Source organism: Pseudomonas sp. NPDC087612, from assembly GCF_044743505.1.
GTDB lineage: Bacteria > Pseudomonadota > Gammaproteobacteria > Pseudomonadales > Pseudomonadaceae > Aquipseudomonas.
This window is the reverse complement of sequence record NZ_JBIUWO010000005.1, coordinates 402,282-458,880: the sequence shown is the minus strand read 5'-3', so window position 1 is coordinate 458,880 and position 56,599 is coordinate 402,282. Positions and strand designations below refer to the sequence as shown.

The following is a 56,599-nucleotide window of genomic DNA, read 5'->3' as shown; positions in this document are numbered from 1 at the left end:
GGTGGGCTGGTTGCGGTAGATGTAGTCCAGCGTGCTGCCCGAGTCGAAGCCGGTGTCAAAGCCCAGCTTGACCCCGTCCGAAAAACCCTTGCCCAGCCGCAGGCCGGCGCGGGTGGCGCGCCAGTAAAGATCGGCCGGCGAGTTGCGCGGCAGCGGCGCGGCCAGGCTTTCGGCTTCGGCGCAGCTGGCGCCCAGTTGGTCGGCAGCGAGCAGCGAAGGGCGCTGCGGCGCCAGGCTGAAGCAGTGCTCGATAAACCGCCGGATCCGCGCCAGGGCATGGCTGCGGTCACGCTCGCCAAGGGTGTCGTGGAAGAATCCGGGGAGGATGTGTTTCTCTTTGTGCACGCTGCCCAGGCGTTCGAAGAACTGCTCCTGGGGTTTGCGCTTGACCACGAAATCGGCGCCGGAAATCAACAGCTGGGTCGGCACCTGAATCGCCTGGGCATCGGCCACCACGCGGTCGGCGGCTTCATACAGGCCAAGCAGCATGGTCACCGAAATCGGTCGGCTGATCAGCGGGTCGCTTTCGTACGAGGCGATGCGCTCGGGGTCGTGGCTGAGCAGGCGCGGCTTGACGTAGCTGTTGACGAAGAAGTTGCCGCGCCAGGCGCGCATCAGCTTCAGCCCCGGGCGGGCGAAAGGCACGTAGAGCTTGACCTTGAAGGCCGGCGAGGCCAGTACCAGGCAGCGTACCTTGGGCGCGTAGTCGTGGGCCCAGGTGGCGATCAGTACGGCGCCGACGCTTTGCGCCAGCACCGCCATATCCTCTTCGGCGATGCCGTGCTCGCGGGCGATGTGCTCGATGAAAGTCTGCACGTCGCGCACGCTGCAGGCAAAGCTTGGGCTGTCGCCACGGGCGCCGGGCGACTGGCCGTGGCCACGGGCGTCCCAGGCGAAGAAGTCGTGGTCGGGCAGTTGCAGCTCATCGGCCAGATGGGCCATGCGCCCGCCGTGTTCGTGGCCGCGGTGGAACAACACCACGGCACGCCGTGGCTGGTCGTCAGCGACCTCGGCGGGCCAGTGGCGGTAATGCAGTTCGACGCCGTCGTGGGTGGTGAAGTGCAGCGATTGCGCGTTGCGCATGGCAAATATCCTTATCTGGCACAAAGTGCTTCAGCGGGTTTGCGCCAGACCGCGGCTGACCCGGTTGTAGAGGGTATAGAGCGAGAGCAGCAAGATCACCAGCAGCACGCCGTTGAGCCAGCTGGCCGGCAACAGGCCGCTGGCAACGCCGGCGCCGAGCACGCCGAAGGCAAAGGCCCGGTCGCTTTTGCCCATCGGGCCGTCGTAGCGGCGTTCAGCGCCGACCAACGGGCCCATGACCCCGGCGTATTCGCTGATCAGCGCCGCCAGCACGACGATCACCACCAGCGCCGACGACACCCCCGGCAGCAGCGCGAAGGGCAGGTACAGGGCGCTGTCGGCGACCAGGTCGCAGAGTTCGTTGTAGTAGGCGCCGAGCTTCGATTGCTGGCCGAATTCGCGGGCGAGCATGCCGTCGATGGCATTGAGGGCCATGCGCAGCAGCATCCATACCGGCACCAGGGCGAACAGCCAGGTGAGGTGTGGCAGCCAGGCCAGCAACAGGCCGAGCAGAACGGAAACCACGGCGGCGCTCAGGGTTACCTGGTTGGCAGTGACGCCGCGTTGGTACAGGCGCTCGACCGTCGGGCGCAACAGCGCCTGGAAGCGGGGTTTGAGCTGGTAGATCGACGGCACGGTGAAACTCCCTTTTACGACTCGGTTGGCGATCAGTGCAGCAACAGCTAGGTCCGCGGGGGCGATTGTCGGTGGATTGCCCCTGCCGGAGCAATAGCGCTGGCACTCAGGCAGTCGATCAAGGCCTGGGCATGCCCGGGCAGGCTGGCAAAATCCCGGCTGCACAGGCGCAGCTGGCGTTTTGCCCAGGGCTCGTTCAGCGCCAGGCTGTGCAACGGCAATAGCCCCTGCCAGCGCTGCACCGCGGCCATCGGCACGATGCCCAGGCCAGCGCCGTGGGCGACCATGCGGATCACCCCGTCAAACCCTTCGGCGCGCACCCGCACCTGCAGGCGCCGGCCCAGATGCAGGGCTTGTTCTTCAAGGTGCAGGGTCAGGGCGCTGTCGGCCTGCAGGCCAACGTAGCCGTGGCCGAGGGTGTCGGCAAAGCGTAGGTTGGGGTTGGCGGCCAGCGGATGGGCGGGCGGCATGATCAACATCAGCGGGTCGTCGCGAAACGCCAGGGTTTGCAGGTGTTCGCTGGCCACCGCGCTGGAGATGATGCCGATATCGGCCACGCCCTGGGTGATGGCCTGGACGATGCGCAGGCTCGGCAGTTCGTGGATGTCGATATCGATGGCCGGGTATTGCCGGAGAAACCCGGCGAGCAATTCCGGCAGGTATTCGGTCAGCGCTGCGGTATTGCACAACAGCCGCACCTGGCCCTGCAGGCCCTGGGCGTATTGCCCGAGGTCGAACTGCAGGCGCTCGACCTGCTGGGCGATCAGCCGCGCATGCTGCAGCAGCGCCTGCCCGGCAGGCGTGGCCTGCACCCCGCGACGGTTGCGTTCAAGCAGCGGCGTACCCAGCGAACTTTCCATGGCGCGGATGCGCGCGCTGGCGGCGGGCAGCGACAGGTGGCTGCGCTGGGCGCCGGCGGTGATGTTGCCGCACTCCAGGGTGTGCTGGAACAGGCGCAGGTCAATCAGGTCGAAATGCATCAGCCTCTTCCTGGGCAATAGTCTGGCTGAGTATATGGCAGATTTTCAGCCTGGGTGGCAGGGTGCAGGATAGTGCCATGACTACCTTCTTTGGCTTCTATCAGGATATCGGTCCAGCGCTGTCGCTGCTGGTCATTGTCACCTTCGTGCTGGCCGGTGCGGTCAAGGGTGTGATCGGCCTTGGCCTGCCGACCATCGCCATGGGCCTGCTCGGCATGGCTATGTCTCCGGCGCAGGCAGCGGCCTTGCTGATTGTGCCTTCGACCCTGACCAACCTCTGGCAACTGGCCTTTGGCGGGCACCTGCGCGCCTTGCTGAAACGGCTGTGGCCGATGCTGGCGCTGATCTTTATCGGCACCTTGCTCGGTAGCGCCTGGCTGGGCATCAACAGTGGCGCCTGGGCGGCACATGCCTTGGGAGGGGCGTTGCTGGTGTATGCGTTGTACGGCCTGTGCGGCCGCGGGATGAGGCTTGCGCCTGCGCATGAGTCCTGGATCGGACCGTTTTGCGGGCTGATCACCGGGGTGATCACGGCGGCCACCGGAGTCTTTGTGATTCCCGCAGTGCCTTATCTGCAAAGCCTGGGCCTGAGTCGCGAGGAAATGGTCCAGGCCCTGGGCCTGTCATTCAGCGTCTCGACCCTGGCCCTGGCAATCGGCCTGGCCGGCCAGGATGCGCTCGGCGCCCAGGCCCTGGGCGCGTCAATGCTGGTGCTGGCGCCGGCGCTGCTGGGCATGCTTGGCGGCCAGTGGCTGCGTCAGCGCATTAGTGCGGTGCTGTTCAAGCGCTGCTTCTTTATCGGCCTGGCGCTGCTCGGCACCCACCTGTTGCTCAACGGCTAGCCGAGGAGGGGCTGAGCATTTCGATCAGCTGGATATCGAAGTCGCGCTCCAGGTAGTCCATGCGTTTTTCGAAGAACGCCGCCATGTGCGGCAGGGCCGAGTGCACATCCAGTGCGGCCTTGCTGGCCCAGATCTCGTAGAACACAAACAGGCTTGGGTCCTGCTGGTCGCGCAGCATGTGGTATTCGATGCAGCCCGGTTCCTGGCGGCTGGGCTCGACGTAGGCGCGAAACAGCGTTTCGAAGGCTTCGGACATTTGCGGTCGGGTCTTGGCTTTGAGGATGAAACCGTACTGCTCGCTCATGGAGATGCCTCTGAATGGAAGAAGTGAAACGATTCTATGGCAACAATAAGCGTTTGATTCGTGCTTTTTAGGCAAATGTATTTTGCCCCGGCACGGCTGTTTCCCCGCGAGGCCTGCCTCTAATCTGCCGCCATCAAATTCACTCGGTCACAGGCTTCTTTGCCCCTGATCGAACATAGATGAGGCACCCCATGAAAAAAGTCCTGTTGCTCAACGGTGGCAAGAAGTTCGCCCACTCCGATGGCCGCCTGAACGAAACCCTGCACGAAGCCGCGCTGGCCTTCCTGGACCGCGCAGGGTTCGATGTGAAAACCACCTACATCGATGGCGGCTACGACAACGCCGAAGAAGTGCAGAAATTTCTCTGGGCCGACGTCATCATCTATCAGATGCCCGGCTGGTGGATGGGCGCCCCCTGGACCGTCAAGCAGTACCTGGACGAAGTCTTCACTGCTGGCCATGGCAGTCTCTACGCCAACGACGGCCGCACCCGTTCCGATGCGTCGCAAAAGTACGGCAGCGGTGGCCTGATCCAGGGCAAACAGTACATGCTGTCGCTGACCTGGAACGCACCGCAGCAGGCGTTTGACGACCCGGCCGACTTCTTCGAAGGCAAGGGCGTGGACGCGGTGTACTTCCCGTTCCACAAGGCCAACCAGTTCCTCGGCATGAGCGGCCTGCCGACTTACCTTGCGGTGGATGTGATGAAGCGCCCCAACGTCGAGGCCGCTGTGGCCGCCTACGAGCAGCACCTGGCCGAGGTTTTCCAGACCCAGGCCTGATGAAGCCTTGCGCAAGCCGCGCCAAGCGGCTATCTATCACGGCTGTTGCCAACCCCGGGGTACAGCCGTGAAAGCCAGGTCCGATGAATTGCAGGTGTTCGTCTCGGTGATCGAGTGCGGCTCGATTTCCGCGGCCGCCGAGCAGGGCGGGCAGACGCCGTCGGCGATCAGCCGCACCCTGTCGCGCCTGGAAACCAAACTCGGCACCACCCTGATCAACCGCACCACCCGGCGCATGGACCTGACCGAAGAAGGGCGGTTTTTCTTCGAGCGGGCCAAGTCGATCCTGCAGCAGATGGACGAGCTCGAAGAGCACCTGTCGGTGCACCACCAGACGCCGTCCGGGCGCTTGCGCATCAACGCCGCGCTGCCGTTCATGCTCCACGCCATCGTGCCCTGGGTTGGTGAGTTTCGCGCGCTGTACCCGCAGATCCAACTGGAGCTCAACACCAGCGACCTGATCATCGACCTGATCGAGCAGAGCACCGACGTCGCCATTCGCATCGGCGAGCTGGCCGACTCCAGCCTGCATGCCCGCGCCCTCGGTTGCAGCCCGTTGAACCTGCTGGCCAGCCCCGAGTACCTGGCCCGGCATGGCACGCCCGAGCGGGTTGAAGACCTGCAAGGCCACGCGCTGCTTGGCTTTACCCAGACCGAAACCCTCAACCACTGGCCGCTGCGCCATGCCGAAGGCGACCGCCTGCTGATCCGCCCGGCGCTGTCGGCCTCCAGCGGTGAAACCCTGCGCGAACTGGCCTTGGCCGGTGAGGGCATCGTCTGCCTGTCGCACTTCATGACCCATGAAGACATCCGCAGCGGGCGCCTGCAGGTGCTCCTGGCCGAGCACAACAGCGGCTATCGCCAGCCGATCAATGCGGTGTACTACCGCAACACCCAACTGGCGCTACGCATCCAGTGCTTTCTCGATTTCATTCAGAACAAGCTGGCGATCTACGCCTGCTGAAGCGTCCATCTGCGACAGCTTCTGCCTATGCGCGGCGAAAACTCCTACGGTGTTTGATAACTCGTCTGACATCAGCCTTAATGGCTGTTCAACGAAAACAACACTAAGGAAGCTCTCATGCGCGTTGTGATGTTCCGATCCCTGGCCCTCGGCGCCGCGATCCTCGCCAGTAATGCGGCTTACGCGGTTACCCTGGAGGGCGGTGCAGTTGCGGCACCCGATCAATATGGTGCACAGGTCGCCGCCGATATCCTGAAAAAAGGCGGCAACGCGGTGGATGCGGCCGTGGCCACCGCCTTCACCCTGGCGGTCACCTACCCCGAGGCGGGCAACATCGGTGGTGGTGGTTTCATGACCCTGTATGTCGACGGCAAGGCCTACTTCCTCGACTACCGCGAAACCGCGCCGAAGGCCGCCAGCCGCAACATGTACCTGGACGACAAGGGCGAGATCATCGAGAACCTCAGCCTGGTCGGTTCCCGCGCTGCCGGCGTGCCCGGTACGGTGATGGGGCTGTGGGAGGCGCATCAGAAATTCGGCAAGCTGCCGTGGGCCGAACTGCTGACCCCGGCGGTCGGTTATGCCAAGAACGGCTTCAAGGTCGCCTCCAAACAGTACCAGTACCGCGAAGACGCCCTGGGCCTGTTCAAGGACAGCACCAACTTCAACGACTATTTCGGCAGCATGAAAGTCGGCGAGACTTTCAAGCAGCCGGAGCTGGCGCAAACCCTGGAGCGCATTGCCGACAAGGGTGTCAGCGAGTTCTACCAGGGCAAGACCGCCGACCTGCTGGTGGCGCAGATGCAGGCCGACAAGGGCCTGATCAGCAAGGACGACCTCAAGGACTACAAAGCCGTCTGGCGCGAGCCGATGAAGATCGACTGGCGCGGCAACACGGTCTATACCGCGCCGCTGCCAAGTTCGGGCGGCATCGCCCTGGCCCAGCTGCTGGGCATCAAGGAAGCGCGCGCCGCCGACTTCAAGGGCGTCGAGCTGAACTCGGCGCGCTATATCCACCTGCTGGCCGAGATCGAAAAACGCGTGTTCGCCGACCGCGCCGACTACCTTGGCGACCCGGCGTTCTCCAAGGTGCCGGTCGAGCAACTGATCGCCAAGGACTACATCGCCAAGCGCGCCCAGGAGGTCAACCCGACGGCCATCTCGGACACCGAGAAAGTCCGCCCTGGCCTTGAACCACACCAGACCACGCACTTCTCCATCGTCGACAAGGACGGTAATGCGGTCAGCAACACCTACACCCTGAACTGGGACTACGGCAGCGGTGTGGTGGTCAAGGGCGCAGGCTTTTTGCTCAACGACGAAATGGACGACTTCAGCTCCAAGCCGGGCGTGGCCAACGCCTTTGGGGTGGTCGGTGGCGACGCCAACGCGATCGAGCCGGGCAAGCGCATGCTGTCGTCGATGAGCCCGAGCCTGGTGACCCGCGATGGCAATGTCACCCTGGTACTGGGTACCCCCGGTGGTTCGCGGATTTTTACCTCGATCTTCCAGGTGTTGAACAACCTCTATGACTACAACCTGCCGCTGGAAAAAGCCGTGGCTGCGCAGCGCGTGCATCACCAGTTGCTGCCCAAGGACACGATTTATTTCGATGCTTTTGCACCGCTTAACGGCAAGGTTGCTGAGGAGCTGAAGAAGATGGGCTACACCCTGGAAGATCAGGGTTGGGAGATGGGCGACATCCAGGCTATCCGGGTTAACGGCACGGCGCTGGAAACCGCTTCCGATCCGCGTGGGCGGGGTGTGGGGCAGATCGTTAAATAGGTGTTGAGTTGATCGCGGGTCAAGCCCGCTCCTACAAACCTGTAGGAGCGGGCTTGACCCGCGATGCTTTTAAACGCGGAAGTGGCTGACCATGGTCTGCAACTGGTTGCCCAGCCGCGCCAGTTCAACACTCGACGCCGCGGTCTCGTCACTGGCCGCGGCGGTCTGCTCGGACACATCGCGAACATTGAGAATGCTGCGGCTGATCTGTTCGGCCACTGCGCTCTGTTGCTCCGCCGCCGCCGCAATCTGCTGGTTCATCGACTGAATGTTCGACACCGTACGCGTGATGCTTTCCAGCGAAGCACCGGCCTTGCGGGTCAGCTCGACGCTGCTGTCGGTCAGGTTGCGGCTGCCAAGCATGACATTGGCCACCTGCTGGGTACCGCTCTGCAGGCCGGCGACCAGCTCTTCGATCTCTTCGGTGGACTTCTGCGTACGCTGGGCCAGGCCGCGAACTTCGTCGGCGACCACGGCAAAACCACGCCCTGCTTCACCGGCGCGGGCCGCTTCGATGGCCGCGTTGAGGGCCAGCAGGTTGGTTTGCTCGGCCACCGACTTGATCACGTCCATGACGCTGCCGATCTTCTGGCTTTCCTGTTGCAGCAGGCCCATGGCCTCGGTGGAGCGGTGCACCTCTTCGGCCAGGCGTTCGATCTGGCTGATCGCTTCGGCGACAACCTGGTCACCGGCACGGGCCTGACCATCGGCTTCGGTGGCAGCCTCGGAAGCATGCTCGGCATTGCGCGCAACTTCCTGCACGGTGGCGGCCATTTCGTGCATGGCGGTGGCGACCTGGTCGGTTTCAACTTTCTGGCTGTTGACCCCGGCGCTGGTCTCTTCGGTAACAGCCGAGAGTTCTTCGGCAGCGCTGGCGATCTGCGTGACGCCGTCGCGGATGCCGGTGATCAGGTCACGCAGGGTCGAGCCCATGCGCTGGATGCCTTGCTGCAACACGCCCAGTTCGTCACGGCGGGTGACGCGCATGTTGTGGGTCAGGTCGCCGGCGGCGATCTTCTCGACCACGGCCAGGGTTTCACGCAACGGGCGAGTGATCTGACGGGTGATGATTACCGCAGCCAGGATGCCGACCAGCAGTGCCAGCAAGGTGGCCGTCAGCTGCAGGGAGCGGGCCTGGGTGCTCTCACTGTCGCGGCGGTCCAGCTGGATCTGGTACAGGGCGTCGCTGGTCTTGACGATATCGGCGCCTTGAACGGTCATTTCCTGACGCGCTACGGCGATATCGGCAGTGGCGTCGCGGAACTGGCGTACAGCGTCACGGTAGGCCATCACTGCGGATTCAAACTGCTTGATGCGCGTCGCTTCGCCTGGCATCTGGCGGTTCAGGCCGGCGATTTCGGCCAGGGCGGTATCGAGCTGACGCAGGGCCAGTTGCTCGGTCTCGCTACTGATGTCGGCGATGTAGCTGCGCACGGCCAGGCGAACCAGCAGCAGTTGCTCCTTGGCCTGGGTGATGGTGCGGAACTGCTCCAGGCGGCTGGCGTCACCCTCGGGCAGGGCCAGCACGTCGCGGTTGATCGCTTCGATCAGTTCGATAGCGCGGGCTGCGGCCTGGTTCATCGAGTCGCGTGCGGCCAGGCTGGTCTTGTAACCGGCGCGCATCTTGTTGATCGACACCTGGTATTCGCTGATGGTCTGGCCCAGCTCCTGGAGCAGCTTGATGTTCTCCGGGCTCTTGAAGCTCTTGAGCAGTTTTTGCTGCTGCTCGCTGAAGGCATTGAGCTTGACCTGGACGTTGCCGGCCGCGGCGTCGTCGCCATTGGTCAGCATGTACTGCAGGCGGGTGATGCGCAGGTTGGTCAGGTCACTGTTGAGCTGGGTAATGTCGCTCATCCAGTTGCTGCGATCGATCAGGCTGCCCAGGCTATTCCAGCCGGTCAGGGCCAGCAGGCCGGTCAGCAACAGCACCAGGCCAAAGCCCAGGCCGAGTTTCAGGTTGACGCTGATGTTGGCAAACCAGCTATTCATGCAATCCCTCCAGGAACGTTGTGCTTCTTGATCCGAATCGGTGGAAGGTTGTTGTTATTGATGGCCAGCCGATGTTCTGAGCAGGGTTTATCGGCGGCTTGCGCCGGAGCTGAAACGCTTTTTCAGCAAAAATGATCAGCGGTAGGTAACAGGGGATTTCTGCGGCCAGCCCGAGGCTTCAGGCGGCCGCAAAATGGCTCAGAGCGAGCGTGCGCCGAAGGTGTCGCACTGGTTGATATCGCCCTTGGCGAAGCCGGTCTTGAACCAGCGCTGGCGCTGTTGCGAGGTGCCGTGGGTGAACGAGTCCGGTACTACGCGGCCCTGGCCCTGCTGCTGCAGGCGGTCGTCACCGATGGCGTTGGCGGCGTTCAGGGCTTCTTCGATATCGCCCGGTTCCAGCCAGTTCAGGCGTTTTTGCGCCTGGTAGGCCCAGACCCCGGCCAGGCAGTCGGCCTGCAGTTCCTGGCGTACCAGCAAACCGTTGTCGCCTTCCATGCGCTCACCGCGCTGGCGTGCGGCCTGGATCTTGGCCGAAACGCCCAGCAGGGTTTGCACATGGTGGCCGACTTCGTGGGCGATCACGTAAGCCTGGGCAAAATCGCCGGCGGCCGAGAAGCGCTGTTCCATTTCACGGAAAAAGCTCATGTCCAGGTAGACCTTCTGGTCGGCCGGACAATAGAACGGCCCGACTGCCGAAGAGGCAAAGCCGCAGGCTGAGTTGATCTGGCCGCTGAAGAGGATCAGGTTGGGGTCTTTATACTGGCGGCCGGCCTGGGCAAAGATGGCCTTCCAGGTGTCTTCGGTGTCGCCCAGCACCGACCTTACGAACTCCGCCTGCTCGTCATTGGCCGGTGGTGCCTTGCCGGTGCCGGTGGTCACTGGCGCGGTCTGTTGCTGGCCCATCTGCCCGGCCAGCTGGCCGAGGATCTGCAGCGGGTCCTGGCCGGTGATCCAGCCAATCCCGACAATCAACAGGATCGCGCCGATGCTCAGGCCCTTGCCACCGCCGAAGCGCATGCCGCCACCGCCCTCGCCACGGGCATCGACCACATTGTCGCTACGCCTGCCTTTTCGCCATTGCATGAGTGCTCTCCGGAGCTTGGAAACATGAGGACAAAGATTAGTTCACGGCGCGGGGCTCTGTCAGATTCCTGATTTATACATAACCATTTGGTTATGAATAGTGCTGTTCTTTTCAGTATTCGCCGGACCCTGCATACCGGAAACTGCAAGCTCGCCTGCCACGCCCAGGCCCTCCAATAATTCCAAGACAGGAGAACGGCATGTCTGCACAAGACAACAGTCGCTTCGCTATCCGTGATCGCAACTGGCACCCGAAAGCCTTGACCCCAGATTACAAGACCTCCGTCGCGCGCTCGCCGCGCCAGGCCCTGGTGAGCATCCCGCAGTCGATCAGCGAAAGCACCGGTCCGGATTTCTCCCACCTGAAATTCGGCCCTAACGATCATGACCTGCTGCTCAACTTCAATAACGGCGGCCTGCCGATCGGTGAGCGCATCGTCCTTGCCGGGCGCGTCTGCGACCAGCACGGCAAACCAATCCCGCACACCCTGGTAGAGATCTGGCAGGCCAACGCCGGTGGCCGCTACCGGCACAAGAACGACCGCTACCTGGCGCCGCTGGACCCCAACTTCGGCGGTGTCGGCCGTGCGCTGACCGACAGTGAAGGTTATTACAGCTTCCGCACCATCAAGCCGGGCCCGTACCCATGGCGCAATGGCCCCAACGACTGGCGCCCGGCGCATATCCATGTGTCGATCAGCGGTCCGTCGATTGCCACGCGGCTGATCACCCAGCTGTATTTCGAAGGCGATCCGTTGATCCCGATGTGCCCGATCGTCAAGTCGATTGCCAACCCTGACGCGGTGCAGAGCCTGATCGCCCGGCTGGACATGAGCAATGCCAACCCCATGGATTGCCTGGCCTATCGCTTTGACATCGTGTTGCGCGGACAGCGCAAGACCCACTTCGAAAACTGCTGAGGAGGCGCCCCATGCCTATCGAACTGCTGCCGGAAACCCCTTCGCAGACCGCCGGCCCCTACGTGCATATCGGCCTGGCCCTGGAGGCCGCCGGCAACCCGACCCGCGACCAGGAAATCTGGAACTGCATGGCGCAAGCCGACGCGCCGGGCGAACACATCCTGGTGTTCGGCAACGTCTATGACGGCAACGGCCATCTGGTGCGCGACTCGTTCCTGGAGTTCTGGCAGGCCGACCACAACGGCAATTACCAGGGCGATTTCAACCTGGAAAAACCCTTCAACAGCTTTGGCCGTACCGCCACCACCTTCGATGCCGGTGAGTGGACCCTGCACACCATCAAGCCGGGCGTGGCCAAGAACGCCGCCGGCGTGCCGATGGCGCCGCACATCAACGTCAGCCTGTTTGCCCGGGGTATCAATATCCACCTGCAGACGCGCCTGTACTTCGATGACGAAGCCCAGGCCAATGCCCAGTGCCCGGTGCTCAACCTGATCGAGCAGCCGCAGCGGCGCGAGACCCTGGTGGCGACCCGCTGTGAAGTGGACGGCAAGCTGGCGTATCGCTTTGATATCCGCATTCAGGGTGAAGGCGAGACGGTGTTCTTCGATTTTTGAATGTCGAAGCGAGTGGCATGAGCAAAGCCCGCCATTGGCGGGCTTTTTGTTCGGATCAGCGTGGTGTCGTAACGCCAATGGATTCGGACTTCAGCAGTTTCAAGCCTTCATCGGCGTTGTAGCCATGAATCTCTTTCACGTCGAGCTTGCGCATGAACGAGAGTGTTTCAGCAGTGATTACCTGGCCCGGTACCAGGATCGGAAACCCCGGCGGATAAGGGATCACGAAGTTTGCTGAAATCAACGGCGGGCCGTTTTCCAGGCGTTCGTCGATGGTTTTGTCGAACAGACGAAGATGCTCGCACGCTGCACTGTCATAGGCTTTGTAGTAAGCACTGCGAATGTCTCCTTCTGCCGTACGGCTGTTCGCCGACTCACGAAAAGCGGGGTAGAAATGGCTGAAGTCGGGCAGGTCCGGCACATCTTCCATAAGTGACGTGACGCGTGCATTAAAGGCTTCACGCAGGTTGTCGTCACTGGTGCCCAGGCGGTCCTCCAGTTCGCGGCTGATACGTACCAGCACCCGGATCAGGTGTGCCACGTCACTGCGAGTGTTGTTGATGTTGGTTTGCAGCAGCACGCTGTTGCGAGAGGTTTTGTTCAACTGAACATCGTAGCGGTTGGTCAGCAAATTCTTGAACGTGGTGCCGTCAAAGCCTGCATGGCCACAGACCAGCGTCAGGCGGGTAGGGTCCAGGGCGACTTCATCGGTGTTCAGGGCATCGACGACGGTGGACCACGCAGTGCCCTTGGCCAGGTAATCCTGCAGCCCTGAAGCCCGATAGACCGTTGGCACCAGGTCCTCGATCGTGAGTATCTTGAAATACTTGGATATCAGCGGGTGGCGGCCGACCTCCCGACGGATGTCGAAGGCCAACTGGGTTGCCGACATCACCAGTTCATAGCCTTCCAGCTCCATTTGCCGGCGGGCAACATCCAGGGACGCAATGATTTGCTGATTGGGGGAGGTGGACGTGTGGGTAAATACCGCCTCGCGGAACGATGCTTCGACGTGATGGAAGTCCTGATCGTCGACCAGGATCATCGAGCCCTGGCGCAGCGCCGACATAGACTTATGGGTGGAGTTGGTCTGGTAGACGCGCACGCGGGTGGTGTCCGGGTCCATCAGCAGGTGTTCCTGCAGCAGCGCAGGGTCATCGCCAGCAAGCGCTTGCAGCCGTTCGCGCTGGCATTCGAAGGCGTGTCGGTACTGCGGGCAACTGAGCGCCTGCTTGAGTTGTGTGGCGGCGCCCATGCCGGTTCGACGACGCAGCAGGGGTGAAAAGCGTGCAAAACCGAACCAGGCTTCATCCCAGAGAAAGGCCAGGTCCGGTTTGATTGCCAGGCATTCTTCCATGACCCGGAAGGTGTTGTAGACGTGCCCATCGAAGGTGCAGTTGGTCAACACCAGCAGTTTGACCCGATGCAGTTTTCCTTCTTTTTTCAGGTCGAGTAGCGCTTGCTTGATAGCGCTCAGTGGCACTGCGCCGTACATCGAGTATCGGGGCAGCGGGTAGGCTTCGACATACAGCGGATAGGCGCCGGTCAGCACCATGGCGTAGTGGTGTGACTTGTGGCAGTTACGATCGACAATGACAATGTCACCGGGCGCAAGCAGGGCTTGTTCAACGATCTTGTTCGAGGTCGAGGTGCCATTGGTGACGAAAAACGCCTGCTGTGCGCCGAACGCATGGGCTGCCCGGTCCTGGGCCTTTTTGATGTTGCCGGTGGGCTCTAGCAGGCTGTCGAGCCCGCCCGTGGTGGCGGAGCTTTCGGCCAGAAACAGGTTGATGCCATAGAATTCGCCCATGTCGCGGATCCAGTTCGACTTGAATATCGATTTTCCGCGGGCAATGGGCAGCGCATGGAAGGTGCCGATAGGACGTTGAGCATAGTGTTTCAGGTTGTTGAAAAACGGCGTTTCATAGCGCTTTGCAACGCCTTGCAGCAGGCTCAGGTGGATCTCCAGCGGCTCCTCGACTTCGTAGAACACCCGGCTGATGAACGCGTAGTCTTCATCACCGGCAATTCGCTCAACCTGACGATCGCTGAGCAGCAGGATATCGAGCTCTGGCCTGATGGACTTGATCGCTCGGGCCAGTGGCAAGGCCAGGTTCGTGGAGTCTTCGCCGTCCGGGCTGTTGCCCAGGTGTGGCGCCAGCAGCTCCCGCACCCAGGCGGCGCGACAGCTCGATGTAAAAGCGAAACCTTCGTAGATCACCACCGCTTGCAGGTTGACGTTGAGTATCACCGCGAGCAACGCATCCTCAAAGGAGTCGGTCATGACGGGCTCGTAGATGAAGGGGTCCTGGTGGCGGCGCAACTGGCGAATGGCCTGAAGGTGCTGCGGCCATGTCGAGATTGGCGCGGGGCTGACAATCAGTGTTTCGAAATACGGACGATGTGCGGACGCAGCGGCGAAACTACGGGGCGCGGGTGCGTCGGGCAGGTCCTCGCTGGCCTCCCAGTCGTTTGCGTCTTGCTTGTAACTGCGGTCGAGCAGCGAACTGCTGATGCGCTGAGCCAGATGCAGGGCTCCGATGCCATTGCCCGCTGCTACGCGTTCGACCAGCAGGGCCAGCAGGCGAGGGCCCGGGTAGGCCTGGTAAGCCTCCAATTGCGCAAGCTGCTCGAGTTGGGCAAGGCATTGCTGCTGGACCTTCGCGCTAGCGGGCTGATCTTTGCAGTTGCGCCAGCGGCGACACAGGGCGTTGAGTTCACGCCACAAGTCAACGCGGGCAGTGGTACAGGAAAACAGTTGATCGATTGGCTTTGCGTCGCCATCGGGCAGGGTCAGGTTGTTCACGGTTCAATTCCTTTTGAACGGTCGCCGGAGCCGTGAAGTATTCGCGTGGCGGATAATCGTGAGCAGCCTGTCTACTTTCCCTGTGATGCAATGCTGCAAGGTACGCCTTACTCGTAGTCTGTCACCCCGGCAATATGCCGCCCGGCGATATAGCCGAACGTCGCCGCCGGCCCCAGGTTGATCCCGCCCGCCGGATAGTGCCCGCCCATGATGCTGGCCATGTCGGTGCCCACCGCATACAACCCGGCAATCACCTCACGCTTTTCATCCAGCACCTGCGCGTGGGTGTTGGTCCTGAGCCCGGCGAAGGTGCCGAAACAGCCCGGTTCGACCTTTACCGCATAGAACGGCCCGTTCTCGATCGGCGCCACGCACGGATTTGGTCCGTGCAGGGCATCGCCCTGCTTGCGGTTGTAAGGGGTGGAGCCGCGGCCGAAGTGCGGGTCTTCGCCGTTGCGGGCATGCCGGTTGTACTCGGCGACCGTTGCCACCAGGCCTTGAGGGTCAATGCCGCAGGCCCGCGCCAGGGCTTCGATACTGTCGCCGGTCTTCAGGTAGCCGGATTTGATCAACGGCTGCAGCGGCAACGGAAACGGCCGTGAAATGCCCAGGCCATAACGGCGCTGGAAGGCATGGCTGCAGATCAGCCACGATTCGACCTTGTCCCCCGGCGCCTTGGCGACCATGGCGCTGACATAGTCGTAGTAGCCGTCGGCCTCGTTGACGAAGCGCTTGCCGTCGGCGAGCACGCCGATGATGCCGGGCTTGGCCCGTTCGATGATGTGCGGGAAATGCCCGCTGCTGCCGTCCTTGTAAGGCACCCGCGATACCGGCGCCCAGGCCACCGGGCTGTGCAGGTCGTCAGCCACCTGGCCGCCAACGCTTTCGCCCAGGCGCAGGCCGTCACCATTGGCGCCCAGCGGCGGCAGCGCCAGGTGTTCGTGGCCGGTGGGTGTACGCGGGAACAGCGCCTTGCGCCGTTCGATGTCGTTGGCAAAGCCGCCGGCGGCCAGCACCACGGCCTTGCGCGCATTTATTTGGATCGGCCCGCGCGCGGTTTCAATCAGCGCACCGCTGACCCGGCCATGCTCGCGGAGCAACTGCCGAGCCGCTGCCGATTCCCAGAGCAACACGCCAAGGTCTTCAGCCGACTTGGCCAGCCGAGCGACCAGGGCTACGCCGTTGACCAGTTGCAGGGCCCGGCCGCGGGTTGCCAGATCGAGCAGGTGGCGGCTCAAACGCTTGCTCACATGCAGCAGCGAGCGCCAGGAACGGGTGAGGCTAAGGAAGGCGCCGAGGTCCTTGCCGGCCATGATCGGCATGCCCATGAACGAGGTTTCGCGCATGGTTTTGCGCAGGCGCTTGAGCAGCTTTTTGCCCAGCTTGCGGCCATCGTAGGGGGCGGCAATTACCGAACGCCCGCCGGTGCCGGCGCCAGGGGTATTGCCGTGAATGTCGGCGATGCCATTGCCGTCGGCAAATTGCAGGGCGGTATGGCGCTCGAAGAACGACACCATGTTGGGCGCCGCGTCGAGAAACGCATCGATCATCGGCCCATCGAAACGTTCGCCCAGTTCATGCTCCAGGTAAGTGCGCGGCTGCGAGCGCTGCTCGATGATCCCGGCGCGCTGCGCCAGCGGGTTGCACGGTACCCACATCCAGCCACCGGACCAGGCCGTGGCGCCGCCGAACACCGGGTCCTTTTCAACCACGATGACCTTCTGGCCATGCCAGGCGGCGGTCACGGCGGCGGCCAGCCCGGCGGCGCCGGAGCCGATCACCAGTACATCGCATTCGACCAGCGGGGTATCGACGGGCATGAGCAGTATCCTCCAGGCAGTTTTGTTATATTTTGGAACTGTATTCCATATTCTATGGTTTGATTTGTCGCCCAGCCAAGGCGTGCCACGACAAAGTGGGCGAAGATCGGACAGTGATTTGCGCTTTCGCCGGGGCTCTTTAGAATCGGCACAAATTTCAGGGACCATGACCATGGCCGGCAGTCAGATCGAACGCGCGTTCAGCCTTCTCGAACGCCTCACCAGCGACCCGCGCGGGCTGCCCCTGCAGACCCTGGCCGAAGAGCTGGACATCCCCAAGAGCGCCACCCATCGCATGCTCGCCGAGCTGATGCGCCTGGGCTATGTGCGCCAGAACGCCGAGAGCAGCCGCTATCACCTGAGCACTCGCCTGGTGGCCATGGGTTTTCGCTATCTGGCCAGCAGTGGCGCCGATATCGTCCAGCCGATTCTTGATCAACTGGCCCAGCAGACCGGCGAGCTGGTGCGCCTGGGGGTGATCGACGGCGAACGCCAGACCTGGATCGCCAAGGCCCAGGGCGCCCGCTCCGGCTTGCGCTACGACCCGGACATGGGCCGTGATGCGCCGTTGTTCTACACCGCCTCCGGGCATGCGTGGCTGTCGAGCCTGAGCGATGCCCAGGCCTTGTTGCTGGTGGAGCGCCAAGGCATCGCCGACCCGACGCAGTTCGGCCCCAACGCACCGAAGTCCAATGCCGAGCTGCTCGAACGCCTGCGTGTTGCCCGCGAGCATGGCTATGCCTGGGTGGTGGAGAGTTCGGCAGTGGGGATGTCGGCGCTGGCGGCGGTGGTGCGGCACCCGCTGGATGGCCATGCGGTTGGCGTGCTCAGCGTTGCCGGGCCCAGTGCGCGGATGAGCGAGGCACGTATGCACGAGCTGGCGCCGGTGTTGCTGGCGGCGGTGGCGGAGTTGTCGGCGGCGAGTCCTGCGTCCGAGTTGTTCGTTTAAAAGCATCGCTGGCAAGCCAGCTCCCACAGGTACTGCATGCACCGAACCTGTGGGAGCTGGCTTGCCAGCGATGGGTGTCGTTTTTTTGCTTGCATTGAAATTGGAACTGGGTTCTAAATATTTCCAAGTTCAACCCGCCGAGAAAACAACAATGAGCCAACGCGTGATGTCCCTTGCCGCCCTGACGGTACTCGAGCTGTCGCCTGTCGACATGGTCGAGGTTGCTGCCCGCGCAGGCTACAGCCATGTCGGCCTGCGCCTGGAACCGGCCACGGCCGAGGAGCATCACTTCCCGCTGGTGGCCGACGCCGGCCTGCGCCGGCAGACCGCCGCGCGCCTGCGCGATACCGGCATCCAGGTGCTGGATGTGGAGATTTTGCGGCTCAAGCCCGAGACCTGCGTGGCCGACTTCGAAGCCCTGCTGGCGGTCGGCGCCGAGTTCGGCGCCAGCGAGCTGCTGGTGGCCGGCAACGATCCTGACGAGCAACGCCAGCGCGACAATTTTGCGGCCCTCTGCGACCTGGCCGCAGATTACGGCCTGCATCCGCACCTGGAGTTCATGCCCTGGACCGACGCCAAGAACCTCACCCAGGCCTGGCGCATCGTCGAGCAGGCCGGGCGCGACAATGGCGGGGTGCTGGTCGATGCCTTTCACTTTGACCGCTCCGGCTCGTCGCTGGATGAGTTGCGCCAGGTGCCGGCCTCGCGGCTACGCTATGCACAGTTGTGCGACGTGGCCGGGCCGAGTCCGCACGATATGGCCGAGATCTTGCGTCAGGCGCGCAACGAGCGGCGGTTTCCCGGCGATGGCAATTGCGATTTGCCCGGCTTGTTGCGTAGCCTGCCGCAGAACATTGCGCTGAGCCTGGAAATTCCCGTTCGCGACCAGGGCCTGAGCGCCTTGCAACGGGCACAGATGGCCCTGGACAAGACCTGTCAGTTGCTCCGTCAACTCTGAACCTGCGAGCTTTTATCGATGCCCCGTCCTACTGCGCTCGACGCTGTCAGCCAACCGCTCAAGGGCATTGCCCTGGTGGTGCTGGCGACCTTTCTGTTCGCCAGCCACGACGCCTTGTCGAAGTACCTGGCGGGGTTCTATCCGATTCTCTGGGTGGTGTGGGCGCGTTACCTGGTGCACACCCTGCTGATGATGGTGATCTTCCTGCCGCAGTCGGGCCTGCGCGTGTTGCGCACCCGGCGACCGGGGCTGCAGACCTTGCGCGCGCTGTGCCTGCTGGGCACCAGCCTGTTGTTCACCACCGCCCTGCAGTACATACCGCTGGCCGAGGCGACGGCGGTCAACTTCCTCGCGCCGTTGCTGGTCACAGCGCTGTCGCTGCCGCTGCTGGGCGAGAAGGTCACGCGCGGGCAATGGGTGGCGGTGCTGGTGAGTTTTGTCGGGGTGACGGTGATCATCCATCCGGGCGGGGCCTTGTTTACCCCGGCGGTGTTGCTGCCATTTGGCTCGGCCTTGTGCTTCTGCTTCTACCAGTTGCTGACGCGCAAGCTCAGCGGCACCGACAGCCCGACCACCAGCAACTTCTTCACCGGCCTGCTCAACACCTTGGTGATGAGCGCCGTGGTGCCGATGTTCTGGCAGACCCCGAGCTTCATCCATGGCCTGATGGCCGTGGCCCTGGGCACCTGCGGGATGACCGCGCACCTGTTCCTGACCCAGGCGTTCCGGCATGCGCCACCGGCCATGCTGGCGCCGTTCAGTTACTGTCAGATCGTGTTCGCCGGTGTTCTCGGCCTGGTGTTGTTCGGACACAGCCCGGACATGGCCGGGCTGGTGGGGATTGCCTTGATCTGCCTCAGCGGCCTGGGCGCCGCCTGGTTGCAACGGCGGCGTTAGGCCTCGACCTTCGGCACCTTGCGCGGGGCCATGAAGTACATCCAGGTCAGGGCGATGAAGTACATGGCCGGGATCATGGTGAACAGCAGGGTGTAATTGTTGTTGGTGGTGGTCAGGATGTAGCCGACCAGCTGGGTCATGAACATGCCGCCGATGGCCGCGCACATGCCGCCGAAACCGAACACCGTGCTCATCATGTGCTTGGGCGTGTAGTCCATGACCAGGCTCCAGATGTTGGCGGTCCAGGCCTGGTGCGCGGCGATGGCCAGGGAAATCGCCAGCACCGCGACCCACAGGCTGCTGGCGCCGGCGGCGAAGATTACGCCGATGATAGTGGTGGCGAACAGCAGCATCGACAGCAGCCGCGCCTTGACCGGGGCCATGCCGCGGCCGATCAGGAACGACGAAAGAATGCCACCGCCGACACTGCCGAAATCCGCACTCAAGTAGATGACGATCAGCGGGATACCCATCTGCGTGACGCTGATGCCCAGGCTGTATTGCTGGTTGAGGAACGGTGGCAGCCAGTACAGGTAGAACCAGAACACCGGCGCGGTCATCGAGTAGGCCAGGGCAAAGGCCCAGGTGCCGCGCATGCGCAGGATCCGTGAGAACGGCACGCGGGCTTGTTCCGGTTCCACTTCGCTTTGCACGTAGGCCAGTTCTTCTTTGCTGACGCTCGGGTGATCTTCCGGGTTGAAGTATTTCAGACCCCAGAACACTACCCAGACCAGGCCCAGGGCGCCCATGCCGATGAACGCCGCTTGCCAGCCCCAGACGGTGAGGATCAACGGCAACAGCATCGGCGTGAACATGGCGCCGACGTTGGTGCCGGCGTTGAAAATGCCGGTGGCCACGGCGCGCTCACCGGCCGGGAACCATAAGCGGGTGGTCTTGACGCAGGCGGGGTAGTTGGCCGCTTCGGTCAGGCCGAGAATGAACCGGCAGACCATGAAGCCCACCGCCGAGGTGGCCAGGCCATGGGCGCCGGTAGCCAGGCTCCAGAGCAGCACGGCGCAGAAGAACACGCGCTTGACCCCGACCCGGTCGATCAGCCGGCCTTGCAGCACGAAACCGATGGCGTAGCCGACCTGGAACCAGAAGTTGATGTTGGCGTAGTCCATCGCCGTCCAGCTCATCTCCTTGGCCAGAATCGGCTGCATCACCCCGAGGGCGGCGCGGTCGATGTAGTTCAAGGTGGTGGCGAAGAACACCAGCGCGAGCATGACCCAGCGGGTCTTGCCGACGGCCATGGCGCCACGCAGCTTGTCGCCGATGCCGGCGTGCGCAGTAGTACCCAGGGGCTGGGCCATGCGGGTGGATTGAGAGTGGATCATCGCGGGTTACCCGTATTTTTATGTTTATGGGTCAAGCCTTGGTGTCGAAATGGTGCGCCTGTGGTCAAAAAAGGGTCAATTGACTGAACGCTATATTGGGCGATAATCGAACACAAAACTAACTAGTTCGTACCTTTTGCATTGAGCAAAATTTGCTCAACACCAATAATTCCTCCACCGGTTTTTGCCTGCCCATCGGAGCCAGAATAATGCAGCGTTCGATCGCCACCGTATCCTTGAGCGGTACTTTGCCAGAAAAACTCGAAGCCATCGCCGCCGCGGGCTTCGATGGGGTCGAGATCTTCGAAAATGACCTGCTGTACTACGCCGGCAGCCCGCGCGAAATTCGCCAGCGCTGCGCCGATCTGGGCCTGGCGATTACCCTGTTCCAGCCGTTTCGCGATTTCGAGGGCTGCCGCCGCGATCGCCTGGCGCGCAACCTGGAACGCGCGGAACGCAAATTCGATTTGATGCAGGAACTGGGCACCGATCTGGTGCTGGTGTGCAGCAATGTCGCCGCCGATTCCCTGGGTGAGCGCCAGGTGCTGATCGACGACCTGCGCCTGCTGGCCGAGCGCGCTGGGGCCCGTGGCCTGCGCATCGGCTACGAAGCCCTGGCCTGGGGCCGCCACGTGAACACCTGGGAGCAGGTCTGGGACATCGTCAAAACGGCTGACCACGCAAGCCTGGGGATGATCCTCGACAGCTTCCACACCTTGTCGCTCAAGGGCGACCCACGGGCTATCGCCCAGGTGCCGGGGGACAAGATTTTTTTCGTGCAGATGGCCGATGCGCCGCTCCTGGCCATGGACGTGCTGGAGTGGAGCCGGCACTTTCGCTGCTTCCCGGGGCAGGGCGAGTTCGACCTGGCGGGTTTTCTCGCGCCGATCCTGGCCAGCGGTTACAGCGGCCCGCTGTCGCTGGAGATCTTCAACGATGGCTTTCGCGCCGCACCGCCTCGGGCCAATGCCGCCGATGGCCTGCGCTCGCTGCTGTACCTGGAAGAAAAGACCCGCCAGCGCCTTGAGCAAGACCGCGTAGCGCCGGCCAGCGACGACCTGCTGTTCGCCCCACCACGTGCCAGCGCCTACGATGGCGTCGAGTTTCTCGAGTTCGCCGTCGACGACGCCCTGGGGGCCAAGCTCGGCAACTGGCTGGAGCGCCTGGGCTTTACCCGCGCCGGGGTGCACCGTTCGAAGAATGTCAGCCTGCTGCGCCAGGGCAACATCAACCTGATCCTCAACGCCGAGCCTTATTCCTTCGCCCATAACTTCTTTGAGAGCCATGGCCCGTCGCTGTGCGCCACGGCGATCCGGGTCAAGGACAGCGCCCAGGCCCTGGCCCGTGCCGTGGCCTACCATGGCCAGCCCTATCGCGGCCTGGTCGGCCCCAACGAGCGCGAGCTGGCGGCGGTGCGTGCGCCGGACGGCAGCTTGATCTACCTGGTCGACCAGGATGCCCAGGGCCGGACTATCTATGACACCGACTTCAGCCTGCAGCCGCAAGCGGGCAGCAGCCTGGGCCTGACCCGCATCGACCATATGGCCCTGGCCTTGCCGGCCGACGGCCTGGACAGCTGGGCGCTGTTCTACAAGAGCGTGCTGGACTTTACTGCCGACGACGAAGTGGTGTTGCCCGACCCTTATGGTCTGGTCAAGAGTCGCGCCTTGCGCAGCCGTTGCAGCTCGATCCGCCTGCCGCTGAATATTTCGGAAAACCGTAATACGGCGATTGCCCATGCCTTGTCGCATTACCGCGGTTCCGGCGTTCACCACATTGCCTTTGACTGCGAGGACATTTTTACTGCGGTCAAACAGGCCAAGGAGTCGGGGGTGGCTTTGCTCGACATTCCGCTCAACTACTACGACGACCTTGCCGCACGCTTTGATTTCGACGACGAGTTCCTCAGCGAACTGGCTTACTACAACGTGCTCTACGACCGCGATGCCCAGGGCGGTGAGCTGTTTCATGTGTACACCGAGCCGTTTGAGGAGCGCTTCTTCTTCGAGGTGCTGCAGCGGCGTAACGGTTACAGCGGCTATGGCGCGGCCAACGTCGCCGTGCGCCTGGCCGCCATGGCCAAGGCCCGCGCCGGCGCGCCGGCCCAGGCCAAGTTGTAGGGCGCAGGCACCGAGGCTTCCTTACTCAGCACCCGGGGCTCATAATTGCCGGGTTAACCGATGGCCATGAGTCCCGTATGACGACTACCCCAGCACTCTGCGCAGCCCCCGAACAAGCGCCGCGCAAGGGCCGCAAGAACAATCCGGAAAAGACCCGCGAGAACATTCTCCAGGCGGCGATCAGCGAGTTCGTCCAGCAGGGGCTGGCCGGCGCCCGGGTCGATGCGATCGCCGAGCGCACGCAAACCTCCAAGCGCATGATCTACTACTACTTCAACAGCAAGGAGCAGTTGTACGTAGAAGTGCTGGAGAAGCTCTACGGCGATATTCGCAGCACTGAAAGCAACCTGCACCTGGCCGAACTCGAGCCGCGCCTGGGCATCCGCCGGCTGGTGGAATTCACCTTCGATCACCATGATCGCAACGTCGATTTCGTGCGCATCGTCTGCAACGAGAACATGCACCACGGCGAGTACGTGAAGCGCTCGGCGGCGATTCGCTCGATGAACAAGACCGTACTCACGGCGCTGGATGAAGTGCTCAAGCGCGGTGCTGGCGAGGGGGTATTCCGCCAGGGGCTGGAGGCGCTGGATGTGCACCTGCTGATCAGCTCGTTCTGCTTCTACCGGGTGTCGAACCGGCACACCTTTGGTGAGATCTTCCAGGTGGACTTCGAGGACAAGGCGGTCAAGGACCGGCATCGGCAGATGATTTGCGAGTCGGTGCTTAGATTTTTGCAGGCCTGAGTATTTTCGCGGGGCAAGCCCGTTCCTACCGTAGGAGCGGGCTTGCCCCGCGATGCTTTTCAGTCACCCAGACTGTTGAAGTGCTCGATCATCCGCGCCGCATCAGGCTTCACCCCGCTGAACAGTTCAAACGCCTTCACCGCCTGGAACACCGCCATGTTCGCCCCGCTCAGGGTGCGGCAGCCCAGGGCCCGGGCTTCGCGCAGCAGTTCGGTTTGCAGCGGAAAGTAAACAATCTCCGCCACCCACAGATCCGCCCGTAGCAGCGCCTTGGGCACCGGCATGCCCGGCAGCTTGGCCATGCCCATGGGCGTGGTGTTGACCAGGCCGTCGGCGCTGGCCATGGCGCTTTGCAGGTCATGACCGACCCTGGCGCGGCTGCCGGCAAAGTGCTGGTTGAGGTTGTCCACAAGGGCCTGGGCACGGGCCGGTTCGACATCGAACACGCTCAGTTGCCCGACCGCTTCTTCCAGCAGCGCGTGGGCTACCGCAGCGCCGGCGCCACCGGCGCCTATCTGCACCACCTGGCGGCGCGGCGCGTCGCTCAGGCCACGGCGAAAGCCCTCGGCAAAACCCAGGCAGTCGGTGTTGTGGCCGATGCGTTTGCCGTCCTTGAATACCACGGTGTTCACCGCGCCGATACCGCGCGCTTGCGGTGACAGTTCGTTGAGCAGCGGCAGGATCGCCTGCTTGCACGGGAAGGTGATGTTCAGGCCGGTGAAGCCCATGTGCTCGGCCGCGGTCAGCAGCTCTTCGAGGGCGCTGCTGTCGAGCTTGAGCTGGTCCAGGTCGATCAGCCGGTACAGGTAGTTCAGGCCTTGCGCGGCGCCTTCGTGCTCGTGCAGCGCCGGGGTGCGCGAAGCCTGGATGCCCGCGCCGATAAGGCCGGCAAGAATGCCGGAAGAAGAGGCCAAAGCCATGTTGAAAACTCCGTTGTTATTCTTGGTGATGAAGCGGGAGTGCCTTCGCTTAAAAATGTACCGAATGGTTAATTTGGTCAATCGGGCGCAAGGCCGCAGGGGTGTTTTCTGTGCGCTGATCGCACAGCCTGTGCTACACCTGTTGCTTTGCACCTGACCACGGAGGGCAACATGGCAACGCCGATCAACGACCTGCAGTCGCTGGGTGAAACCTGGCCCGGCCTGGCCAACCTCACCCAGTCGATTTTCGCGGCCCTGGGTGGCCACGGTTTTCGCAATGCCTTTCGCCTCGACCATTCGCGCAGCACCTGCCTGCTGCTGATCGACGGCCTGGGCTGGAACCTGCTGCAGGCCCACGCCCGGCATGCGCCGTTTCTTGCCTCGCTGATGCAGCCGGACAGCCACTTCAAGGTAGGCTTTCCAGCCACCACGGCGACCAGCCTGGCCTCGGTGGCTTGCGGGCTGGGCAGCGGCGCCCACGGTATTGTCGGCTGTGGTTTTGCCCTGGATGAACACACTGAACTGTCGCCGCTGACCTGGACCACCTCGCCCTTGCAGGTCGAGGCGCAGGCCAGCGGCGCGCCGCCGCCGGAGACTTTTATCGTGCCCGCCGATGCCTGGGGCCAGGCCGCGGCCCAGGGCATCGCCATCAGCACGGTGATGCTCGGGCGCTATGCCGGTTCGGACTTCACTCGGGCGATCTACCGGGCCGGCAAGATCCTCGCGGCGCCGGCCTATGATGCTTATCCGCAGTTGGTCAATGCCGCCCTGGCCGTGCCGGGGCCGGCGTTCTGCTTCGCCTATTTCGGCGACCTGGATTTTGCCGGGCACCTGTTCGGCCCAGGCTCCGAGGGCTGGCTTAAGCAACTGCAGATTGCCGACCAGCTGGCCCGGGCCATCGCCCAATCCTTGCCTGAGCAGGCGCGGCTGATGGTGATTGCCGACCACGGCATGCTGGCGCTGGACAGCGAACAGGTGCGCGACTTTGATCTGGACCCGGCGCTGCAGGAGGGCGTGCGGGCGATGGCCGGGGATATTCGCGCGCGCTACCTGTACACCCACGCGCACCAGCAGGACCGCGTGCACGAGCGCTGGCAGAATCGTCTGGGGGAGGGCTATCACGTGTTGAGCAAGGCCCAGGCGATTGCCAAGGGGCTGTTCGGCGATGTGCTGCTAAGCCAGGCGGAGGGGCGGATTGGCGATCTGATCGTGGTCCCGCGCGGGGCGGGCGGGATCATTCGCAGCGAGGTGGAAAAGCACGCCAGCCAATGGCGCGGGCACCATGGGGCGTTGACCGATGAGGATCAGCTGGTGCCGCTGTTGATGTGTTCGGGGCTCGGCTGAAGGGCCCGCTCCTGTAGGAGCGGGCTTGACCCGCGATAGCTTCAACGGCGAACCAGCAACACCCCGCTCTCCATGTGATGGGTATACGGGAACTGGTCAAACAACGCACAGCGCTCGATGCGATGGGTGTCGTGCAACTGGGCGATGTTGGCCGCCAGGGTTTGCGGGTTGCAGGAGATGTACAGGATATTGTCGAAGCGCCGGGTCAGCTCGCAGGTATCCGGGTCCATGCCGGCGCGCGGCGGGTCGACGAACACGCTGGCGAACTGGTAGCTCTTGAGGTCAATGCCTTCGAGGCGGCGGAACGGTCGCACTTCGTTCAACGCTTCGGTCAGCTCTTCAGCTGACAGACGCACCAGGCGCACGTTATCCACAGCGTTATCGTCGAGGTTGTGCAGGGCGGCATTGACCGAGGTCTTGCTGATCTCGGTGGCCAGTACCTTGCGCACCCGGGTGGCCAGCGGCAGGGTGAAGTTGCCGTTGCCGCAGTACAGCTCGAGCAGATCATCCTGGCGCTCGCCCAGGGCTTCATAGGCCCAGTTGAGCATCTTCTGGTTGACCGCGCCGTTGGGCTGGGTGAAGGCGCCTTCAGGCTGGCGGTAGCGGAAGGTGCGCCCGGCAATCTGTAGCTCTTCGACCGCGTAATCGCGGCCGATCACCACGCGCTTGCCCTTGGAGCGGCCGATGATGCTCACGCCCAGGTCGCTGGCCAGTTGCTGCGCGGCGCGCTCCCAGTGCTCGTCCAGCGGACGGTGATAGCACAGGGTGATCATTGCATCGCCTGCCAGGGTGGTGAGGAACTCCACCTGGAACAGCTTGAAGCTCAACGCCGAGCTGGCTTGCCAGGCGGCCTTGAGCCGTGGCATCAGGTCGTTGATTTGCAGACTGGCAATCGGGAAGTCTTCAATCAGAATCGGCGTGTGTTTCTCGCCCGGGGCGAACATCGCGTAGAAGCGCTGCTCGTTTTCGCGCCACAGGCGGAACTCGGCGCGCAGGCGATAGTGCTCGCGCGGCGAGTCGAATACCGCAGGCTCGGGCGCCGCGAACGGCGCCAGCAGCTCGCGCAGGCGCGCGACCTTGGCGTCGAGCTGCTGGGTGTAGGTCGAAGGGTCGAAGACAGCACTCATGCGTTGAACCAGCCCAGTTTGATGACGAACAGGACCGAGAGGATCACCAGTGCCGCGTTGAGGTCACGGGCGCGGCCGGAAAGCAGCTTGATCGCGGTCCAGGCAATGAAACCGAAGGCGATGCCGTTGGCGATCGAGTAGGTCAGCGGCATGGCCAGGGCAGTGACCACCACCGGCGCGGCTTCGGTAATGTCGTCCCAGTTTATTTCAGCCAGGCCCGAAGCCATCAACACGGCGACGAACAACAGCGCCGGTGCCGTGGCGAAGGCTGGCACGCTGCCGGCCAGCGGTGCGAAGAACAGCGCCAGCAGGAACAGAATGGCTACCACGATGGCGGTCAGGCCGGTGCGGCCACCGGCGCTGACGCCGGCTGCAGATTCGATGTAGCTGGTGGTGGTCGAGGTACCCAGCAGGGAACCGGCCATCGCCGCGGTGCTGTCGGCGATCAGCGCCCGGCCCATTTTCGGCATGTGGCCGTCCTTGCGCATCAGGCCGGCGCGCTTGGCGACGCCGATCAGGGTGCCGGAGTTGTCGAACAGGTCGACGAACAGGAAGGCGAAAATCACGCTGATCAGGCCGACGTCCAGCGCGCCCTTGATGTCCAGCTGCAGGAAGGTCGGCGCCAGCGACGGCGGCATCGACACCACGCCGTTGAATGGAGTCACGCCCAGGGCGATCGAGGCCACGGTCACCGCCAGGATGCCGATCAGCACCGCGCCGCGGACCTTCATGGCCTCCAGCGCGACGATCAGGAAGAAGCCCAGGGTGGCGAGGATCGGCGCCGGTTTCTTGAGGTCACCGAGGCCCACCAGGGTGGCCTGGTTATCGACGACGATGCCGGCGTTATGCAGGGCGATCAGCGCCAGGAACAGGCCAATACCGGCGGCAATTGCCGAACGCAGCGGCAACGGGATGCTGTTGACGATCCATTCGCGGATGCGAAAGATCGACAGCAGGAAGAAGCACACCGCCGAGATGAACACCGCGCCCAAGGCCACCTGCCAGGTGTGGCCCATGTGCAGGACCACGGTGTAGGTGAAGAAGGCGTTCAGGCCCATGCCCGGTGCCAGGGCGATCGGGTAGTTGGCGATCAGGCCCATGGTGGTCGAGCCGATGGCCGCTGCCAGGCAGGTGGCGACGAACAGCGCGCCCTTGTCCATGCCGGTCTCGCCGAGAATGCTCGGGTTGACGAACAGGATGTAGGCCATGGCCAGGAAGGTGGTCACGCCCGCGAGAATCTCGGTGCGGACATTGGTGTCGTGTGCTTTTAGTTGAAACAGCCTTTCCAGCATGCCTGCTCCCCGTGGCGCTCCCGGCGCCGTGAATGTATCGACCCAGTTAGCAAAGCACAGACTGTACCGGGAGACTGTGGTTTTTCCCTGGGTCGGAAAAAAGCCGCGCATCATACCAGCATGCTCGGGCAGCGGTAATTAATGTCGCGATACACTGCAGATATCTGCAGGTTCTGCGCCGTTCCCCCCATCCCGAGTTGACCATGCTGTGCACTTGACCGACTACCGCGACCTTAACCCGGCCCAGCGCGAGCAACTGCTTGACATCCAGGTGCGGCCTGAGCAACTGCGCTTTGCCGGTGATATGGCTAGCGCCTTGTACACCCTGCAAAGTGGCAACAGTCCCGACCGGCGTGGCGTGGCGCTGCTGCTGGACAACCTGCCGCGGGCCTTCTTGCTGCTTCAGCGCGGGGTGTTCCTGGCGCCCTGGGCCCGGGCCGATGCGGCGACGATCAATGCCTTGCAAGTCGATCAGCGCTTGCAGGGCCAGGGCCTGGGGCGATTTTTCATGCAGGCGTTGCCGGGCCTGGTGTGCGAGGCGTGGCCCGAGGTGCGTTGCCTGCAGCTTTCTGTAGACCGGGACAACCACGCCGCCCTGGCGCTGTACCTGGCCAGCGGCTGGGTCGACAGCGGCGACGGCTACCGCGCACGCCAGGGCCACGAGCGTCAACTGACCCTGTTGCTGTGAGCGACTAAGCTTGTGGGATACCCCGGCGGAGAGCAGTTGATGACCCACAGAGCCCTGATCGTAGTCGCCGAAGGCGTGGATGACCTGCAGAGCGTGACCCTGATCGACGTGCTGCGCCGCGCCGAGATCGAAGTGGTGGTGGCCAGTATCGAAGGCCGGCGGATGCTCACCTGTGCCCGCGGCACGCGCTTGACCGCCGACGGCATGCTGGTCGACCTGCTGGCCCAGCCGTTCGACCTGATGGTCTTGCCCGGGGGCGAAAAAGGCGCACAGCACATGGCCGCGCACCAACCACTGGCGCAGCAGGTCAAGGATCAGGCCAGGGCCGGCAAGTTTTTTGCCGCGATCGGCGAAGCGCCGTTGGCGCTGCAGGCCTATGGTGTGTTGCGCCAGCGACGCATGACCTGTGACCCGGCTGTCAGCCAGGGGTTGTCCGGGTGCAGCTTTGTCGATCAGCCGGTGGTGGTGGACGGTAATTGCATCACCGCCCAGGGGTCGGCGGCGGCGCTGGAATTTGCCTTGGTGTTGGTCGAGCAACTGGCGGGCAGGGTGCTGCGCAAGCGGGTGGCGGCTGAGCTGCGGGTGTGACTATCGCGGGGCAAGCCCGCTCCCACAGGCCCTCACTGCTTATGCATATGATCGCGCCCAGCCAGGGTCGGAAACAGCTTGATCCACACCCCGGTCACCAGCAGCGTGCCGACCCCGCCCAGCACTACCGCCGGTACCGTGCCGAACCAGTGCGCAGTCACTCCTGACTCGAACTCACCGAGCTGGTTCGAGGCGCCGATGAACAGCCCGTTCACCGCGCTGACCCGGCCGCGCATTTCATCCGGTGTTTCCAGCTGCACGAAGGCACCGCGTATTACCATGCTGATCATGTCGGCGGCGCCCAGCACCGCCAGCACGGCGAGGGAAAACCAGAACGAAGTGGACAGGCCAAAGGCAATGGTCGCCACCCCGAACACGCCGACAGCGGTAAACATCACCCGCCCGACCTTGCGCTCCACCGGAAAGCGCGCCAGCCACAGCGACATCAGCAGGGCGCCCACCGCCGGCGCCGAGCGCAGCAGGCCCAGGCCCCAGGGGCCGGTCAGCAGGATGTCCTTGGCAAACACCGGCAACAGCGCGGTGGCGCCGCCCAGCAGCACGGCGAACAGGTCCAGGGAGATCGCCCCGAGGATGTCCGGGCGGCTGCGGATAAAGCGAATGCCGGCCATCAGCGATTCGAGGCTGGCGCGGCCCTGGTTGCCTGGTTGCTGGCGCGACACCAGGCCCAGGGTCAACACGCAGGCAATCAGGTACAACGCTACCGTCGGCCCGTACACCCAGACGCTGCCAAAGGCATAGAGAAAACCGCCCACCGCCGGCGCGACGATGGTCGCCGCCTGCATCGCCGAGGCAGAAGCAGCCACGGCACGTGGAAACAGCTCGGAGGGCACCACATTGGGCAGCAGCGCCTGGGTCGCCGGCATTTCAAAGGAGCGTGCGCTACCGAGCAAGAACGCCAGCAGGAAGATCAGTTCGCGGCTGACGCTGTGGGTGCTGCTGGCGACCACCAGCACCAGGGCGATCATGGCCTGGGCACTCTGGCACAGGGCGGCGACCCGGCGCCGGTCATAGCGGTCGGCGACGTGTCCGGTGTGCAGCATGAACAGCACCCGCGGGGCGAATTCCACCAGGCCCACCAGGCCCAGGTCGAGGACATTGCCGGTCAATTGGTAGAGGTGCCAGCCGATCGCCACGGTAAGCATCTGAAAGCCGCTGGCGGTAAATACCCGGGCCAGCCAGAAGGCCAGGAAGGGACGGTGATGACGCAGCAGCAAAACGGGGTCTGACATCGGCGAAACAGAGCCTCGGCGCAGGGATCGACGCTGCAGGTTATCACCACTTTGTAACAGCAGGTTGCGAGGAATGGCACCTGTGTGCGGTAAACGCACTGTTTTGGGGCGCGGTAAAGGGGGTGAGACAACCGGTCACGCGGCAATCAACCACACAAGCGTACAGCCCGTTCAGGACTATCCTTTCAGGCATCCGTTGATCTGGATCAATTGTTTCATTTGCAACGGCATGGCCAGACGGCCGAATTCCCTGCGATGTGATGTTTACAGAACAATTCCAACTTGCCGCACTCAACTACCGTGGGGGCAGTTGGCGCCAAGGCCACCGCCTGACGCCGGATTACCTGACAGAGGAAGCACTATGTTCGGATTAGAGGCTCTAGATCTCGCCCGAATTCAGTTCGCGTTTACCGTGTCCTTTCACATCCTGTTCCCGGCCATCACCATTGGCCTGGCGAGCTACCTGGCTGTTCTCGAAGGGCTGTGGCTGAAGAGCAACAACAGCGTCTACCGTGACCTTTACCATTTCTGGTCGAAAATCTTTGCCGTCAACTTCGGCATGGGGGTGGTCTCCGGCCTGGTCATGGCCTACCAGTTCGGCACCAACTGGAGCAAGTTCTCCGATTTCGCTGGCTCCGTCACCGGGCCGCTGCTCACTTACGAAGTTCTCACCGCCTTCTTCCTTGAAGCCGGTTTCCTTGGCGTCATGCTCTTTGGCTGGAACCGCGTGGGCCGTGGGCTGCACTTTTTCGCCACGGTCATGGTGGCCATCGGCACTTTGATCTCGACCTTCTGGATCCTCGCCTCCAACAGCTGGATGCAGACCCCCCAGGGCTACGAAATCGTCAACGGCGTAGTCGTGCCGGTGGACTGGTTCGCGGTGATCTTCAACCCGTCGTTCCCTTACCGCCTGGCGCACATGGCGACTGCCGCCTTTGTTGCTACAGCGTTCTTCGTCGGCGCCTCGGCCGCCTGGCACTTGCTGCGCGGCCGCGATAACCCGGCGATTCGCAAGATGCTTTCGATGGCCATGTGGATGGCCCTGATCGTCGCCCCGGTACAAGCGGTGATCGGCGACTTCCACGGCCTCAATACCCTCAAGCACCAGCCGGTGAAAATCGCTGCTATCGAAGGCCACTGGGAAAACAAGCCAGGCGAACCGACCCCGCTGATCCTCTTCGGTATCCCCGACATGGAAGCCGAGACCACCCGCTTCAAGGTGGAAATCCCGGCGCTGGGCAGCCTGATCCTGACCCACAGCCTGGACAAGCAAGTGCCGGCGATGAAGGAGTTTCCGAAAGAAGACCGGCCTAACTCGACCATCGTCTTCTGGTCGTTCCGGGTCATGGTCGGCCTTGGCATGCTGATGATCTTCGTCGGCCTCTGGAGCCTGTGGCTGCGCAAGAGCGACAAACTCTACAGCTCGCGGCCGTTCCTGTACCTGACCTTGTGGATGGGCCCCTCCGGCCTGATCGCGATCCTCGCCGGCTGGTTCACCACCGAGATCGGTCGCCAGCCCTGGGTGGTCTACGGCCTGATGCGCACCGCCGATGGCGCCTCGAACCACAGCTACGGCCAGCTCGGCCTGACCCTGGTGATGTTCGTGGTGGTCTACTTCGCGCTGTTCGGTACCGGCCTTGGCTACATGATGCGCCTGGTGCGCAAAGGGCCGAAAACCGGTGAAGGCGACGAGACCAACCCGGGTGGCCCCGGCCAGCAACGCACCCCGGCACGGCCGCTGTCTGCCGCCGATGACGATCATGACAATGGCGAGCACGCCAGCCTGAACAAGGGGAACTGAACCATGGGTGTTGATCTTCCGCTTATCTGGGCCATCATCATCATCTTCGGCATCATGATGTATGTGGTCATGGACGGCTTTGACCTTGGCATCGGCATCCTCTTCCCGTTCGTCAAGGGCGAGCAAGACCGCGATGTGATGATGAACACTGTCGCCCCGGTCTGGGACGGTAACGAAACCTGGCTGGTGCTCGGTGGCGCGGCGCTGTTCGGCGCCTTCCCGCTGGCCTACGCCGTGGTGCTTTCAGCGCTGTACCTGCCGTTGATGCTGATGCTGATCGGGCTGATCTTTCGCGGCGTGGCCTTCGAGTTCCGCTTCAAGGCCACTGCAGCCAAGCGTCACCTGTGGGACAAGGCCTTCATCGGCGGCTCGCTGGCGGCTACCTTCTTCCAGGGCGTGGCCCTGGGCGCCTTCATCGAAGGCTTTGAGGTGGTCGATCGCAGCTACGCTGGCGGCAGCCTCGACTGGCTGACCCCGTTCAGCCTGTTCTGCGGCCTGGGCCTGATCGTTGCCTACGCCTTGCTCGGCTGCACCTGGCTGATCATGAAGACCGAAGGCAAGCTGCAACTGCAGATGCACGACCTGGCGCGGCCGCTGGCCCTGGTGCTGCTGGCGGTGACCGGCATCGTCAGTATCTGGACGCCGCTGGCCCACCCGGACATTGCCGAGCGCTGGTTCAGCCTGCCCAACCTGTTCTGGTTCCTGCCGGTACCGATCCTGGTCCTGGTAACCCTTTACGGTTTGCTCCGGGCGGTGGCGCGTAACGCACACTACACCCCGTTCCTGCTGACCCTGGTGTTGATCTTCCTCGGCTACAGCGGCCTGGGCATCAGCTTGTGGCCGAACATCATCCCGCCGTCGATCTCGATCTGGGACGCTGCCGCGCCGCCGCAAAGCCAGGGCTTCATGCTGGTCGGGACCTTGTTCATCATCCCGTTCATCCTCGGTTACACCTTCTGGAGCTATTACGTGTTCCGCGGCAAGGTGACCCACGAAGATGGCTACCACTAGGGGAGCATGGCAATGACTGGCAAAGGCACGATGGACGAAGAGAAGAAACCGCTCTGGCAGCGCCTGGGCTGGTTGGTAGCGATCTGGGTCGGCAGCGTGGTGAGCCTGGCCCTGGTCGCCTGGCTGATGCGCCTGTTCATGAGTGCGGCTGGATTGAGCACGCACTAGTACGATATTTCCCATCCCGCCTTGCGGCGGATTTACAGCCCTTCGCAGCGTCAGCTGCGGAGGGTTTTTTTAGGGCCTCATCGCTGGCAAGCCAGCTCCCACATGGCCAGTGGACACCGGTCTATTGTGGGAGCTGGCTTGCCAGCGATGCAGGCGACGCAGTGCTGGTTTACTTTCGCGCCTTGAGCACCACGAACTTGGGCGTTGCCGCCACCTGTTCGACCCCACGGAACAAGCGCGCCAGCTTGCTGTGATAACCCAGGTGACGATTGCCGACGATATACAGCGCACCACCGACCACCAGCGCCTCGCGCGCTTGCTGGAACATCCGCCAGGCGAGGAAGTCACCGACTACCTGCTGTTGATGGAACGGCGGATTGCACAGCACCACATCCAGCGACTGCGCTGGCTGCCCGGCCAGGCCGTCGTCGGCGCGCACCATGACTTCACGCGGGCCCAACGCCGCCTGCCAGTTTTCCAGTGCCGACTGCACGGCCATGTATGACTCGTCGACCAGGGTGTACTGCGCCTGCGGGTTGGCCAGGGCGCTGGCGATGGCCAGCACGCCATTGCCGCAACCGAGGTCCGCGACACGTGCATCGCCGAGGTCCTTGGGCAGGTGCGGCAGGAACGCCCGGGTGCCGATGTCCAGGCCTTCGCGGCAGAACACGTTGGCGTGGTTGAGCAGCACCAGGGGGGGCGCGTCGAGTTGGTAGCGGGTCGGGTAGGGCGAAACGAACGCCGGCTTCGGCTCGAAGGTAGCAATCAGCAGCCGGGCCTTTTTCTGCGCCAGCGATGCCTGCACCGGGCCGATGTATTTCTCCAGCAAATCGCCAGCAGCCCGTGGCAGGTGCTTGATCATGGCCCCGGCAACAACCTGGGCACCGGGCGCCAGTTGGCCTTGCAGGCGAATCAGTTGCTCTTCGAGCAGGGCAAGAGTCTTTGGCACGCGTACCAGTACCCGGTCGAACGGGCCTTGCCAGGTGCTACTGGCCGCCACGAACGGCACCGCGTCGAAGGCCAGGCCATTGCGCACCAGGTTCTTTTCCAGGGCCAGATGCGCCAGGTGCGAATCGCCGCTGCTGAGCACCGAGACATGCGGCGCCAGGCTGATGGCCAGGGCGCCGAAACTGTCGTTGAGCACCAAAACCCGGCTGGTCGCGGTAGGTGCCTGTTCGGCCAGGTGCTCCAGCAGGTACTCGTCGGCAGCATCGAAGGCTTGCAGGGGATCGTTGGCTTGTTCGGGCTGGCGAAGCAGGTCGAGTTCGGCGAAGGGGCTGGTCAGCAGGGGCATGGTGTAAGGCTCTGGGGCATTGATGTGCGTGCGCGCGGCGCGCTCTACAGGGCCGTGATTCTACCGTGCTTTGCGAAGGTACGGGGGCGTTGGCTCAGATCAGGCCACGCATCGCCGCAATGGCGATTGCGCCGGCTTTGTTGCTGGCGTTGGTTTTGTTGATGATGCTGCGGATGTGAAAGTTCACCGTGCTCTGTGACAGCGAAAGGATGCAGGCGATGTCGGCGGCGGTCTTGCCGGCGGCCGACCATTTGAGCACTTCGGTTTCCCGCTCCGAAAGGTTGTACGCCGGGGTTGCTTGCCCGGGTTGGCGGTCAATCATCAGCGTGTGCAGCAGGTTGCACAGCCAGATGGTCTGGCCGGCCTTGTCATAGAGTTCGTCTAGATTGATTGCGCCCTGGCTGCGGGCGATGCTGAGGATGCTTTCGTTGTGACGCATGTCGTGGGCCGACTGGCTCCAGCCGTGGTGCAAGCCGAAGGATTTTGCCTCTTCGCGAAATTCAGGTGTCTCTCGGAACACATCATCGCACCACAGCAACGGCATCAGGGAGTGGTGGCAATGGGCGACGGTGGGATCGATGTCCACGTAGTTGCAACGTTGGTAGCGTTCGTTCCAGACGTCGGGATAGTTGTTGAAGAATCGCATTTGCGGCGCGAAAGTGGCGATCTGCACGCGCATGCCGAAACACAGGTACTCCATGTCCAGTTGCTGGGCCAGGGAAACCGCCAGGTCAAACATCCGTTGTTCGTTGGTTTCGGCTAGCAACTGCTCGAGTTGCTGTTCTTTCCAATGCGGCATGATGGGGATCTCAATGGGGTGGATCCAAGATCTGGCGAGGTGCAACGTAGTGTAGGAAATGTCCCACGGTTTTGTTGGGTTTTTTGGCTATAGAAATGTGAACATTTTGGCAGGGCTGTTCTTTGCCAGTTACGAATGAAAAACTTGATATCTTTTTGATGTTGCAAAGCCACTATCGAGTAGATGAACACCCTGTTTTTTGAGTGCAGGAAGTGACTGTGTGCCACTATCTAAATGTAATAATTTATTTCGAATCCATTCTTCTCAACGACGGCGGATGCCACTACAAACCAACGGTGTTTATCCCTCGGCGTTTGCGCGACACTGGGGCATCTGTTTTTTGGAGCAAGCCATGACTGCCAGTGCTGAAAAGTTCACCCGCCAGACGCTGCTCGACGTCCAGCCGCTGACCCCCAGCCTGTTCAGCCTGCGGACCAGCCGCGACCAGGGCTTTCGTTTTCGTGCCGGGCAGTTCGCCCGTCTTGGGGTGACCAAGGCAGACGGTAGTGTGGTCTGGCGCGCCTATTCGATGGTGTCCTCACCGTTCGACGAGCATCTGGATTTCTTTTCCATCGTAGTGCCGGGCGGCGAATTCACCAGTGAGCTGAGCCGCCTGGGCGCCGGCGACAGCCTGCTGATCGATCGCCAGGCCTTCGGTTACCTGACCCTCGACCGCTTCGTTGATGGCCGCGACCTCTGGCTGCTGGCGACCGGCACCGGTATCGCGCCATTCCTGTCGATCCTCCAGGACTTCGAAGTGTGGGAGCGATTCGAGTCGATCAAACTGGTTTATTCGGTGCGTGAGGCCCGCGAGCTGGCCTACCTGGATTTGATCGCCGGCCTGGAGCAGCGCGACTACCTGGCCGAGTACGCCGGCAAGTTGCAGTTCATCCCGATCGTCACCCGCGAGCGGCATCCGGGAGCGCTGAACCAGCGCATTACCACCCTGATCGAGAACGGCGAGCTTGAACGCGCGGCGGGCCTGGCGCTGACTCCGGAACATTCGCGGGTAATGCTCTGTGGCAACCCGCAGATGATCGACGACACCCGCAAAGTGCTCAAGCAGCGCGACATGAACCTCAGCCTCAGCCGCCGCCCCGGTCAGGTCGCGGTCGAGACCTACTGGTAAGCGCCAACAAAAACGGCGCCCGCAGGCGCCGTTTTTTTAGCCCTGGGTTCAGGGTTGCCGATTCTGCGACTTGAGCAGGTCGCGAATTTCGGTGAGCAGCTCTTCTTCTTTGGTCGGCACCGGCGGCAGGGTCGGCGCGGCGGCTTCTTCGCGTTTCAGGCGGTTGATGACCTTGACGCCCATGAAAATCGCGAAGGCGACGATGATGAAGTCGAGGATAGTCTGGATGAATTTGCCATAGGCCATCACCACCGCCGGTATGTCGCCTTCGGCGGCCTTGAGGGTGACCGCGAGGTCGCTGAAATCGACGCCGCCGATCAGCAAACCGATCGGTGGCATGATCACGTCACCTACAAAAGATGAAACGATTTTGCCAAAGGCGGCGCCGATAATGATACCGACGGCCATATCGACGACATTCCCTTTGACCGCGAAGGCCTTGAATTCATTGAGCACGCCCATGGTTTATTCCTTGTAACAGATGAGTTGGGTAAACGCAGTGTAATTCAGCTATGCGCTTCATGCTCCGCGCTGCTGCAACAGACTGCGGTTATACCGAATAGTTTTGTCGTTTTCTCTGCCCGCCGGGGCGTCCGAGGTCGGCTATGATGGTGCCTTTTTCCAGAGGACCGTCCCCATGGCCAAGGCCAAGCGCATGTACGGCTGCACCGAGTGCGGCGCGACCTTTCCGAAATGGGCCGGGCAATGCGCTGAATGCGGTGCCTGGAACACCCTGGTCGAGACCGTGCTCGAGAGTGGCGCGGCCGCAGCACCGAGCGGGCGCACCGGCTGGGCCGGGCAGCAGGCGCAGATCAAGACCCTGGCCGAAGTCAGTGTCGAGGAAATCCCGCGCTTCACTACCGCCAGTGCCGAACTCGACCGGGTACTCGGCGGCGGCCTGGTCGACGGTTCGGTGGTGCTGATCGGTGGTGATCCGGGCATCGGCAAGTCGACCATCCTCCTGCAGACCCTGTGCAACATCGCTACGCGCATGCCGGCGCTGTACGTCACCGGCGAAGAGTCCCAGCAGCAGGTGGCGATGCGCGCCCGGCGCCTGGGCCTGCCCCAGGACAAGCTGCGGGTGATGACCGAAACCTGTATCGAGACCATCATCGCCACCGCCCGGCTGGAGAAGCCCAAGGTGATGGTCATCGACTCGATCCAGACCATCTTCACCGAGCAGTTGCAGTCGGCGCCTGGCGGTGTTTCCCAGGTGCGCGAAAGCGCAGCCTTGCTGGTGCGTTATGCCAAGCAGAGCGGCACGGCGATCTTCCTCGTCGGTCACGTGACCAAGGAAGGCGCGCTGGCCGGGCCACGGGTGCTCGAGCACATGGTCGATACCGTGCTGTATTTCGAGGGCGAATCCGACGGCCGCTTGCGTTTGCTGCGCGCGGTGAAAAACCGTTTTGGCGCGGTCAACGAGCTGGGCGTGTTCGGCATGACCGACCGTGGCCTGAAGGAAGTCTCCAACCCATCGGCGATCTTTCTTACGCGTGCCCAGGAAGAAGTACCGGGCAGCGTGGTCATGGCCACCTGGGAAGGTACCCGGCCGATGCTGGTGGAGGTTCAGGCCCTGGTCGATGACAGCCACCTGTCCAACCCGCGGCGGGTCACCCTGGGCCTGGACCAGAACCGCCTGGCCATGCTGCTGGCGGTGCTGCATCGCCATGGCGGCATTCCTACCCATGACCAGGACGTGTTCCTCAACGTGGTCGGCGGGGTCAAGGTGCTGGAGACGGCCTCCGACCTGGCGCTGATGGCGGCGATCATGTCCAGCCTGCGCAACCGCCCGCTGGACAACGGCCTGCTGGTGTTTGGCGAGGTTGGCTTGTCTGGCGAAGTGCGCCCGGTGCCGAGCGGCCAGGAGCGTTTGAAGGAAGCGGCCAAGCATGGCTTCAAGCGCGCCATCGTGCCCAAGGGCAACGCCCCGAAGGAAGCGCCGCCTGGGCTGCAGGTGATTGCCGTGACCCGACTTGAACAGGCGCTGGACGCGCTGTTCGAGTGATCTTCGCGTCCCGGCACGTGCAAGGCGTGTCGGGGTGAAGTTGCAACTGATTCTCACTAACGAGTAGCATACCGCCTTCTTTCCGGCCATCCACAGGGAGTTCGCGTGGCGGAGTCCGACTTGAAGCGGCTGTTCCTCAAGCACGCGAAAACCTTGCAGGGGTTGCTGACGCGCAAGGTGCGTGACCCGCAGCTGGCTGCCGACCTGGTGCAGGAAAGTTTCCTGCGCCTGGCCGAGCAACAGGGCCGCGAACGAATCGACAACACCCCGGCCTACCTGTATCGCACCGCGCACAACCTGATGATCGATCATGTGCGCCAGCAGCAACGGCGAAAGACCGATTCGGTGCCCCACGAAGCACTGGAAACCATCGTCGAAGACAGCGCGGGCCTGGACGAAAACGCCGCCACCGAGCAGCACATGCGCCGCCTGCGCCGGGCCCTGGCCGACTTGCCGCCACGCACCCAGGAAGTGTTTCGTCTGAACCGCCTTGAGGGCATGACCCACGCCGAGGTGGCGCGGGCGCTGGATATTTCCGACAGCTCGGTACAGAAGCATCTGGCCAAGGCCCTGGCCTATGTGATGCAGTGTCTGCAGGAACCAGGATGACGAACGGTTTACTGGGAAATGCGCCTTCAGACGTCAGCACTCACATAACCAGAATTCGAGAGAACCGTGTGACCAGCCAGAACTCGCCAGAGCAAGCCATTCGCGAGCAGGCCGCCGAGTGGGCGGTGCTGCGCTGCGCCGGCCCGTTGAACCCCGAGCAGACGCAGGCGCTGGCGCGCTGGCTGGCCTGTGATCCGCGCCATGCCCAGGCGCTGGATTTTGCCCAGGCGACCTGGGCTGATCTCGGCCGTCTTGGGCGCATGCACCAGTCCGCGCCAATGGCAGCCCCGGCGCTGGCTCGGCCACTGGCCGGGCGTCGGCGCCGTTCACGCCTGCGCTGGGCGCTGAGTACGGCGGCGCTGCTGGTGCTGGCGGTAGTGGGCGTGGAGCAGGCGCCGAGCCTGGCGCTGGCATTGCGCGCCGACTACACCACGGCCAAGGGTGAGGTTCGCCAGGTGACGCTGCCCGATGGCAGCCAGGTCGACCTCGACAGCCAGAGTGGCATCGAGCTGGCCTATAACGACAGTGAGCGCCGCGTGCGCCTGTTGGCCGGTGAAGCAGTGTTCACCGTTGCAGCGGTTTCTGGCGCTGAACAACGGCCCTTTGTGGTCGAGCGGGCAGGGGGCAGCAGTCGCGCCCTGGGCACGCGTTTCGTGGTGGGCCCCGAGCCTGACGGCGGCACCTGGGTCGGCATGCTCGAACACAGTGTCGCCGTGACCTTGCAGGCCACCCCGCACGCGGGCAGTTCCGAGCAGGTGCTCAAGGAAGGCCAAAGCCTGCGCTACGACGCCGCCCATGGCATTCGCCCATGGCCTGAGCAGGACGTGCGTCGCGCCAGCGCCTGGCAGCGCGGCGTGCTGGTGTTCGAGCGCGAACCGCTGGCCGAGGTGGCCGCACAGCTCAATCGCTATCGCAGCGGTCATGTGCTGATCAGCGACCAGGCCCTGGCCCGGCGTGAGGTCAGCGGCATGTTTCGCCTGGATAACCTCGATGCCGCGCTGGCCATGTTGACTGAAGAGCTCAAGGCCAGCCGCCTCGACCTGCCCGGGCTGACGCTGATCTATTGATCGCTGCGCCGGCGATTGTCGGTTGTGCTGTTTTCCACGAAACTGGCGTTTTGACAACGATCTCAAGGCAGGGATATGGCCAGTGGTTTTCTCGCGTGTGTTGCTTCATCCATCTGTGGCGCCTTGCTGCTCGGAGTGTCCAGCACTCACGTGCTGGCGGCCGACGACCTGGTGCAATTCGATCCCGCTACGTGCGAGTTCGGCGCAAAGCTTGAGCCGTACTACGACAAGGCCATCGCCAAACGTCAGGCGTTGCCTGCCCAGGCGCAGGAAGAGGAGGTGAGCTACCCGGTCGATCTGCCCTTCCACGGCATCAAGGTCACAGCGGTGTTCATCGGCTATGAATGGCACGGGATCTACTTCGATGCGCCGCCCGAGCAGGTGCGTTCGCTGTTTCGCCAACTGGGCTACCGCGTGGCCGAAGACGGTGACATGTCGGCCAGTGGTGATGAGGTCGCGGTCACCGCATCGATCATCGAAACCAGCGACAAGGCCCGCCAACAAGGGCTGTCGGCGCTCACCTGCGGCGTCTGAAACAAGCACCCTGAAATTCTTTTGAATTTTCGTTACTGACTTTTCCCGCGTTGCACGTCTGTTTGTTGAGATTGATTTTCATTACTAGAAAACGCCAACACAGCGAGCAACAGACGTGAGCAATCAACAACAACGACGCACCCGGCCGTTCGGTCGGGTAGCCCTTGCCAGCAGCCTGATGCTGGCGGCCTGGACCTTGCCGATGGGGATCGGTAGCGTGCAGGCCGCCGAGCCCGCTCACCCGAGCCAAACTACTGCCCTGATCCGCTTTGACATTCCCGCCCAGGCGCTGGACAGCGCCGTGCTGGCCTTCGCCGAACAGGCTGGGGTCCAGGTGTTTTTCGACAGCCGCAAACTGGCTGGCCTGCGCAGTGAGGGTTTGCGCGGCGAGCACTCGGCCCAGCAAGGGCTAGGCCTGTTGTTGTGCGGTTCGCCCGTGCGCTATCGCTTCAGCGGCACTGACCGGGTCGGCCTGGAGCGGGTCAGTGATGATGGCCAGACCCTCGAGCTGGGTACCACCCATGTCGACTCCAACAGCGATGCCGACTGGGTCTACCAGACGCCGCGTTCGGTCAGCGTCATCACCCGCGAGCAGATCGACAAGCGCCCACCGCGCCACGCCGCTGACATGCTCGAAGAAACCGCCGGCGTCTACACCGCGGTCAACCAACGCGACCCCGGGCTGTCGGTGAACATCCGCGGCGTGCAGGACTATGGCCGGGTCAACATGAACATCGACGGCATGCGCCAGAACTTCAACGTCAACGGCCATCAGCAGCGCAACGGGGTGATGTTCATCGACCCGGAGTTCATCAGCTCCATCGAGATCGAAAAAGGTACCCAGGCGGGCATGGGCGGTGCTGGTGTTATTGGCGGTATTGCCAGCTTCAACACGGTCCAGGCCCGTGATTTTCTCGGCCCCGACAAGGAGTACGGTGGCCGCCTGCGCGCCGGCAACGGCATCGGTGAGCTGGGCAATGGCACAAACTTCAATGGCAGCGCATTGTTTGCCTTCGGCAATGAGCTAGGCGATGTACTGCTGGGCGTCAGTGAGCGGCACTTCGGTGATTACCGCGCCGGCACCAACAACGCTGACAACCTCGGCACCCAGATCCGCGGCAAGACCAGCTACCCCGAAGCCTGGAAGGACTGGCTGCACTCCGAGGTCGGCGAGACCGGTAGCGTCACGCGCTCGCAACTGCTCAAGCTGGGCCTGAACCTGCCCAACGACCAGCGCCTGCAGCTCAACTACATGGAAACCGACACGGACAGCAAAGACGCCTGGACCTATTACGACAATCAGACTCGGCAGTTCTATTACAAGCGCACCGGCAGCAGTGATTTCAACGCCCGCAACGCCTCGCTCGACTACAGCTACAGCCCGGACAACGACCTGGTCGATCTGAAGGCCAAGCTGTATTTCGTTTCGACCCGCCAGGATCGCTGGAACGCCGGTAATGACGCCTCGGCCAGCAGCAACAACCGCGTCGAGGCGTATGACGATCGTTTTCAGACCGATACCTGGGGCCTGCAACTGGAAAATACTTCGCGCTTCTATTTGGGGGACGCCGACAAGCTCACCTTTAACTACGGCACCGAATTCTTCCAGGATCGCTTCAAACCGAAAACCGATCGGGTCCCGGCACTCAACGAACAGGCTTTGCCTTACGTTCAGGGGGCCACGCCTGAAGGCAAGCGCATCATGGCCAGCCTGTTCGGCGATGTGCAGTACGAGCATGGCGACTGGCTGACGGTCGATGCCGGATTGCGCTACGACCGTTACCGCCTCACCGGCGAAACCGGCATCACCACCTGGATGTACCCAAGGGGTGTCACGGGTGAAAACCTTCAACGCGTGCAGACTCACCTGATCTTTGACGAAGAACAGGAGCAGGGCCGTTTCTCGCCCACCTTCGGCATTGCGCTGAAGCCCGGTGTCGACTGGATGCAGGTCTACACCCGCTGGGGACGTGGCTGGCGTCCGCCGTCAGTGACTGAAGTATTCATGAGCGGTCGTCCCCATGGTGGCGGTAGCGAGATGCTCTATCCCAACCCCTTCCTCAAGCCCGAGGAGTCGCACAACTGGGAACTGGGGGTGAACCTGTTCAAGGAGTCGCTGCTGCAGGAAGGTGATCGCTTTGGCGCCAAGGTCGCCTATTTCGACACCCGCATCGACAATTTCTCGTTCATGGATGTCAACGCCGATGTGCCCGGCGCCTCTGCACTGGGGACTTCACTCGGGCGCTCGGCCTATCAGAACAACCTGGAGCAGACGCGTTTTCGCGGGGTCGAATACAGCCTCGACTACGACGCCGGGCGTTACTACAGCCAGCTCAGTTATACCCACATGATTGGCAGCAACGATTTCTGCTCCAAGCAGTTGTACATGGGGGGAGGGCAGCGCCTGGTCAGCGCCGGGACGGTGCTGCGCCCGGTGCGGGTCGGCAGCCGCGTGATCATGTTGCCAGTGCGCGTTTCGCGGGCCGAGGACGCTGCCGACCTCGATCAGACAGTCAGCTGCGGTCACATCATGGGCAACGCCAGCTACATGCCGGCAGACCGAGGGTCGCTGACGGTCGGCATGCGCTTTCTTGACCGCACCCTCGATGTCGGCGCCCGCCTGCGTTACAGCAAGGGCAATGGTGAGAACCTCAACGACCACGGCTACCGCCTGATCGACCAGGCGCAGTGGCCCAAATACAAGGTCTACGACCTGTACGCCAGCTACTGGATGACGCCGAGCCTGAACCTCGCGCTGTCGCTGGAGAACGCCACCGACGAAGCCTACTTCGTGGCCATGGGCGACACCGACAACCTGTCGCTGGCCCGCGGCCGGACCTTGAGCGGGATGCTCGAATACAAATTCTGATCCACACCGGGTTTGCCCATGTCGGGCGACACGAAGGCAGGGAATACGCCTTCGCAATCATGCAATGCAACGAGGAACCGTTATGACTCTTTCCGTTACGTACGATGCCGCCTTCTCCAGCTCGTCGATCGATGACTACCTGGCGTTCTGGACTTCGGGCTTCGTCACTGCAGGTCATGGACAAAGCAATACCGGCGGCTTCAGCAACGGCAGCCTGAGCGGCGACCAGTACGCTACCCATGGTAGCCAGGGCTCCGACTACGCATTCATCGCCGACAGCAACACTGCCAATGGTCTGCACTATGTGTTCGACCGCGGCCTGCCAGCCGGTGACAACCTCAACCACTACCTGTGGGGCGAACTGGACAACGTTTCCCTGGGCCAGGTGCTGGGCGGTGGTAGCGGTAGCGACTTCACCCTGAGCAACTACGTGGTCAGCTTCAATGGCCTGGATCTGGATGCGGCGCTGGGTGCCGGTCGTGCTGGCAACGAAGTACAGAGCGTGATCTACGGCCTGATGCAGGGCAACACCTCGGCCCTGGAAGGCGTGCTGGACAACCTGCTGGCCGGTTACGGCGTGTCCACCGACGACAGCTTCGACGTGGTCAGTGCTGCGTTGGCTGCCGGCCCGCTGAGCGTGGCCTCGGCCGATGTCGTGGGTGTCCAGGCCCTGGCTGAAGACTTCGCCCTGGCCGCCTGACCCCAGGTAAAAAAAGCGAATGGAAGATCACTCCTCCATTCGCTGCTTGCTTACCCCGCCGCCTGCGTCTTTGCCGGGCCCAGGTGGCGGTGGTGCGAATTCTGCGAGCCTGCGCCGGCGAGGTCAATCGCCCGCAGGCTTGCCCTGTCGAGGACGTTCATGAAATCCACCCGCTCCCGCCCTGCCAACGAAGTGTTGCAGGCGCTCAAGGCCTGCCGCGCCGGCTTTGCCAACATCGGCCTGTTCACTGCGGTGATCAACTTGCTGATGCTGGCGCCGGCGCTGTACATGCTGCAGGTCTACGACCGGGTGCTGTCCTCGGGCAACGAGATGACCCTGCTGATGCTCAGCCTGATGGTGCTGGGCTTGTTCGCCTTCATGGGCCTGCTGGAATGGGTACGCAGCCTGGTGGTGATCCGCCTTGGCACGCAAATGGACATGCGCTTGAACCCGCGGGTGTTCGAGGCCGCTTACCAAGCCAGTCTGGCCGGCCACAAGGGTACAGCGAACCAGGTGCTGAGCGACCTGACCACCTTGCGCCAGTTCGCCACCGGCCAGGCGCTGTTCGCCTTTTTCGATGCGCCGTGGTTCCCGGTGTACCTGTTGGTGATGTTTCTGTTCAGCCCGTGGCTGGGCTTGATGGCGCTGGTGGGCGCGGTGCTGTTGACGATTCTCGCCTGGGTCAACGAGCGCCTGACTCAGGCGCCGTTCGCCGAAGCCGGGCAGTTGGCGCAGCAGGCCGGGCAACAGGCTGGCGCCAACCTGCGCAATGCCGAAGTGATGGAAGCCATGGGCATGCTGGCGGCGGTGCGCCAGCGCTGGGCCAGCTTGCACCATGGTTTTCTCCTGCGCCAGAACCTGGGCAGCGAGCGCACGGCGGCAGTGACTGCGGTGTCCAAGAGCCTGCGCCTGACCCTGCAATCGCTGGTGCTGGGCCTGGGCGCGTGGCTGGCGATCGAGCAACTGATTACCCCGGGGATGATGATCGCCGGCTCCATCCTTATGGCCCGGGTGCTGGCGCCAATCGACCAATTGATTGCCGTGTGGCGCCAGTGGGGTTCGGCCCGCCAGGCCTATGAGCGCTTGCACAGCTTGCTCAGCGAGCAACCGCCGCGTGCGCTCGGCATGCCGTTGCCGGCACCCAGCGGGCGCTTGCTGGTGGAGCAACTCAGCGCCCTGCAGCCGGGCACGCGCAAGCCATGCCTGGCCAACCTCGGCTTCGAACTGGCGGCCGGCGACAGCCTGGGCATCATTGGTGCGTCGGGCTCAGGCAAGTCGACCCTGGCGCGCTTGCTGGTTGGCGCGGCGCCTCCGGCTGCCGGCAAGGTGCGTCTGGATGGCGCCGAGCTACAGCAATGGGACAAGGGCCTGCTCGGCGCGCACATCGGTTACCTGCCCCAGGACGTGCAGTTGTTCGCCGGCAGCATTGCCGAGAATATCGCCCGCTTGGGTGAAGTCGATTCGCACCAGGTGGTGGCTGCTGCGCAACTGGCCGGTGTCCACGAGCTGATCCTGAAACTGCCCAACGGCTATGACACCCAGCTTGGTGAAGGCGGGGCGGGGCTCTCCGGTGGCCAGCGCCAGCGCATCGGCCTGGCCCGAGCGCTATACGGCCTACCCGCACTGATCGTGCTCGATGAACCCAACTCCAACCTCGATGACTTCGGCGAACGCGCCTTGCTCGAGGCGATCCGCCAGGTCAAGGCGCAACAGCGCACGCTGATCCTGATTACCCACAAATCCAGCCTGCTGGCCGCAGTAGACAAGCTGCTGGTGCTGCAGAACGGCCAGATGCAGGCCTTCGGCCCGACCGCGCGGGTGCTGCAGGATTTGCAGCGCAGCCACAAACCAGCCGGCATTCCCACGCCTGCTCCGACTCCGGCGCTGCGCAGCGCGGCCAGCGTCAGCATGAGCTATGGCACCCCGAGATCCTGATCATGACCGCCCCTCAGTCGCTTCACGCTCAAGCCATTCCCGACAACCTGCTGAGCCTCGATGCCCGCCGTCACAGCCGCCTGGGCCGCTGGCTGGTGATCGGCGGCTTTGGCGGTTTCATCCTCTGGGCAGCCCTGGCGCCGCTGGACAAAGGCGTGCCGGTGGCGGGCAACGTGGTGGTCGCCGGCAGCCGCCAGGCGGTGCAGCATCCCACCGGCGGCACTATCGAACGCCTGCTGGTGCACGATGGCGACAGCGTCAGCGCCGGCCAGGTGCTGGTGCAGATGGACGCCACCCAGGCCCAGGCCCAGCATGATTCGTTGCGGGTGCAATACGTCAACGCCCGGGCCAGCGAGGCGCGCCTGCAAGCTGAGCGTGACGGCTTGGAAAGCATCAATTTCCCGGCCGAGTTGCAGGCACTGGTCAGCGAGCCATGGGTCGCCACCGCCCTGGAACTGCAACGCCAGTTGCGCAGCAGCCGCCGCCAGTCGCTGAACATGGAGCTGGCCGGCCTGCGCGAAAACATCGCCGGCGCCGAGGCCATGCTGGCTGGCGTGCAGGGCTCGATGAGCCACAAGCAGGAACAGCGCGCCGCGCTTGCCGAGCAATTGCAGGGCCTGCGCGAACTGGCCCGTGACGGCTATATCCCGCGCAACCGCCTGCTCGACAGCGAACGCCTTTACGCGCAGATCAACGGCGCGATTTCCGAAGACCTGGGCAATATCGGCCGCAGCCGCCGCCAGGTCCTGGAGTTGAAACTGCGCATGGCCCAACGTCAGCAGGAATACCAGCGCGAAGTCGGCCAGCAGCTGAGCGACATGCAGTCCAGTGCTGAAGACCTCGGCAACCGCCTGCGCAGCGCCGCCTTCGAACTGGCCAACACCCAGCTGCGCGCCCCGGCCAGCGGCACGGTGGTGGGCCTGAGCGTGTTCACCAATGGCGGGGTGATTGCCCGTGGTCAGCAACTGATGGAGATCGTCCCGATGGACGCGCCCTTGCTGATCGATGCTCGCGCCCCGGTGGAGCTGGTCGATCGCCTGCATCCGGGCCTGCCGGTAGAGATCATGTTCGTCGCCTTCAACCAGAGCAAAACTCCGCGGGTCGATGGCGAACTGACCCTGGTCTCGGCCGATCGCCTGGTCGATGAGCAAACCCAGCAACCTTACTACCAGGTGCGCGCCAGGGTCAGCGATGCCGGCTTGCAGCAACTGGCCGGCCAGGACATTCGCCCCGGCATGCCGGTGCAAGCCTTCGTGCGTACCGGCGAGCGCTCGATGCTCAATTATCTGTTCAAGCCGTTGACCGACCGGGTGCATGTCGCCCTGGCGGAGGAATGATGTCGATGCGTGCGATGTGCTGCCTGCTGTTGCTGGGTGCCAGCCTTTCGGCCGCCGCCGTCGACCTGGGCGATGCCTATGCCCTGGCGGTGCGTAACGATCCGGTCTTCCATGCCGCCATCGCCGAACGCGATGCCGGCCTTGAGAGCCGCGCCATTGGCCGCGCGGCGCTGCTGCCGAACCTGTCCTACCGCTACAACAACGCCCGCAACGACTCCGAAGTGACCCAGACCAACGCCCGCGGCAACGTCACCAGCCAGCGTGACTACCGCAGCTATTCCTCGACCCTGACCTTGCAACAGCCGCTGTTCGACTATGGCGCCTGGGCCGAGTACCGCCAGGGCGTGGCCAAGGCGCTGTTGGCCGACGAGCGCTTTCGCAGCCGCAGCCAGGAACTGGCGGTGCGGGTGTTCGCCGCCTACAGTGAAGCCTTGTTCGCCAAGGAACAGATCGCCCTGGCCCAGGCCCAGCGGCGCGCTTATGCCGAGCAACTGCAATTGAACCGGCGCCTGCTCAAGGGCGGCGAGGGCACCCGCACCGACCTGCTGGAAACCCAGGCCCGTTACGAACTGGCCCAGGCCCAGGAAATCGAAGCCAGCGACAACCTCGATGCGGCCTTGCGGAGCCTGCAGGCGATCATCGGCGAACCGCTGGAAGTCGCCGACCTGGCGCCCTTGAGTGGCGAATTTCGCGTTCAACCTTTGCAGCCCCTGGGTTTTGAAAGCTGGCGCGACCTGGCGGTTGCCCACAACGCCGAGCTGGCCTCCCAACGACACGCCCTGGTCGCCGCCGACTACGCCGTCGAGCGCCAGCGCGCCGGTCACCTGCCAACGTTGAGCGCCTACGCCAGCAGCGGCAAATCCAGCTCAAGCTCGGAAAGCAGCTACGACCAGCGCTATGACACCGACAGCATCGGCATCCAGATCAGCCTGCCGCTGTTCGCCGGCGGCGGGGTGTCGGCCGCGACCCGCCAGGCAGCTGCCGAGCGTGACAGTGCGCGTTTCAGCCTCGACGGGCAGATCGCCGATACCGTCAACCAGCTGCGCAAGCAATTCAATCTCTGCGCCAGCAGCACGGCGAAGATCCGTGCCTATGAACTGGCAGTCAAATCCGCCCGCGGCTTGATTAGCGCTACGCGCAGAAGCGTGGCCGGCGGTGAGCGGGTCAACCTCGACGTGCTCGATGCCGAGCAGCAGCTCTACAGCGCCCGCCGCGACCTGGCCCAGGCGCGCTACGACTACCTGCGCGCCTGGCTGCAGTTACGTTATCTGGCCGGGGTGCTGGAGCCGCAGGATTTGCAGCAATTGAATGGCTATTTTAAGAGTCGCTCGCAGGGCCTGGCGGGACGCTGAGATCAGCTTGCCGTTTGACTTGCAGCAATCAGGCGTTTGACTTGTCGTTCGCCAGGTTTTGACATAATTGCTTAGCTGCTTTGTTGGTATGTCCAATAAAAACGGGGCTTTCATGTGCTATGTTTTGACTTGCTGTGGAAGCGCTCTAGAGATGATTTGACATGCCGACTTTCAAACACCGCGAACTGGAACTGCTCAACCCTTCCTTCGATTCGCCGTTGGTGGATGTCTTGACGGAGCTTGAGCACTTACGCCGCTATCAGCTTGCGGGGACCACGCCTGCCAGTCTGTTCTTTCAGCTCAAGAGTATTTTCCACCTTCTGGAAAGCTTGGGTTCGGCACGAATCGAAGGTAATCACACGACACTTGCGGATTACGTCGAAAGCAAAGTGGAGGGGACTGATTCAGCATCGGACCAGCTTCGCGAAGTATCCAATATCGAAAAGGCGATGACTTTCGTTGAGGATCATTTCAGTGAGGCAGATGACGTAGGCCTGCACCTGCTGCGTGAGTTGCATGCCATTACCGTCGACGATCTCGACAGAGAAGGCGATCGAACCCCAGGGAGTTTTCGCTCGGGCCAGGTACGTATTGCCCAGTCGAAGCATTTCCCGCCCGATGCAGTGCAGGTTCAAGGTTATATGGAGGAGCTGGTAGCCTTCATCAATCGTAGGGATCCGCAAAAGTACGATCTGATGAAGGTGGCAATCGCTCATCATCGATTCGGCTGGATTCACCCGTTCAGTAATGGCAATGGCCGTGTGGTGCGATTGCTGACCTATGTGATGTTGATCAAGTACGGATTCAACGTCGCTGCTGGCGGGCGTTTGCTCAACCCCACGGCGGTGTTCTGCAATGACCGTGAGCGCTATTACGAGATGCTTGGCGAGGCAGATTCAGGCACCGCCGAAGGGTTGGAGCGCTGGTGCGAGTATGTTCTGAGGGGCATTCTCGACGAACTCAGGAAGCTGGATCGATTGTTGGACTACAGCTATCTGAAACAGGCCATCCTGGCACCAGCCCTGGCCCACGCCCGTGAGCGGACATTACTTACCGAGCTTGAGTACGGAGTCCTGCGCTTGTTGCTCGACAGTGACGGTGCAATTGCCAGGTCGAGTGATCTGGCCGCAGCGATGCCAGGGCTCAAGGGCCCTCAACGCACGTACCAGATCAAAAAACTGGTTGAGCGTGGCATGCTTGTCCCCATCAAGCCCAACGCACGACAATACACATTGGGCTTTTCGCACAGCTATCTATTGCGCGGAGTAATACGTGCGTTGACTAACGAGGGATTCATCACCCAGCAGCTGTCATCGGCGCAACACTAGCGACTCGATAGAAAAGGCCGGTGCATGTGCACCGGCCCCGAAGATTCAACCGCTAACTCATTCAGTGTTCCGAAACCGTCTCTCGTCGCGCCGGCGGTTCTCCATGCTCGCCCTCGCTCATCACCGGCACTTCTATGCCCTCGGCGTTGAACAGCTTGCCATCTTCGAAGTAGTCACCATCGCGCAGGGCAGAGATGTCCGAGTAGTGGATGGTGCGTTCGTAAGCGGCAGCGAACACCGACTGCTGGTCGGAGTTGCCGGTGGTGAAGTGGTTGAACACCAGGTTGAGGACGATAGCCATGATCGCTGCCGAGCTGATGCCGGAGTGGAAGATGGTCTCGAACCAGTTGGGGAACTGCGCGTAGAAGTTCGGCGCAGCGATCGGGATCATGCCAAAGCCCAGGGAGGCGGCGACGATGATCAGGTTGACGTTGTTCTTGTAGCTGACCTTGGACAGGGTGCGGATACCGCTGGCGGCAACGGTTCCGAACAGCACGATGCCGGCGCCACCGAGTACCGAGGTCGGCACCGCGGCAATCACCCGGCCCATGATCGGCAGCAGGCCGAGCACTACCAGGATCACCCCGCCGGTGGCCACCACGTAGCGGCTCTTGACCCCGGTCACGGCCACCAGGCCGACGTTCTGGGCGAAGGCGCTCTGGGTGAAGGAGCCGAAGATCGGCGCCAGGATGCTCGAGGCCATGTCGGCGCGCAGGCCGTTGCCCAGGCGTTTGGAGTCGACCTTGGTGTCGATGATTTCACCGACTGCGAGGATGTCCGCCGAGGTTTCCACCAGGGTCACCATGATCACGATGCACATCGACAGGATGGCGGCGATGTGGAAGGTCGGCATGCCGAAGTGGAACGGCGTCGGCATCGCCACCAGCGGGCCGTCGAGGACCTTGCTGAAATCAGCCATGCCCAGCGACCAGGCGATCAGGGTGCCGATGACCATGGCCAGGAGGATCGACAGCCGCGAGATAGTCGCGCTGCCCAGCTTGCTCAGCACCAGGACGATGACGAAGGTCAGCCCGGCCAGGCCGATGTTGGCCATGCTGCCGAAATCCGGGGCCTTGCTGTTGCCGCCCATGACCCAGCGCGCGGCCACTGGCATCAGGGTCAGGCCGATGGTGGTGATGACGATGCCGGTCACCAGCGGTGGGAAGAACTTGGTGATCCGCGAGAACACCGGGGTAATCAGAAAGCCGATCAGCGACGCCGCCATGACCGCGCCCAGTACCCCGGGCAAGCCACCGCCACCTTCACTGCTGAGAATTGCGCCCATGGTTGCTACACCGGCGAACGACACGCCCTGCACCAGCGGCAGCTGGCAACCGAACCACGGCAGGCCGAGGGTTTGCAGCAGGGTGGCGAGGCCACCGGCAAACAGCGAGGCGGCGATCAGCAGGCCGATGTCGGCAGGGCCCAGGCCGGCCGCCTGGCCGAGGATCAACGGCACGGCGACGATACCGCCGTACATGGTCAGAACATGCTGCAGGCCATAAGCCAGGTTGGCGCCAAGGCCCAGGTTCTCGTCTTCGGGACGCTGGGCTGAAGACGTGCTAGGGGAGGACGTATTCATGGGGCAAGTTCTCAGTTTTATTGTTGTGGCGCTACTGTAGACAAGTCCTACACGTTAATGCCAGAACAATTGTATACAATTTTTAGATTTGCGTAGGAACAGTCCTACCCATGGTTTGGCTTCAGGGCTGGATGCAGATTCTGTTCCAAGAGCCACAGGCCAGCGCCACAGGGCCTCGTGCGGGCACCGTGGGGCTGGCTATAAAGCTGTCCAAACGGACAAGAAAGGTATTTGGGGGAAGGTAGGTAGGAAGCTAAGAGTTTCTAAACTTCGATCAGTTGGTGGAACTCGCGCTCCAGTTCGGTGCGATCGGCCAGATTTAGCTCGATCAGGCGGCACAGATGCTCCAGCGAAGGCAGGTCGATGTGCAGGCAGATAAAGCCGAGCTGCTGTTCATCGATATGGCGCAGTTGCACCTGCATCTCGACCTGCGCGCCTTCACCCAGGTGAATCACCGCATCGAACAGCTCTTCGAGGTCGGCGTCCCAGGGTTCGGGGTATTCGATCAATATGCCCTTGAGGGAGATGTCCAGCAGGCTGACCTGCCAACGGTGTTCGCCTTGCACCAGTTCGGTGGGGGCGTCGAAGGCAATGCGTTTGAAACGTCGACGTTCTTGGTGGTCGCTCATGTTCAGGCACTCCGGGGTTCTTCCTGACTATAGCTCAGCACTTGCCAAGGCCCGCGCAAGGGCGCATAACGAGATTTGTTCAACCACGCTGGAGGGCTCTAGACCAACGTGGGGGCTGGCCTTTCCTGCCAGTATCGCTAGACTCGAAAGGCTGTCTTTTATCCACTAGCTGGAAGCAAACCATGAACAACAATAATAGCCTGCTACGCCACATTCCGTGGCTGGCGCTGGCAGTCATAGGAGCCTGTGCGCTGGGTGTGGTCGCCCTGCGTCGTGGCGAGGCCATCAACGCCTTGTGGATCGTCGTCGCCTCGGTGGCCATCTACCTGGTCGCCTACCGCTACTACAGCCTGTTCATCGCCACCAAGGTGATGCAGCTGGACCCGCGTCGGGCCACCCCGGCGGTGGTCAACAACGACGGTCTGGACTACGTGCCGACCAACAAACACATTCTTTTCGGTCACCACTTCGCCGCGATTGCCGGCGCCGGCCCGTTGGTCGGTCCTGTGCTGGCGGCGCAGATGGGCTACCTGCCCGGTACCCTCTGGCTGATTGCCGGGGTGGTGCTGGCCGGTGCGGTACAGGACTTCATGATCCTGTTCCTCTCCACCCGCCGCAACGGCCGCTCGCTGGGTGACATGGTCCGTGAAGAAATGGGCCGTATCCCGGGAACCATCGCCCTGTTCGGCTGCTTCCTGATCATGATCATCATCCTCGCGGTGCTGGCGCTGATCGTGGTCAAGGCCCTGGCCGAGAGCCCGTGGGGCATGTTCACGGTGATGGCGACCATCCCGATCGCGATGTTCATGGGCATCTACATGCGCTACATCCGCCCGGGCCATATCGGCGAGATCTCGCTGATCGGCGTGGTGCTGCTGTTGCTGTCGATCTGGCTGGGGGGCCAGGTTGCCGCCGACCCGGTCTGGGGCCCGGCGTTCACCTTCACCGGCGTGCAGATCACCTGGATGCTGGTGGGCTACGGTTTCGTTGCCGCAGTACTGCCGGTATGGCTGGTGCTGGCGCCGCGTGACTACCTGTCGACCTTCCTCAAGATCGGCACCATCGTTGGCCTGGCCATCGGCATCCTGATCATCGCCCCGGAGCTTAAAATGCCGGCGCTGACCCAGTTCACCGACGGTACCGGCCCGGTGTGGAAGGGCACACTGTTCCCGTTCCTGTTCATTACCATCGCCTGTGGCGCGGTATCGGGCTTCCATGCGCTGATCTCCTCGGGGACCACGCCCAAGCTGCTGGATAACGAAGTCAACGCCCGCTACATCGGCTACGGCGGCATGCTCATGGAGTCGTTCGTGGCGATCATGGCCATGGTTGCCGCTTCGGTGATCGAGCCAGGCGTGTACTTCGCCATGAACAGCCCGGCCGCGGTGGTCGGCTCTGATGTCGTCTCGGTAGCGCAAACCGTCAGCAGCTGGGGCTTTGCCATTACCCCCGATGCGCTGGAAGCGGTCGCCAAGGACATCGGCGAGCACACCATCCTGGCCCGTGCCGGCGGTGCGCCGACCCTGGCAGTGGGTATCGCGCAGATCCTTCATCAGGTGCTGCCGGGTGAAAACACCATGGCCTTCTGGTACCACTTCGCGATCCTGTTCGAGGCGCTGTTCATCCTCACAGCGGTGGACGCCGGTACCCGTGCCGGGCGCTTCATGCTCCAGGACCTGCTGGGCAGCTTCGTGCCTGCGCTCAAACGCACCGAATCGTGGGGCGCCAACCTGCTCGCCACCGCCGGTTGCGTGGCGCTCTGGGGTTACCTGCTGTACCAGGGCGTGATCGATCCGCTAGGTGGTATCAACACCTTGTGGCCGCTGTTCGGCATCTCCAACCAGATGCTCGCCGGTATCGCCCTGATGCTCGGCACCGTGGTGCTGATCAAAATGAAGCGCCAGCGCTACATCTGGGTCACCCTGCTGCCTGCGGTATGGCTGCTGATCTGCACCACCACCGCCGGCTTCATCAAGCTGTTCGACCCGAACCCGGCGGTTGGCTTCCTGGCCCTGGCCAACAAGTACAGCGCCGCGCTCGACGCCGGCCAGGTGCTGGCCCCGGCCAAGGACATCGGGCAGATGCAGCACGTGATCTTCAACGCCTACACCAACGCGGCCCTGACCGGCCTGTTCCTGTTCGTGGTCTTCAGCATTCTGTTCTTCGCCCTCAAGGTCGGCATCGCTGCCCTGGGCAAAAAAGAGCGGACTGACAAAGAGTCCCCGTTCCAGGCCCTGCCGGATGCGTAACCCAAGAGGAATGCAGTGATGTTCAACGATCTCGGTCGACTGGGTAAGTACCTGGGGCAGGCAGCCCGCCTGATGGTCGGCATGCCCGACTACGACAACTACGTCGAGCATATGCAGACCAAGCACCCGGACAAGCCGGTAATGACCTACGAGGAGTTCTTCCGCGAACGCCAGGAGGCGCGTTACGGCGGCAAGGGTGGGCCAAAGTGCTGTTGAAAAGCGGCATGCAAGGCCAGTGACAAAGCTGTGGGAGCCCGGTTCGCGCCGGGCTCCCACAGTCATTTTCAGCGTTCAGGAGTATTCGGTTTGTTACCTCCAATTCCCGTTACCGTGCTCAGCGGCTTTCTCGGCGCCGGCAAGACCACCTTGCTGCGCCACCTGCTCAAGGCCGAGCACGGCCTGAAGATTGCCGTGATCGAAAACGAATTCAGCGATGCCGGCATCGATACCCAACTGCTCGGCGATGAGCCGGTGCAGGTCATGACCCTGGCCAACGGCTGCGTGTGCTGCAGTATCCACACCGACCTGACCAAGGCGCTGTTCCTGCTGCTCGAGCGCCTGGACAGCGGCGAGATCGCCTTCGACCGGCTGGTGATCGAATGCACGGGCCTGGCCGACCCGGCGCCGGTGGCGCAAACCTTCTTCATCGATGAAGAGCTGCGCGAGCGCTACATCCTCGACGGCATCATCACCCTGGTGGATGCCGCGCACGCCGATCAGCACCTGACCCAGGCCATTGCCCAGGCCCAGGTCGGTTTTGCCGACCGCCTGCTGGTGAGCAAGACCGATCTGGTCGACGCCGCCAGCTTCCAGGCCCTGAGCGAGCGCCTGGGGCGGATCAACCGCCGTGCGCCGATCCGGGTGGTGGAACACGGCAAGATCGATCTGGCCGAGTTGCTCGATGTGCGGGGTTTCAACCTCAATGCCAGTCTGAACGTGCGACCGGTAGTAGCGGCGCCGAGTGTCGACCGGATCTCCAGCATGGTGTTGCGCACCGACAAACCGCTGGACATCGATCGCCTCAGCGACTTCATGAACCAGTTGCTGGAAGAGCACGGCAAGCAGTTGCTGCGCTACAAAGGCGTGCTGAACATTGCCGGCGAAGATCGGCGCCTGGTGTTCCAGGGGGTGCTCAAGCTTTATGGCTTTGACTGGGACAGTGAGTGGGCAGAGGGCGAGGCGCGCGAGAGTGTGATGGTGTTTATTGCCGATGATTTGCCGGAGGCGAAGATTCGCGAAGGGTTTGAGGCTTTGACTCTGTAGGAGCGGGGGTTCCCCCCCCTGCGCAGTGGGGGGGTACAATTTATTCCCGGGGCATCCCCCCCCGAAACGCGAAAAAAATCACGGGCAGAGAACGGGGGTATTTTTAAAAAA

General features: G+C 62.8%; 49 protein-coding genes and 1 pseudogene (1 of these 50 running past the window's edge). 31 read left to right on the top strand and 19 right to left on the bottom strand.

What is annotated here, in order from left to right; translation table 11 throughout:
- The 3 genes in view from ACIOVF_RS13410 to ACIOVF_RS13400 are tightly spaced (at most 47 nt apart) and all read right to left on the bottom strand, a layout consistent with a single transcriptional unit that may run on beyond the window.
- Positions 1-1,083: the 5' portion of a bifunctional alpha/beta hydrolase/class I SAM-dependent methyltransferase gene (locus tag ACIOVF_RS13410; protein WP_401289932.1), read on the bottom strand. Its footprint begins 672 nt before the window's first position; the window shows 1,083 of its 1,755 coding nt (coding positions 1-1,083); the start codon lies at positions 1,081-1,083; its stop codon lies beyond the left edge, outside the window.
- 30 nt (positions 1,084-1,113) lie between these two features.
- Positions 1,114-1,719 (bottom strand): CDP-alcohol phosphatidyltransferase family protein, encoded by a 606-nt coding sequence (locus ACIOVF_RS13405; RefSeq protein WP_045195837.1) that lies wholly within the window; start codon positions 1,717-1,719, stop codon positions 1,114-1,116.
- A gap of 47 nt (positions 1,720-1,766) precedes the next feature.
- Positions 1,767-2,699, bottom strand: a complete 933-nt coding sequence (locus ACIOVF_RS13400; protein WP_401289929.1) for a LysR family transcriptional regulator — start codon at positions 2,697-2,699, stop codon at positions 1,767-1,769.
- 77 nt (positions 2,700-2,776) lie between these two features.
- Here ACIOVF_RS13400 and ACIOVF_RS13395 point away from each other — a divergent pair, with 77 nt between their 5' ends.
- A complete protein-coding gene (locus tag ACIOVF_RS13395) occupies positions 2,777-3,541 on the top strand; it encodes a sulfite exporter TauE/SafE family protein (RefSeq protein WP_195885632.1) in 765 nt (254 codons plus the stop codon).
- Here the strand turns inward: ACIOVF_RS13395 and ACIOVF_RS13390 are convergent.
- Entirely contained in the window at positions 3,531-3,845 is a 315-nt protein-coding gene (locus tag ACIOVF_RS13390) for a putative quinol monooxygenase (protein WP_093387814.1), read from the bottom strand. The genes ACIOVF_RS13395 and ACIOVF_RS13390 overlap by 11 nt on opposite strands.
- A gap of 191 nt (positions 3,846-4,036) precedes the next feature.
- On the opposite strand from ACIOVF_RS13390, the gene ACIOVF_RS13385 reads away from it, so the two are divergent.
- The 3 genes from ACIOVF_RS13385 to ggt all read left to right on the top strand — a co-directional run bounded on the left by ACIOVF_RS13385 (position 4,037) and on the right by ggt (position 7,376).
- Positions 4,037-4,627 (top strand): NAD(P)H-dependent oxidoreductase, encoded by a 591-nt coding sequence (locus tag ACIOVF_RS13385; RefSeq protein WP_045195845.1) that lies wholly within the window; start codon positions 4,037-4,039, stop codon positions 4,625-4,627.
- 67 nt (positions 4,628-4,694) lie between these two features.
- Positions 4,695-5,591 carry a LysR family transcriptional regulator gene (locus tag ACIOVF_RS13380; protein WP_045195847.1) on the top strand — a complete coding sequence of 299 codons (897 nt, stop codon included), beginning with the start codon at positions 4,695-4,697 and terminating at the stop codon, positions 5,589-5,591.
- Between the two features lie 117 nt (positions 5,592-5,708).
- On the top strand, positions 5,709-7,376 hold the full coding sequence (gene ggt, locus ACIOVF_RS13375) for a gamma-glutamyltransferase (RefSeq protein ID WP_093387817.1): 1,668 nt from the start codon (positions 5,709-5,711) through the stop codon (positions 7,374-7,376).
- Positions 7,377-7,445: 69 nt separating this feature from the next.
- On the opposite strand, the gene ACIOVF_RS13370 is transcribed toward ggt, so the two are convergent.
- From ACIOVF_RS13370 to ACIOVF_RS13360, 3 genes and pseudogenes are all read right to left on the bottom strand, one after another.
- A complete protein-coding gene (locus ACIOVF_RS13370; RefSeq protein WP_401289990.1) occupies positions 7,446-8,159 on the bottom strand; it encodes a methyl-accepting chemotaxis protein in 714 nt (237 codons plus the stop codon).
- A 141-nt stretch (positions 8,160-8,300) separates the two neighbouring features.
- Positions 8,301-9,230, bottom strand: a pseudogene (locus tag ACIOVF_RS13365) (methyl-accepting chemotaxis protein); the annotation flags it as partial.
- A 333-nt stretch (positions 9,231-9,563) separates the two neighbouring features.
- Positions 9,564-10,448, bottom strand: a complete 885-nt coding sequence (locus ACIOVF_RS13360; RefSeq protein WP_045195853.1) for a neutral zinc metallopeptidase — start codon at positions 10,446-10,448, stop codon at positions 9,564-9,566.
- A gap of 200 nt (positions 10,449-10,648) precedes the next feature.
- On the opposite strand from ACIOVF_RS13360, the gene pcaH reads away from it, so the two are divergent.
- Positions 10,649-11,368 carry a protocatechuate 3,4-dioxygenase subunit beta gene (pcaH, locus tag ACIOVF_RS13355; protein WP_045195856.1) on the top strand — a complete coding sequence of 240 codons (720 nt, stop codon included), beginning with the start codon at positions 10,649-10,651 and terminating at the stop codon, positions 11,366-11,368.
- Positions 11,369-11,379: 11 nt separating this feature from the next.
- Positions 11,380-11,985 (top strand): protocatechuate 3,4-dioxygenase subunit alpha, encoded by a 606-nt coding sequence (gene pcaG, locus ACIOVF_RS13350; protein ID WP_045195858.1) that lies wholly within the window; start codon positions 11,380-11,382, stop codon positions 11,983-11,985.
- 55 nt (positions 11,986-12,040) lie between these two features.
- Here pcaG and ACIOVF_RS13345 read toward each other — a convergent pair whose 3' ends face one another.
- Together ACIOVF_RS13345 and ACIOVF_RS13340 are read right to left on the bottom strand one after the other, a co-directional pair.
- Positions 12,041-14,791 carry a hypothetical protein gene (locus ACIOVF_RS13345; protein ID WP_401289923.1) on the bottom strand — a complete coding sequence of 917 codons (2,751 nt, stop codon included), beginning with the start codon at positions 14,789-14,791 and terminating at the stop codon, positions 12,041-12,043.
- 107 nt (positions 14,792-14,898) lie between these two features.
- Positions 14,899-16,611, bottom strand: a complete 1,713-nt coding sequence (locus tag ACIOVF_RS13340) for an FAD-dependent oxidoreductase (RefSeq protein WP_401289920.1) — start codon at positions 16,609-16,611, stop codon at positions 14,899-14,901.
- Between the two features lie 172 nt (positions 16,612-16,783).
- On the opposite strand from ACIOVF_RS13340, the gene ACIOVF_RS13335 reads away from it, so the two are divergent.
- The 3 genes from ACIOVF_RS13335 to ACIOVF_RS13325 all read left to right on the top strand — a co-directional run bounded on the left by ACIOVF_RS13335 (position 16,784) and on the right by ACIOVF_RS13325 (position 19,415).
- The gene (locus ACIOVF_RS13335) at positions 16,784-17,560 is read left to right on the top strand and encodes an IclR family transcriptional regulator (protein ID WP_401289917.1); all 777 of its coding nucleotides are present in this window, start codon (positions 16,784-16,786) and stop codon (positions 17,558-17,560) included.
- Between the two features lie 151 nt (positions 17,561-17,711).
- Entirely contained in the window at positions 17,712-18,518 is an 807-nt protein-coding gene (locus ACIOVF_RS13330) for a sugar phosphate isomerase/epimerase family protein (protein WP_401289914.1), read from the top strand.
- A gap of 18 nt (positions 18,519-18,536) precedes the next feature.
- Complete coding sequence (locus ACIOVF_RS13325; RefSeq protein ID WP_045195866.1) at positions 18,537-19,415, top strand: DMT family transporter; 879 nt, start codon at positions 18,537-18,539, stop codon at positions 19,413-19,415.
- Here the strand turns inward: ACIOVF_RS13325 and ACIOVF_RS13320 are convergent.
- Entirely contained in the window at positions 19,412-20,752 is a 1,341-nt protein-coding gene (locus tag ACIOVF_RS13320; RefSeq protein ID WP_045195868.1) for an MFS transporter, read from the bottom strand. The two genes, ACIOVF_RS13325 and ACIOVF_RS13320, sit on opposite strands and share 4 nt — an antisense overlap.
- A gap of 209 nt (positions 20,753-20,961) precedes the next feature.
- Between ACIOVF_RS13320 and quiC the strand changes: the two genes are divergently transcribed.
- Positions 20,962-22,872, top strand: a complete 1,911-nt coding sequence (quiC, locus tag ACIOVF_RS13315; RefSeq protein WP_258716306.1) for a 3-dehydroshikimate dehydratase QuiC — start codon at positions 20,962-20,964, stop codon at positions 22,870-22,872.
- A gap of 77 nt (positions 22,873-22,949) precedes the next feature.
- On the top strand, positions 22,950-23,618 hold the full coding sequence (locus ACIOVF_RS13310; protein ID WP_045195875.1) for a TetR/AcrR family transcriptional regulator: 669 nt from the start codon (positions 22,950-22,952) through the stop codon (positions 23,616-23,618).
- A 59-nt stretch (positions 23,619-23,677) separates the two neighbouring features.
- Here the strand turns inward: ACIOVF_RS13310 and ACIOVF_RS13305 are convergent, their stop codons facing one another.
- Positions 23,678-24,538, bottom strand: coding sequence for a shikimate dehydrogenase (locus ACIOVF_RS13305; protein ID WP_401289908.1), 861 nt, complete (start codon positions 24,536-24,538; stop codon positions 23,678-23,680).
- Positions 24,539-24,709: 171 nt separating this feature from the next.
- On the opposite strand from ACIOVF_RS13305, the gene ACIOVF_RS13300 reads away from it, so the two are divergent.
- Positions 24,710-25,882, top strand: a complete 1,173-nt coding sequence (locus ACIOVF_RS13300; protein WP_401289905.1) for an alkaline phosphatase family protein — start codon at positions 24,710-24,712, stop codon at positions 25,880-25,882.
- Between the two features lie 41 nt (positions 25,883-25,923).
- On the opposite strand, the gene trmA is transcribed toward ACIOVF_RS13300, so the two are convergent.
- Positions 25,924-27,009: a tRNA (uridine(54)-C5)-methyltransferase TrmA gene (gene trmA, locus ACIOVF_RS13295; protein ID WP_045195878.1), complete on the bottom strand. Its 1,086-nt coding sequence runs from the start codon at positions 27,007-27,009 to the stop codon at positions 25,924-25,926.
- Positions 27,006-28,301 (bottom strand): NCS2 family permease, encoded by a 1,296-nt coding sequence (locus tag ACIOVF_RS13290; RefSeq protein WP_045195880.1) that lies wholly within the window; start codon positions 28,299-28,301, stop codon positions 27,006-27,008. The genes trmA and ACIOVF_RS13290 overlap by 4 nt, the downstream gene beginning before the upstream one ends.
- Before the next feature lie 208 nt (positions 28,302-28,509).
- Between ACIOVF_RS13290 and ACIOVF_RS13285 the strand changes: the two genes are divergently transcribed.
- Complete coding sequence (locus ACIOVF_RS13285) at positions 28,510-28,989, top strand: N-acetyltransferase (RefSeq protein ID WP_045195883.1); 480 nt, start codon at positions 28,510-28,512, stop codon at positions 28,987-28,989.
- Between the two features lie 39 nt (positions 28,990-29,028).
- Complete coding sequence (locus ACIOVF_RS13280) at positions 29,029-29,577, top strand: DJ-1 family glyoxalase III (protein WP_045195885.1); 549 nt, start codon at positions 29,029-29,031, stop codon at positions 29,575-29,577.
- Between the two features lie 32 nt (positions 29,578-29,609).
- Here ACIOVF_RS13280 and ACIOVF_RS13275 read toward each other — a convergent pair whose 3' ends face one another.
- Complete coding sequence (locus tag ACIOVF_RS13275; protein ID WP_045195887.1) at positions 29,610-30,827, bottom strand: MFS transporter; 1,218 nt, start codon at positions 30,825-30,827, stop codon at positions 29,610-29,612.
- A 361-nt stretch (positions 30,828-31,188) separates the two neighbouring features.
- On the opposite strand from ACIOVF_RS13275, the gene ACIOVF_RS13270 reads away from it, so the two are divergent.
- From ACIOVF_RS13270 to ACIOVF_RS13260, 3 genes are read left to right on the top strand one after another with little or no spacing between them, the layout of a single operon-like run.
- Positions 31,189-32,628, top strand: coding sequence for a cytochrome ubiquinol oxidase subunit I (locus tag ACIOVF_RS13270; protein ID WP_045195889.1), 1,440 nt, complete (start codon positions 31,189-31,191; stop codon positions 32,626-32,628).
- Between the two features lie 3 nt (positions 32,629-32,631).
- Positions 32,632-33,639, top strand: a complete 1,008-nt coding sequence (gene cydB / locus ACIOVF_RS13265; RefSeq protein WP_045195891.1) for a cytochrome d ubiquinol oxidase subunit II — start codon at positions 32,632-32,634, stop codon at positions 33,637-33,639.
- 12 nt (positions 33,640-33,651) lie between these two features.
- On the top strand, positions 33,652-33,807 hold the full coding sequence (locus ACIOVF_RS13260) for a DUF2474 domain-containing protein (RefSeq protein ID WP_045195893.1): 156 nt from the start codon (positions 33,652-33,654) through the stop codon (positions 33,805-33,807).
- A 169-nt stretch (positions 33,808-33,976) separates the two neighbouring features.
- On the opposite strand, the gene ACIOVF_RS13255 is transcribed toward ACIOVF_RS13260, so the two are convergent.
- The gene (locus ACIOVF_RS13255; protein ID WP_401289898.1) at positions 33,977-35,101 is read right to left on the bottom strand and encodes a methyltransferase; all 1,125 of its coding nucleotides are present in this window, start codon (positions 35,099-35,101) and stop codon (positions 33,977-33,979) included.
- Between the two features lie 94 nt (positions 35,102-35,195).
- Positions 35,196-35,900 (bottom strand): autoinducer binding domain-containing protein, encoded by a 705-nt coding sequence (locus tag ACIOVF_RS13250; protein ID WP_401289896.1) that lies wholly within the window; start codon positions 35,898-35,900, stop codon positions 35,196-35,198.
- A gap of 352 nt (positions 35,901-36,252) precedes the next feature.
- On the opposite strand from ACIOVF_RS13250, the gene ACIOVF_RS13245 reads away from it, so the two are divergent.
- Positions 36,253-37,029: a ferredoxin--NADP reductase gene (locus ACIOVF_RS13245; RefSeq protein ID WP_195885645.1), complete on the top strand. Its 777-nt coding sequence runs from the start codon at positions 36,253-36,255 to the stop codon at positions 37,027-37,029.
- A gap of 48 nt (positions 37,030-37,077) precedes the next feature.
- Here the strand turns inward: ACIOVF_RS13245 and mscL are convergent, their stop codons facing one another.
- Entirely contained in the window at positions 37,078-37,491 is a 414-nt protein-coding gene (gene mscL, locus ACIOVF_RS13240; RefSeq protein ID WP_093387855.1) for a large-conductance mechanosensitive channel protein MscL, read from the bottom strand.
- A gap of 175 nt (positions 37,492-37,666) precedes the next feature.
- Between mscL and radA the strand changes: the two genes are divergently transcribed.
- From radA to ACIOVF_RS13190, 10 genes are all read left to right on the top strand, one after another.
- Positions 37,667-39,034, top strand: a complete 1,368-nt coding sequence (gene radA / locus ACIOVF_RS13235; protein WP_045195900.1) for a DNA repair protein RadA — start codon at positions 37,667-37,669, stop codon at positions 39,032-39,034.
- A 105-nt stretch (positions 39,035-39,139) separates the two neighbouring features.
- Positions 39,140-39,643, top strand: a complete 504-nt coding sequence (locus ACIOVF_RS13230) for an RNA polymerase sigma factor (RefSeq protein ID WP_401289891.1) — start codon at positions 39,140-39,142, stop codon at positions 39,641-39,643.
- Between the two features lie 68 nt (positions 39,644-39,711).
- The gene (locus ACIOVF_RS13225; protein ID WP_401289888.1) at positions 39,712-40,710 is read left to right on the top strand and encodes a FecR family protein; all 999 of its coding nucleotides are present in this window, start codon (positions 39,712-39,714) and stop codon (positions 40,708-40,710) included.
- 75 nt (positions 40,711-40,785) lie between these two features.
- Entirely contained in the window at positions 40,786-41,244 is a 459-nt protein-coding gene (locus tag ACIOVF_RS13220) for a hypothetical protein (RefSeq protein ID WP_143013313.1), read from the top strand.
- Between the two features lie 178 nt (positions 41,245-41,422).
- The gene (locus ACIOVF_RS13215) at positions 41,423-44,113 is read left to right on the top strand and encodes a TonB-dependent hemoglobin/transferrin/lactoferrin family receptor (RefSeq protein WP_401289987.1); all 2,691 of its coding nucleotides are present in this window, start codon (positions 41,423-41,425) and stop codon (positions 44,111-44,113) included.
- Between the two features lie 82 nt (positions 44,114-44,195).
- Positions 44,196-44,813: a heme acquisition protein HasA gene (locus tag ACIOVF_RS13210; RefSeq protein WP_045195906.1), complete on the top strand. Its 618-nt coding sequence runs from the start codon at positions 44,196-44,198 to the stop codon at positions 44,811-44,813.
- Between the two features lie 159 nt (positions 44,814-44,972).
- Positions 44,973-46,748: a type I secretion system permease/ATPase gene (locus tag ACIOVF_RS13205; RefSeq protein ID WP_401289884.1), complete on the top strand. Its 1,776-nt coding sequence runs from the start codon at positions 44,973-44,975 to the stop codon at positions 46,746-46,748.
- Between the two features lie 2 nt (positions 46,749-46,750).
- Positions 46,751-48,085, top strand: coding sequence for an HlyD family type I secretion periplasmic adaptor subunit (locus ACIOVF_RS13200; RefSeq protein ID WP_401289881.1), 1,335 nt, complete (start codon positions 46,751-46,753; stop codon positions 48,083-48,085).
- Positions 48,086-48,090: 5 nt separating this feature from the next.
- Entirely contained in the window at positions 48,091-49,437 is a 1,347-nt protein-coding gene (locus ACIOVF_RS13195) for a TolC family outer membrane protein (protein WP_401289878.1), read from the top strand.
- A gap of 161 nt (positions 49,438-49,598) precedes the next feature.
- Entirely contained in the window at positions 49,599-50,765 is a 1,167-nt protein-coding gene (locus ACIOVF_RS13190; protein ID WP_401289875.1) for a Fic family protein, read from the top strand.
- 61 nt (positions 50,766-50,826) lie between these two features.
- Here the strand turns inward: ACIOVF_RS13190 and ACIOVF_RS13185 are convergent, their stop codons facing one another.
- On the bottom strand, positions 50,827-52,347 hold the full coding sequence (locus tag ACIOVF_RS13185) for a nucleobase:cation symporter-2 family protein (protein ID WP_045195912.1): 1,521 nt from the start codon (positions 52,345-52,347) through the stop codon (positions 50,827-50,829).
- Positions 52,348-52,610: 263 nt separating this feature from the next.
- Complete coding sequence (locus tag ACIOVF_RS13180) at positions 52,611-52,976, bottom strand: PilZ domain-containing protein (protein ID WP_045195914.1); 366 nt, start codon at positions 52,974-52,976, stop codon at positions 52,611-52,613.
- 182 nt (positions 52,977-53,158) lie between these two features.
- Here ACIOVF_RS13180 and ACIOVF_RS13175 point away from each other — a divergent pair, with 182 nt between their 5' ends.
- From ACIOVF_RS13175 to yjiA, 3 genes are all read left to right on the top strand, one after another.
- Entirely contained in the window at positions 53,159-55,225 is a 2,067-nt protein-coding gene (locus tag ACIOVF_RS13175; RefSeq protein WP_045195915.1) for a carbon starvation CstA family protein, read from the top strand.
- 18 nt (positions 55,226-55,243) lie between these two features.
- Positions 55,244-55,441: a YbdD/YjiX family protein gene (locus ACIOVF_RS13170; protein WP_010226397.1), complete on the top strand. Its 198-nt coding sequence runs from the start codon at positions 55,244-55,246 to the stop codon at positions 55,439-55,441.
- 90 nt (positions 55,442-55,531) lie between these two features.
- Positions 55,532-56,488, top strand: coding sequence for a GTPase (gene yjiA / locus ACIOVF_RS13165; RefSeq protein ID WP_045195918.1), 957 nt, complete (start codon positions 55,532-55,534; stop codon positions 56,486-56,488).
- Positions 56,489-56,599 lie beyond the last annotated feature (111 nt).

What these genes read in the sequence shown, in the direction of transcription:
- ACIOVF_RS13400 (WP_401289929.1), bottom strand. Translation starts at nt 2,699, where the DNA reads ATGCATTTCGACCTGATTGACCTGCGCCTGTTCCAGCACACCCTGGAG.
- ACIOVF_RS13395 (WP_195885632.1), top strand. Translation starts at nt 2,777, where the DNA reads ATGACTACCTTCTTTGGCTTCTATCAGGATATCGGTCCAGCGCTGTCG.
- ACIOVF_RS13390 (WP_093387814.1), bottom strand. Translation starts at nt 3,845, where the DNA reads ATGAGCGAGCAGTACGGTTTCATCCTCAAAGCCAAGACCCGACCGCAA.
- ACIOVF_RS13385 (WP_045195845.1), top strand. Translation starts at nt 4,037, where the DNA reads ATGAAAAAAGTCCTGTTGCTCAACGGTGGCAAGAAGTTCGCCCACTCC.
- ggt (WP_093387817.1), top strand. Translation starts at nt 5,709, where the DNA reads ATGCGCGTTGTGATGTTCCGATCCCTGGCCCTCGGCGCCGCGATCCTC.
- ACIOVF_RS13370 (WP_401289990.1), bottom strand. Translation starts at nt 8,159, where the DNA reads ATGCACGAAATGGCCGCCACCGTGCAGGAAGTTGCGCGCAATGCCGAG.
- ACIOVF_RS13360 (WP_045195853.1), bottom strand. Translation starts at nt 10,448, where the DNA reads ATGCAATGGCGAAAAGGCAGGCGTAGCGACAATGTGGTCGATGCCCGT.
- pcaH (WP_045195856.1), top strand. Translation starts at nt 10,649, where the DNA reads ATGTCTGCACAAGACAACAGTCGCTTCGCTATCCGTGATCGCAACTGG.
- pcaG (WP_045195858.1), top strand. Translation starts at nt 11,380, where the DNA reads ATGCCTATCGAACTGCTGCCGGAAACCCCTTCGCAGACCGCCGGCCCC.
- ACIOVF_RS13340 (WP_401289920.1), bottom strand. Translation starts at nt 16,611, where the DNA reads ATGCCCGTCGATACCCCGCTGGTCGAATGCGATGTACTGGTGATCGGC.
- ACIOVF_RS13335 (WP_401289917.1), top strand. Translation starts at nt 16,784, where the DNA reads ATGGCCGGCAGTCAGATCGAACGCGCGTTCAGCCTTCTCGAACGCCTC.
- ACIOVF_RS13330 (WP_401289914.1), top strand. Translation starts at nt 17,712, where the DNA reads ATGAGCCAACGCGTGATGTCCCTTGCCGCCCTGACGGTACTCGAGCTG.
- ACIOVF_RS13325 (WP_045195866.1), top strand. Translation starts at nt 18,537, where the DNA reads ATGCCCCGTCCTACTGCGCTCGACGCTGTCAGCCAACCGCTCAAGGGC.
- ACIOVF_RS13320 (WP_045195868.1), bottom strand. Translation starts at nt 20,752, where the DNA reads ATGATCCACTCTCAATCCACCCGCATGGCCCAGCCCCTGGGTACTACT.
- quiC (WP_258716306.1), top strand. Translation starts at nt 20,962, where the DNA reads ATGCAGCGTTCGATCGCCACCGTATCCTTGAGCGGTACTTTGCCAGAA.
- ACIOVF_RS13310 (WP_045195875.1), top strand. Translation starts at nt 22,950, where the DNA reads ATGACGACTACCCCAGCACTCTGCGCAGCCCCCGAACAAGCGCCGCGC.
- ACIOVF_RS13305 (WP_401289908.1), bottom strand. Translation starts at nt 24,538, where the DNA reads ATGGCTTTGGCCTCTTCTTCCGGCATTCTTGCCGGCCTTATCGGCGCG.
- ACIOVF_RS13300 (WP_401289905.1), top strand. Translation starts at nt 24,710, where the DNA reads ATGGCAACGCCGATCAACGACCTGCAGTCGCTGGGTGAAACCTGGCCC.
- trmA (WP_045195878.1), bottom strand. Translation starts at nt 27,009, where the DNA reads ATGAGTGCTGTCTTCGACCCTTCGACCTACACCCAGCAGCTCGACGCC.
- ACIOVF_RS13290 (WP_045195880.1), bottom strand. Translation starts at nt 28,301, where the DNA reads ATGCTGGAAAGGCTGTTTCAACTAAAAGCACACGACACCAATGTCCGC.
- ACIOVF_RS13280 (WP_045195885.1), top strand. Translation starts at nt 29,029, where the DNA reads ATGACCCACAGAGCCCTGATCGTAGTCGCCGAAGGCGTGGATGACCTG.
- ACIOVF_RS13275 (WP_045195887.1), bottom strand. Translation starts at nt 30,827, where the DNA reads ATGTCAGACCCCGTTTTGCTGCTGCGTCATCACCGTCCCTTCCTGGCC.
- ACIOVF_RS13270 (WP_045195889.1), top strand. Translation starts at nt 31,189, where the DNA reads ATGTTCGGATTAGAGGCTCTAGATCTCGCCCGAATTCAGTTCGCGTTT.
- cydB (WP_045195891.1), top strand. Translation starts at nt 32,632, where the DNA reads ATGGGTGTTGATCTTCCGCTTATCTGGGCCATCATCATCATCTTCGGC.
- ACIOVF_RS13260 (WP_045195893.1), top strand. Translation starts at nt 33,652, where the DNA reads ATGACTGGCAAAGGCACGATGGACGAAGAGAAGAAACCGCTCTGGCAG.
- ACIOVF_RS13255 (WP_401289898.1), bottom strand. Translation starts at nt 35,101, where the DNA reads ATGCCCCTGCTGACCAGCCCCTTCGCCGAACTCGACCTGCTTCGCCAG.
- ACIOVF_RS13250 (WP_401289896.1), bottom strand. Translation starts at nt 35,900, where the DNA reads ATGCCGCATTGGAAAGAACAGCAACTCGAGCAGTTGCTAGCCGAAACC.
- ACIOVF_RS13245 (WP_195885645.1), top strand. Translation starts at nt 36,253, where the DNA reads ATGACTGCCAGTGCTGAAAAGTTCACCCGCCAGACGCTGCTCGACGTC.
- mscL (WP_093387855.1), bottom strand. Translation starts at nt 37,491, where the DNA reads ATGGGCGTGCTCAATGAATTCAAGGCCTTCGCGGTCAAAGGGAATGTC.
- radA (WP_045195900.1), top strand. Translation starts at nt 37,667, where the DNA reads ATGGCCAAGGCCAAGCGCATGTACGGCTGCACCGAGTGCGGCGCGACC.
- ACIOVF_RS13220 (WP_143013313.1), top strand. Translation starts at nt 40,786, where the DNA reads ATGGCCAGTGGTTTTCTCGCGTGTGTTGCTTCATCCATCTGTGGCGCC.
- ACIOVF_RS13215 (WP_401289987.1), top strand. Translation starts at nt 41,423, where the DNA reads ATGCTGGCGGCCTGGACCTTGCCGATGGGGATCGGTAGCGTGCAGGCC.
- ACIOVF_RS13210 (WP_045195906.1), top strand. Translation starts at nt 44,196, where the DNA reads ATGACTCTTTCCGTTACGTACGATGCCGCCTTCTCCAGCTCGTCGATC.
- ACIOVF_RS13205 (WP_401289884.1), top strand. Translation starts at nt 44,973, where the DNA reads ATGAAATCCACCCGCTCCCGCCCTGCCAACGAAGTGTTGCAGGCGCTC.
- ACIOVF_RS13200 (WP_401289881.1), top strand. Translation starts at nt 46,751, where the DNA reads ATGACCGCCCCTCAGTCGCTTCACGCTCAAGCCATTCCCGACAACCTG.
- ACIOVF_RS13195 (WP_401289878.1), top strand. Translation starts at nt 48,091, where the DNA reads ATGCGTGCGATGTGCTGCCTGCTGTTGCTGGGTGCCAGCCTTTCGGCC.
- ACIOVF_RS13190 (WP_401289875.1), top strand. Translation starts at nt 49,599, where the DNA reads ATGCCGACTTTCAAACACCGCGAACTGGAACTGCTCAACCCTTCCTTC.
- ACIOVF_RS13185 (WP_045195912.1), bottom strand. Translation starts at nt 52,347, where the DNA reads ATGAATACGTCCTCCCCTAGCACGTCTTCAGCCCAGCGTCCCGAAGAC.
- ACIOVF_RS13180 (WP_045195914.1), bottom strand. Translation starts at nt 52,976, where the DNA reads ATGAGCGACCACCAAGAACGTCGACGTTTCAAACGCATTGCCTTCGAC.
- ACIOVF_RS13175 (WP_045195915.1), top strand. Translation starts at nt 53,159, where the DNA reads ATGAACAACAATAATAGCCTGCTACGCCACATTCCGTGGCTGGCGCTG.
- ACIOVF_RS13170 (WP_010226397.1), top strand. Translation starts at nt 55,244, where the DNA reads ATGTTCAACGATCTCGGTCGACTGGGTAAGTACCTGGGGCAGGCAGCC.